The following is a 47,139-nucleotide window of genomic DNA, read 5'->3' as shown; positions in this document are numbered from 1 at the left end:
GAGGAAGTCAGCACCTTACCCGTGCCGCTTCCCTCACCGGGGATGGAGGAAGTCAGCACCTTGCCCGTGCCGCTTCCCTCGCCGGGGATGGAGGAAGTCAGCACCTTACCCGTGCCGCTTCCCTCACCGGGGATGGAAGAAGTCAGCACCTTGCCCGTGCCGCTTCCCTCGCCGGGAGTGGAAAAAGCCGGCAGCCTGCCGCTCCCGATCCCCTCGCCGAGATCGACGGCGGCCGAAGAAGGCAGCAGCCTGCCGGTCCCGATTCCAGCGCCGACTTCGTTGGAACCTCCGGCCGTCCGCGGGGATCTGGACCAGGCGGAATCGATAACCGGAAGCCCTGAGGGGGACAAGGCTACGCCGATCAACCTGCCGGATGTGCAGGCGGTCCGCGGTGCGGGGCCGGAAACCGTCGTGAAATTCGGTGATCGGACGGCGGTGGAGTCGGCCGGCGAAAAAATGGAGGCGACTCCCATAACCCTCCCCGGTCAGGAGAATCCTGCTCCCTTGCCGGAAGCAGGAGAGGGGACCGCCGGCGAGGAGGACGCCGGAGCGGAAACGACGCCCGCCGGCGAGGCGGGCGCGGGGGAAGGCGGGGAGTGGACTCCTCCGCCGGATTGGTATCTCGCCATCGGGCCGGACGGAAAGATGATTGTCGTCGACGCCGACGGCAACCCGGTGGAATCCCCGCCTCAGGTGCAAACGGTCAATCCGGCCGACGGCTCCCCCTGCGATCCGACGGTTTTTTATCCGGGCAGCGCCGACGGAGTGGAATTGCCGTACTACAGCGATTCTCTGGATAACTGTTCGATATTCATCGATTCGGACGGCAAACCGATCGTCGTCGACATGAATGGAAATCCGTTGCCTCTCCAGCCGGTCGTCCAGATGACCAATCCGGAGGACGGCTCGCCCTGCGCGCCGAAGGTGTACTATCCCGGCTCCGACCAAAAGCCGGTCGAACTGCAGGAGTTCACCTTTTTGGACGCCGGCCTTTACCTTCAGGGCTGTTCCATCCTCGTCGGGGCGGATGGAAAAGCGGTCCTCGTCGATGCGGACGGCAATCCGAAAGCCCTTCAGCCGCACATTCAACTTAAGGATGAAAGCGGAACCCTTCTGAATCCGACAATCTCCCTCGACAGCTCTGGAAAAAATGGATATGCGCTGAAGTACTATTCCGGAAACATCCTGGACGGGTGTTCGGTGCATGTCGGCGCGGACGGGAAGCCGGTGGTGGTGGACGCGTCCGGTAAGCCGCTCGCGGTCCAGCCGGTCATCCAGACGACGAACCCGGACGGATCTTCCTGCGAGCCGAAGGTGTTTTACCAGGGCTTCGAAGCCGAACCGGTCGGGATGTCGTACTATTCCGAAAATCTGGAGAATTGTCACCTGCACACCGGCGCGGACGGCAAACCGGTGGTGGTGGACGCCAACGGCGTGCCGCTCGCTTCCCAGCCGATCATCCGGACGGTGGATGAGAATGGCCAGCCCTGCGAGCCGAAGATCTATTACCAGGGCGGGGAAGAGAATCCGGTTTCCGTATCCGCCTATTCGGCGCCGCTGGACGGCTGTTCGATCTACGTCGGCGCGGACGGGAAGCCGGTGGTGGTGGACGCGGACGGCAAACCGCTTCCCTCCCAGCCGGTTATCCAGACGGTGAATACGGCGGACGGTTCGCCCTGTCCGCCTCAGGCGTATTACAAAGGCGCAGAAGGAAATCCGGTGGAATTGCCGTACTACACCGGGCCGAAGCCGAAAACCGGTAATCCTTGATGGGAATCGGAGGCGAGTCGTAATCAGAAGACGGACGGGGAATGCGCAGAATGCGGTTCCCCGCCCATTATTTATGCGCTTTTAAAACCACCGCCTATGAAAGTGAGCACCTTGAAAAGGTTCTGCCGTCGGAGTGGGCAATTCTGTGATGGAGGAAAAATCGAATCCTATCCTAGCGGATGCATTGAGCGCGATGGATTCGGGAAGATGTTTACGATCCTCCGCATCCGGGTCGATTTCACTCCCCCCCTGAGTTTCTCCGCCGCCGGGTACGGTCCTGATCCCCCCATTCCGAAGGAATAGGGGGAAGTGAACTTGGGGGGAGGGAGACCGGGGAGAACGTCTCTCTATTGGGGGAGTGGTTCGAGCAAATAGAACCGGCGGGAACGCAACTTCCAGGCGCCGCATGCCAAAGCCTGCCCCGTCGGGATCCAAGACGGGGCCGCCGCCTCCGGCGGTACTTGACTTCCTTAACCCATTACAATTCTTCGCCGAACGCCTCTTTCCAGATCGGTTTTCCTAGGAAGTGATCCTCTCCACCGCCTTTGCCACCCCGTCTTCGCCGTCGATCTTTTTCCCGATTTCGCGGCAGCGCTCGCACATCGCCCCGTCGGTGAGCGCGCGGTCGATCGCCGCGGCGAGCCGCGCGGCAGTCAGCTTCCGCAGCGGGATCGGCTCCGGCCCGGCGCCCAGCGCGCGCACGCGCCCGGCCCAAAACGGCTGGTCCGCGGTGAAGGGGATCACGATGTTGGGAACGCCCGCGCGCAACCCGGCGCCGGTCGTGCCCGCGCCGCCGTGATGCACGACCGGGCCCATCCGCGGGAAGAGCCAACTATAGGAGATCGATCCGACGGTGAGAATGTCTCCAGGCTGTTCTTCGGCCGGGGGAGAGGGCTCCCCGGTGGACAAGATTCCGCGTTGGCCGGTAAGCCTGAGCGCTTCGCGCGCAATTTTCGTGAGGCGGTCTGCATCCTGCGAGGAATAACTGCCGAAGCCAATGAAAACCGGAGGCGTACCGGTTTCGATGAAGCGCCGCAATCCGCCGGCGATCTCCGCATCCCGCGGCGGATCCAACTGCCAGTATCCGGTAATCCGCGCCCAAGCCGGCCAATCCGCCGGACGCGGGACGACGTGTCCGCTGAAACCGAACAACAGCGGGGTAATCCGATCCGCCGTGCTCTCGAAAGGCCAGCCGGTGAGCGGCGGAAGCTCCGGCCGGTTGCGGCGGACAAGGTTGTACAGCATTCCGCCGCCGCGGCGGAAAATATTATTGAAGAGTGTGTGCGTCAGCTTGCGGATCGGGCCGGGCAGCGGCCGGTCCGGAAAGCCCGGCGCGGCGAAGGCTGCGGTCGGGGCGAACATCGGGAACATCTGGGCGGAGAAATCCGGCACGCCAAGCGACCGCGCGAGCTCGTAGCCGGCGTGGGTGAAAAGAAACGAGTGCACGACCGCCTCCGCGCCCGGCGCGGCTTCCCGCAGCCGGGCATAGACTTCGGCCGCCAGCGGGAAGACAAAGCGCGACATCACGCCGATCATCCGCAGCGGGTTTGCGCCCGCCTGCCGGGCCATCGCCGCCGCGAGCCGCGCCGGGTCGCCGGGCAGCGGGACGTACTCGACGCCGCTCCCCGCCGCAAGATGCGCAAACGATTCCGGGGCGGCCAGGCGCGCGGAATGTCCGGCTTTGAGGAATCCCTGCGCCAGCGCCAGGAAAGGTTCCACGTCGCCGCGCGTGCCGTAAGTCATCAGCAGGATGCGCATGGGGTGATTGTACAGGAACTCGACACCTGACAGGTCGGAAGACCTGTCAGGTGTCGAGCGGGTGTGGGCTTCCAGCCGAAGTAGGTGTCGGCGTGATTTCGCGCCCGATACAGGACTGAAACCGGAAAGGAGCGGCCTTCAAGGCCGCGCTGGTCTGATCCGGGGCGAGAGTGCCCTCAGCGCGGCATCCGGTCGTCGTACGTCTGCAAAGCCTTCATGTAATTGGCGCGCTCGAAGGCGGCCGGCTCGGCCACCGATTTCTGGCTCAGGCTGCCCTGCATCTGCCGGACCGAGGCGTATTCGCGCTCGGTCATCCACGCTTCCGCTTCCTTGAGGATCTTCCCCGCGTGGGTAAGCCCGTTCCGCACCAGCGCCGAGGCGGTCATTGCCACGCTGGCGCCGGCCATGACGGCCTTGATCAGGTCCGTCCCGGCGTGGACTCCGCTTGAGAGCGCGAAATCCGCCTTCACGCGCCCATAGAGGATAGCAATCCAACGCAGCGGCAGGCGCAGATCCTCCGACGTGCTCAGCACAAGCTGCGGCTTAACCTCAAGGTTTTCCAGGTCGAGGTCCGGCTGGTAGAACCGGTTGAAGAGCACTAGGCCGCCGGCGCCGGCTTCGGCCATCCGCCTCCCGATCTGCGGCAAGGCGGTGAAGAACGGGCTTAGCTTGACCGCCAGCGGAATCTTCACTTTGGCGGCGACGTCGCGCACCAAGCGGACGTATTCCTCCTCGAGTTCCGCCCCGCTCAGGTTCGGATCGGTGGGCAGGTAATACAGGTTCAACTCGAGGGCCGAGGCGCCGGCCTGCTCGATCCGCTGGGCGTAATCCACCCATCCGCCGCTGGTGATCCCGTTGAGCGAGGCGATGACCGGAATCTGCACCGCTTCGCGCGCCCGGCGGATCGATTCGAGATAGGCGTCCGGATTGAGGTTGTAATGTTCCAGGTCCGGAAAGTAGGTGAGCGCTTCGGCGAAGGATTCCGTGCCGTAGTTGAGGAAATGGTCCAGCGCATTGCTTTCATGGTTGATCTGTTCCTCGAACAGCGAGTGCATCACCACGGCCGAAAGCCCGGCGTCTTCCATGCGGCGGATCGTATCGGTTTTCTTGGAAAAGGGGGACGAGGCGGCGACGAGGGGGTTTTTCAACTTCAGGCCGAGGTAGGTCGTGGAAAGATCGGTCATGCGGGACTCCTTTCGAGGAGGGTCTCATGCTGAGCCCTGCCGGGGCGGGGGATCGGTCCTGTGCGGACGTCATCCCGAGCCCCGGAAGGGGCGAGGGATCGGTGACGCTTTATGGTGCGTCCTTATCCGCCGTCCACGCGCCGCCGATTTCACGGCCGCCGACGCGGCCTCGGAATGACGTACTGCGGATGTCCTCCCGAACCCCCCAGTGGGGGGGCGGGAGGACATCCGGTTGGTTTTTCAGCTCTTCGGCGGTTGCTCCCCCGGAGCCTGCGCCGCCGCCATCTGTTTGTAGAACTCCCAGCGCTGGACGGCAAACTTCTTGGCCTTGGCCATCAGCATCTCGGCCCGCGCCTCGTCGCTCTGGACCAGCATCTTATAGCGCGTTTCGTTGTAGGCGTACTGGTCGAGCGGGACGGTCGGATCCTTCGAATCCAGGATCAGCGGATTCTTGCCCTCCGCCGCCAGCGCCGGATTGTAGCGCAGCAGCGGCCAGGCGCCGGATTGCACCGCCAGCTTCTGCTGATCCAGTCCCTTGCGCATGTCGATGCCGTGGTTGATGCAGTGGCTGTAGGCGATGATCAGCGACGGACCGTCGTAGGCTTCGGCTTCGAGGATCGATTTCAGGGTGTGCTGGTCGTTGGCGCCGAAGGCCACCCGCGCCACATAGACGTTGCCGTACGACATCGCCATCAGCGCTAGGTCCTTCTTGCCCACCGGCTTGCCGCGCGAGGCGAACTTGGCCACCGCCGCGAGCGGCGTGGCTTTGGAAGCCTGGCCGCCGGTGTTGGAATACACCTCGGTGTCGAGGACCAGGATGTTTACGTCGCGGCCAGAAGCCAGGACGTGGTCCAGCCCGCCGTAGCCGATGTCGTAGGCCCAGCCGTCGCCGCCCATGATCCAGACGCTCTTCTTGACCAGGAAATCGGCCAGGCTGAGCAGATCCTTGGCCTTCGGGTCGGCCGCTTTTTCCAGCTTCTTCTTCAGCTGCGCCACCCGTTCGCGCTGGGCGCGGATCCCCGCTTCGTCCTTCTGGTCAGCTTCCAGCAATCCCTTGACCAGATCGTCGCCGAGGACCGAGGCCAACTGCGGCAGCAGCTCGCGGGCGTATTCATTCTGTTTGTCGATCGTCAGCCGCATGCCCAAGCCGAATTCGGCGTTGTCTTCGAACAGCGAGTTTGACCAAGCCGGGCCGCGGCCTTCCTTGTTGAAGGTCCACGGCGTGGTGGGCAGGTTGCCGCCGTAGATCGAAGAACAGCCGGTGGCGTTGGCGACGATCATCCTGTCGCCGAACAGTTGCGAGACCATCTTGACGTAAGGCGTCTCGCCGCAGCCGGCGCACGCGCCGGAAAACTCGAACAACGGCTGGAGCTGGGCCAGGTTCTTAACGGTCGCGGGCGAGAAGGCCGTCCGGTCGGGTTCCGGCAGGCCGAGGAAGAAGTTCCAATTGGCGTTTTCCTGCTCGCGCAGGGGCGGCTGTTCGGCCATGTTCAGCGCCTTGCGGGCGGGATTGGTCTTGTCCTTGGCCGGGCAGACTTCGACGCACAGCCCGCAGCCGGTGCAGTCCTCCGGGGAAACCTGGATCGTGAACTTGGAGCCGGGGAATTCCTTGAACTTGGCGTCGACGCTCTTGAACGACTTGGGCGCCTTGGCCAGCAGGTCCGGGGCATAGGTCTTCTGGCGGATCACCGCGTGCGGGCAGACCAGCGAGCACTTGCCGCATTGAATGCAGATCGACGGATCCCAAACCGGGATCTCGAGGGTGATGTTGCGTTTTTCCCACTGCGTGGTGCCGCTGGGGAAGGTTCCGTCGATCGGCATCGCGCTGACCGGCAGGGAATCGCCCTCGCCGGCGATCATCGGGCCGAGCACCTTCTTGACGAACTCCGGCGCGGCGTCGGGAACCGGGGCGTGGCGGTGGATGCTGGAACCGGCCTTGCGCCCCTCCAGCTTGACCTCGTGCATGTGGGCCAGCGACGCGTCGACCGCTTGGTAGTTCTTCTGCACCACGGCGTCGCCGCGTTTGCCGTAGGTCTTCTTGATCGCCTTCTTGATTTGCTCGATCGCCTGCTCGCGCGGCAGGATTCCCGAAATGGCGAAGAAGCAGGTCTGCATGATGGTGTTGATCCGGCCGCCCATGCCGGTCTCCTGCGCCACCTTATAGGCGTCGATGACGTAGAAGCGCAGCTTCTTTTCCAGAATTCCCTGCTGCGTTTCGCGCGGGAGGTGATCCCAGACTTCCTCCGCCGGATAGATGCTGTTGAGCAGGAACGTGCCGCCGGGCTTGACCGCCGCCAGCACGTTGTACCGCTCGAGGAAGCTGAATTGGTGGCAGGCCAGGAAGTTGGCCTGGTGGATGAGTGAGGGGGCGCGGATCGGCTGGGGTCCGAAGCGCAGGTAGGAGGTGGTCACCGACCCGGATTTGCGCGAGTCGTAGGCGAAGTACCCCTGCGCGTAGTTGGGAGTCTCCACCCCGATGATTTTGATCGAGTTCTTGTTGGCCCCCACCGTCCCGTCGGACCCCAATCCCCAAAAGATGCAGCGCACGGTGGATTCGGATTCGACCGAGAAGTTCGGATCGTAGTCCAGGCTGGTGTGCGAGACGTCGTCGTGGATCCCGACGGTGAAGTGGTTCTTGGGTTTGGCTTTGGCCAGCTCGTCGAACACACCCTTGACCATTCCGGGGGTGAAATCCTTCGAGCCCAGGCCGTAGCGTCCGCCGATGACGACCGGCGTCTTGTCCCACGGGGATGTCCCCGCCGCCGCGGCTTCGCTGATCGCGGTGACCACGTCCATGTAGAGCGGTTCGCCGCCCGCGCCGGGTTCCTTTGTCCGGTCGAGCACGGCGATGCTCTTGACGGTTTTCGGAAGCGCCTTCAGCAGGTGCTCGGCGGAAAACGGCCGGTAGAGGCGGACCTTCACCACCCCGACCTTCTCGCCCTGGCCCACCAGGAACTCGACCGTTTCCTGCGCGGTCTCGGTGCCGGAGCACATCAGCACGACCACCCGCTCGGCGTCGGGCGCGCCGACGTAATCGAAGAGGTGGTAGGCGCGGCCGGTGAGCGAGGCGAATTTGTCCATCGCCTGCTGGACGATTTCCGGGCAGGCGGCGTAAAACGGATTGATGGTTTCGCGGCTTTGGAAGAACACGTCCGGATTCTGCGCCGTGCCGCGGATGACCGGGCGGTCCGGCGAAAGCGCGCGGGCGCGGTGGGCGCGCACCAACTCGTCGTCGATCATCGCCCGCAGGTCGTCTTCGGTCAGGCGTTCTAGCTTGCTCACCTCGGAGGAGGTGCGGAACCCGTCGAAGAAATGCAGGAAGGGAATGCGCGCCTTGAGCGTGGCCGAGTGCGCCACCGCCGCCAGGTCCTGGGCTTCCTGGACCGAGCTGGAGGCCAGCATCGCCCAGCCGGTCTGGCGCACGGCCATCACGTCGGAATGGTCGCCGAAGATCGAGAGCGCGTGCGAGGCGAGCGCGCGGGCGGTGACGTGGAACACGGTCGGGGTCAGTTCGCCGGCGATCTTGTACATGTTGGGAATCATCAGCAAGAGGCCCTGCGAGGCGGTGAAGGTGGTGCACAGCGCGCCGGCCTGCAATGCGCCGTGCACCGCGCCGGCCGCTCCGGCTTCGCTTTCCATCTCGGTCACCGAAGGTACGGTGCCCCAAATGTTGGTCTTCTTCTCGCCGGACCATTGGTCGGCAAATTCACCCATGCTGCTGGAGGGGGTGATTGGGTAGATCGCGATCACCTCGCTCAGCTTATGGGCGACGAAGGAGGCTGCTTCGTTCCCATCGATCGTTGCTATCGGTCTTGTCATCCGTTCCTCCGTTTTTTTTCCGCAGGGCCCCGGCAAACTCCGCCTGTCGGCCGTGCGCCGGAGGCGGAGTCTGGGAGTTCCTGGGGTAGTGGTTTTATAAAGGAAGAAGAAAAAAACCTTGAAGCGCGGTTGGTTTTTTGGGTATTATACCCCCTCCGGCCGGCGCTTTCGCCGGAACCGGCCGCGCCGTCGGGAAAACCCGTCCGGCCCGGCCGGTTGGGCGTGCAAGATAAATCCGAGCCGGTTGTGGGATTTTACCCGGGCCGCGTTGGGAAAAATTCCGGCTGTTCCCGGCGGGTCGTTTGCCGGCGTCGTTTCCAAGGAGTGTGGCGGGATGCAGGGTTGCTCGGAATGGGGCGTGGACGCCGTCGTATGGCTGCAGGGAAATTTCGCCTTCCTCCAGCCGCTGATGCGCGGGTTGACCTTCCTCGGAAGCAGCGAATTTCTTCTCCTGCTCGGGTTGGCCGTCTATTGGTGCCTCGACGGAAAAGCCGGCGCGCGGCTCGGCCTTCTGCTGATGGCCGGCTCGTCGATCGGCAGCCTGCTCAAACTGGCGTTTCATCTGCCGCGCCCGTATTGGTGCGGACTGCGGGTGGAGCCGCTGGCCGGTGAAAGCGGGTACGGGATGCCGTCGCTCCACACCCTGAACGCCTGGGCGGCGGCGCCGTGGCTCGGCGCGCGCCTCCGCCGCGGCGCAGGCTTCGCGATCGGCGCTGCGCTGGCGGCGGGAATTTCCCTCTCGCGGATGATGCTGGGAGTGCATTTCCCCCAGGATGTGTTCGCGGGAATCGCGGCCGGCGCGCTGGTGTGGGTCGGCGTCGATTTAGGAATCCGGTTCCTCGGCCCGGTTCTGGTCCGCGGGGGAATCCTGATCCAATTGGCCGTCGCCGCCGCGGGGTCGGCGGCGCTCCTCATGGCGCAAACCGCAGTCCTCGCAATGATCGCGCCGGCAGCGGACCCCGCCCAATGGGCGGACAACGCCGCCCGAATCAATGCGATCCTGCCCCGCAGCCCCGATTCGATCGTCTCTCTGGCGGGATTAATCCTCGGATTGGGAACCGGGTTGGCCTGCCAACGGCGGTGGGCACCGTTTTCCGCGGGGGGAACCCCCGGGCGCCGACTGTTGCGGTTTGCCTTGGGGGTTTCGATCGCGGTCCTCCTGCGCAGCGGCTTGGCGGTTCTTTTCCAGGGCTTTGATGTGGCCTGGGCTCCGCTCCTGCGGTACCTGCGCTACGCGTCGGTGGGTTTTTGGGCGGTGTTCCTCGCGCCTTGGCTGTTCCTGCGCCTGAAGCTGGCTGAACCGGAACCGGAGCGCAAGGAGCCGGTCCGGACGAACCAACTCATCGGATCGTGAAAAAAGAACCGGTTGTCCGTGTCTTCCTAAGCGGAGATCGGATCTCGGACGGCCCAATGCGAGGCTTCGGTGAAGATCGGCCTGGCGCTTGGCAGGGGCAAATGAAAATTCAGCTGACCCCCTCAAACACGGACCGCGGCGCCACGACCGCCCCGATCAGCGACGGGCCGGTGTGCGCGCCGAGGACGAGCGACAGGCGGCCGGCCGCCAGCCAATAGCAGGATATTTTTTCGGCGATGGTCTGCTGAAGCCCGGCGGCATCCTCCGGATTCAACGCGTACACCACCTGGGCGCGGTACGGCCCGTCGGGCGACAGGCGTTCCTTCAGGGTGTCGGCCAGCCCCTTGATCGCGCCGGTGATGGTGCGCGCCTGTCCGAGCTGTATGTATTTCCCGTCCCCGCGGTTGTCCACGCCGAGAATCGGTTTGATGTCGAGCACCGAAGCGATCAGCCCCTTCAGGTGGCTGATCCGCCCGCCGTGAATCAGGAACCGCAATTCTTTGAGGGTGAAGATCGTCTGGGTCGAGGCGCGGATTCTCTCCAAGAGTCCCAGAATCCGTTCCTTCTCCCAGCCGGCGCGCCGGGCGCGCGCGGCGGCTTCCACCATCCAGCCTGCGCCGGCGGAAAGGGTCTTCGTGTCGAAGAAGGTCACCTCGGCTTCGGGGACCTGGGCCGCGGCCGTGCGGGCCGAATCCAGCGTCCCGCTCAGGCCGGAGGAAATGTGGATCGAGAAGATGGACCGCGAGGTTTTAGCCAGTTTGCGGTACAGCTCCACGAATACTCCGGAGGGCGGCTGGGAGGTGGTCGGCAGGTCCTTACTCGTTTCCAGGCGCGAATAAAACTCCGCCGGATTCAGATCCGGCCCTTCCTCGTAGGTGGATCCGCCGAGGGTGACGCTGAGGGGCACCACGCGGATGCCTAAATCCTCGCGTTGTTCCGCGGTGAGGTTCAGGTCGCAGCCGCTGTCGGTGACGATGTGCATGAAGCACCTCCTGGTCCGGACCGGTCCGATCCGATATTCGGAATTATAGGATCAAGCCGTCCCGGCGAAGATTAAGGGAGCGGGAATTCCGCCGGCTGTCGGCTAAAAAACAAAAAAAAGGGCCAAACCGCTTCCATCACGCAGGATCGGCATTGGAAAGCCTGCCCCGTCCTTCTCTTGGACGGGACCGCCGATCCCAGAGTCGGCGGTCGGACTCTTTGCCGTCCCGCCGTTATTTCTCGATCCTGCCGCCCGCTTCCCCGCCGGCTTCCTCGCTGAACAAAAACCATGCTCCCGCCTGGTCGCCAGCGTTTTTTGGGGCGCGGTCGTAATAGAGGGTGAAGGTCCGGCCGCCCTCCGCCCGGATCGTGAAGAAATCCCGGCCCACGCCGCGGGATCCGCGGATTGCGGCGGTCCGGGCGTGGGCCGGCGTCATGTTGTCCGCCATCCGCCCGCGGCGGGAGTAATCGTGCCATTCGGCCAGCATTTCGGCGACGGCGAAGCGTTGGCCGCGCCACACAAAAGCGGCCGGGCAGCCGGCCTGCTTCTTCAGCAGCGGCTGCCCGGTGAATTCGACTTGGATCGGTTCGCCGATGAAGCGCCGGACGGGCGGCATGGTTACTTTCCCGCGATGAAGTCCTCGGTCAGCTGGCGCGCCTTGTCGTCGGTATACTGCGTGGGGGGGGTCTTCATGAAGTAGGAGGAGGGGGCGGCGATCGAACCCTTCAGCCCGCGGTCGAGGGCGAGTTTGGCGCAGCGCACGGCGTCGATCACCACGCCGGCCGAGTTGGGGGAATCCCACACCTCCAGTTTGAGTTCGAGGTTGAGCGGGACGTTGCCGAAGGTGGTCCCTTCCATGCGGATGTAGCACCATTTGCGGTCGGTCAGCCACGGGACGTAATCGCTCGGGCCGACGTGGACGTTGTCTTCGGCGATCTTGTAGGGCAGCTGCGAGGTGACGGCGTTGGTCTTGGAGATTTTCTTGGATTCCAGCCGGTCGCGCTCGAGCATGTTGAGGAAATCGGTGTTGCCGCCGAAGTTGAGTTGGAAGGTCTTGTCCATGATCACGCCGCGGTCCACGAACAGCGAGGTGAGCACGCGGTGGGTGATGGTCGCCCCGACCTGGCTCTTGATGTCGTCGCCGATGATCGGAAGGTTGCGCTCCTCGAAGCGCTTCTGCCAATACGGGGCGCTGGCGATGAAGACCGGGATGCAGTTGACGAAGGCGCAGCCGGCCTCGAGGACCTGCTCGACGTACCATTTGGTGGCCATTTCCGAGCCGACCGGCAGGTAGCTCACCACCACGTCGGTCTTGGTGTCCTTAAGGATCCCGACGATGTCGGCGGTGGGGCCGGGCGCTTTCTTGACGACCTTCGACAGGTAAAGCCCGAGGCCGTCGTGGGTCATGCCGCGCGCGACGGTGACTCCGGTGTGCGGGACGTCGGAAAACTTGATTGTGTTGTTCGGATGCGCGAAAACGGCTTCCGACAGGTCTTTTCCGACTTTTCCCTCCACCACGTCGAAGGCGGCGGTGAATTGGATGTCGCGGATGTGGTATCCGCCGAGGTTGACGTGCATCAGCCCCGGGATGCGCTCCTCGTCGGCGGCGTTTTTGTAGAATTCCACGCCCTGGACCAGCGAGGAAGCGCAATTGCCCACCCCGATGATCGCCACGCGGACTTTCTTCTCGGATTCCGACATGGTACTAACCTCCTTGCGTCTTCGTTTTTTATGATGATTTAATTCTTTTTCGGTCATTTCGCTGTGCTATAATCCGGTCGCTGAAAAAGATGACCGCCCCTCTCTATTCCCCCACGGATCGGATCCACCGGTTGGAGCGTCTGCTCGAAACCAACCGGGTGCTTTCTTCCACGTTGGATCTGGAGCCTTTGCTGCAGACGGTCGTCGACGTCGCTTCCGAACTCACCGACAGCGAGGTCGCCTCGCTGTTGCTCTACGATCCGGAAATCCAGCAGCTCCGTTTCGCCGCCTCGCCCTGGTTTCAGAAGGCCTCCTTGCAATCGATGACCGTGCCCATCGACCGAAGCGTCGCCGGACAGGTGTTCCGTGAAAAGCGTCCGGTGGTCGTGCAGGAAGGCAGCAAGGATCCGCGGCTGTATCGTTCGGTGGGCGAACAGGTGGGCCTGGCCACCCGTTCGATGCTTGCCGTGCCGCTGGTGTTCCGGGAGCGGCCGATCGGGGTGCTGGAGGCGCTCAACAAACGCTGCGGGGTGAATTATACCGGAGAAGACGTATCCATCCTAGAGACCCTTTCCGCGCAGGCGGCGGTGGCCATCGAGAATTCCCGGCTGATTTCCCAGGTCCAGAGCCAATACGAGCGGCTGGCCAGCCTGGACCAGATGAAGGGGGATTTCATCGCCATCGCCTCCCATGAATTCCGCACCCCGCTCGGGCTGATCCTCGGACACGCGGCCTTCCTCCAGGACGGCGCAACCCCCGACGTTGCCGAGCACCTCTCGGTCATCATCCGCGCCGCCGAACGCCTGAAGGACATCCTCGAGGAGCTTTCGCGCCTGACCCATTCCGACCAGGGCATGACCCGGTTGAACCTCCAGGTGTTCCCGGTCAAGGAGCTGCTCGACGAGGTGGCCGCCAAATTCGCCCCGGCGGCAAAGGAAAAATACCTGTCGCTGGAAACAGAATGCAAACCGATCGGGCTGGTGGTCGAAGCCGACCGGCAGAAGATCCAGGTGGCGCTCGGCAACCTGATCGACAACGCGATTTCCTTCACCGACACCGGCGGCCACGTGCTGATCGCGGCCGGCGGCAGGGAGCCGGATTCCAAGGAGCGTTCCGGCTGGGTCGATCTCGAGGTGGTCGACGACGGGATCGGCATTCCCGGTTCCAAACTGAACAAGATCTTCGAGCGCTTTTACCAGGTGGAGAATCATATGATCCGCCGCAAGGGGGGGCTGGGCCTCGGCCTGCCGGTGGCGAAATCGATGGCGGAACTCCACCACGGCAAGATCGAAGTCGAAAGCGTGGAGGGAAAAGGCAGCCGCTTCTGCATCCGCCTCCCGGCCCGCCAGCCGAAGAACAACCCCAACGGCCAAAAGCCGCATTAGTCTCCAACTTCCTCACCGGATTTGCCTGAAAATCACAACTATTCAAAGGGGAAAGACCATTCGTGTCTTGCGCTGGACGGGTTGGGGACCGCCGATTTCCAACCCGCCCTACTTTTTTTGTGACCGGCGGGATATAATACTGGCCTTCGGGGCGTGGCTCAGCTCGGCTAGAGCGCACGGTTCGGGACCGTGAGGTCGGCAGTTCAAATCTGCCCGCCCCGACCAGGAAACCTACATCCGTAGGTTTTCTTTTTTGTAACGCTCAGGCAGCTTTTTTCGACTGAATAATCTCAGCTTAACATCACCAGTGTTATAGATTTTATCCGTCACCCCGGCGTGGCTTCCCCGCGCCTGCCCTCGCGTCTGCCTCCGCTCCCGCCCTCGCGCTTGCCCTCGCGGAGCGGGGGAAGCGGGGGAAGCGCGCGAAGCGGGGTTCAAAGCCGGGGGCTAGTATTTATTGAAGATCTACTGGATGCCGGCTAAAAACACCCCCGGCAAAGAACGCGCCGAGGGCGGTCGCCGGCATAACGATCGTCAGCTGAGTATTACCGATTTCTTTTCAATATTGAATAGGCTGATAAACTTTTTTGGTGGGCGGCAGCCCGCCCCAACCGGCCGAAAAAGAATAGGATCACGGCTTTCCAAGTTTGAAACAACGCCATCCCAATTCGCCGCAGCGCAATCAGCCGACAGCCGGCGCAGAGCGCGGGGATGGATATAGTAAAATCCTTTCAACCTTCCATTCGGCAGGCGACGGATTGACCCAGTGAATGCGGAATCCTCCAAACCGGCGAGCCGCAGGCATTTGATCGGTGCGATGTTGGTATGCGTTCTGGCGGCCCTGCCCCCGCTTTGGGTCGTGAAAACCCGTTGGTTCGATCCCATCCCCGGAAACCGGCTGATCCGCAGTATGTACGGGTGGTGTTCTTGGCAGCTCCTCTGCCAATCCCACATTCCGGTAATCGTCCTGTTCGGTTTTTTGGTTTGCGCGGCCTCCATCATCGTCGTATTGGCCATCCAACGGAAGAGCCGGACCGTCGCCCTGGCGGCCGCCGAATCCCCGCCGGCCGCGGCGGAGGAAACGCCGCCGCGCCGGCGGAAGATCCTTGCCCGGATCCTGTTTGGTGTCTCGGGCGTCGGCTTTCTGCTGACGGCGGCGGACAGCCTGATCTCGGGACGGATCCCGGGCTGGAACTTGATCGCCGTGTATGCCTGCGGCCTCGCGGGATTCCTGCTCGGCGAGCGCGTGCGGATAGCGGACGGGTGGAAGCGCAACGCCGGCTTTTGGCTTGCCATCCTGTTGAACCATATGCTGTTCCTCGCCTCGCTTCGCGCCGTTGCCGGCCGAAGCGCTTGGGGAATTCCCGCCGCGGCGGCTTTTCTGATCTCCCTGGCCGCCCTTTGGCCCCATCGGCGCCGCCTGTCCCCGGCCTACTTTCTTTTCCTGACGGCGATCCTCCTCTTCACGCTGGGCAACGATACGTGGTGGAGTTCCCTCGTCGGGGACGAGTATTCGCAGTTTATCTTGAATTCCTCCGTCGCCCGGGAGCGGGATTGGGTCTGGTTTGGCGGCAACCTGTTCAACACCGAGGGGAATTTCGGCACCACACCGCTCGTCGCCACCTACATCCAGGTCTTCTTTATGAAGATTTTCGGCCTCGACGGATTCGGCTGGCGGTTCAGCAACGCCTACCTGTGCGCGGCCGGGATCGCCCTCCTGTACGGCTTTTTGAGAAAATTCCTCGCCGAGCGGATCGCGCTGACGGCCGCCGCGTTGCTGGCCGGGTCCGCATACCTGATCGGTTTCGCCAAGATCGGATATACCAACCTGCAAGCCTTCTTCGCCCTCGCGCTGGTCCTGTTCCTCTCCGCGGAAGCCGCGCGGTCGAAGTCCCGGACGGCGTTTTTCCTTTTGGGATCGGCGCTGGCTTTCTGCGGCTACACCTTTCCGGCGGCGTTGTACGTCCTCCCGCTTCCATTTCTGTTTCTCGGCTTCCATCATCCTCCGAAAACGCGCGGGGCGGCGGCGGATTGGGGGATTCTGCTGGCGGCGTTCGCCACTCTGGCGTTTCCGCTCTTTCTGCAACCGGATTATTGGGCCGAAAAAATCCCTGGGACCGTCTTGGCCAATCCCAACGCCCTGCAAACGCTTTGGAGGACGGTCGACCATTTTCTGGCAAACGGTTTGTATGCGTTTTTTTCGTTCCTCTACGTCCAGCAGGAAACGCATTTCATCGCGGTTTCCTACGCGGATCCGATCACCGGGGCGTTGATCCTCATCGGCTTCGGCGTATGGGCCGCCAACTTCCGGAGGAGCCGTTTCTGTTCTTTTTGGATGGCGAGTTTCTTCTGCCTGCTGTTTTTGGTGGGGATGTCGCACGGGTACGATGTCCCGCCCACCACGCGCATGTTCCTGATGCTTCCGTGCTGGATGGTGTTTGCCGCGTCCGGTCTGGAATACCTACTGGAAGGGTTGACCGCCCTTTTCCGATTGCCGCCGAAGGTTCTGCTCGGGGTCCGGGGGGCAATCCTGCTGTTCATTGTCGGCGTGAATCTCTACCAGGCGCAGGTCCTGGCCTATGATCTCTACGCCAGCCGGCCCCCGCTGGAATCGATTTTCCTGCGTTCGGCGGAGGAGGCCACCCGAATCCGGCCGGGATCTTTCCGCCGCTACCTTTTCCTGACCGATTCTTCCTGGACGGCGGCCGGATTGCGGATCCTGCAATCGGTGTACCCGCAAGTCCTTGGGGGCGCCGAGATTTCAGATTACCGGGTCGACGGCGGGCCCATGCCCAAGCCGGTTTTGGAATCCCTGGCCGATCCCGCAACGATGGTGTTCCTCCTCCCCTTCTCTCACGCCGGATGGCAGGAGGATGTCGAGAAAATCCTGCGGGAGGCGGGCAAGGATCCATGCCGGATCCGGACGGCGGAAGGAAAGGAAGTGGTGGCGATCTTCGCGCCCCCGGAATTCTCCCCGATCTGCCATCCGCGATGGGGATTCCCGCCCGGGTTAAGTTGTTCATTCTTTAAAGTGGCCGATTGCCTCCCGATGCGGAGACCGATCGGCGCCCTGTTTCTTAGCGGGTGGAAATCGGCCGGTACATCCCCGGGCGGCCGGGAGGGTATGCATCGACTGCGTCTCTACCCGGCGATCCCGGATTTGGAAAAGCACTTCCCCTTCGACAGGATTCCGCTCCGCATTCATTTCGCCATCTGGAAAAAGACGGCGGCATGAATGCGGTCCACGTTCGAATTATTCTCATCCGGCGAAACGGGAAAAATCGGAATTCCAACTCAAATTTCCCCGCGGAAGGCCGAGACGCCGCGCCTCCTTCCCGCATCCGACCGGCTATAATTGGAAGAAACCGGTTTCCAGTTGCCAAAAAGGAAGGTGCCCGCATGAAAGCCTATTTCGGTCCGATCGAAGAACAGACGGAAGAGAATCAGAATTTCCGCAAGGTGCTGTACACCGGGAAATACTGCCAGTTGGTGGTGATGTGCCTTCCGCCGGGCGAAGAGATCGGCAACGAGGTCCACAACGATGTGGACCAGTTTTTCCGGATCGAAGAAGGAAAAGCCAAGTTCGTCCTGAACGGAACCGAAGAGCATTTTGTGGAAGAGGACGAAGCGGCGATCATCCCGGCCGGGACCTACCACAACATCATCAACGCATCGGAGAAAAAGAAGCTGCAGCTGTACACCATCTACGCCCCGCCGAACCATCCGGACGGCACGGTCCACAGGGACAAAGCCGAGGCGGACGAAGCCGAGCAGCACGAACACCACGGATAGGAAGTGCGCGCAGGCGGACGATGCGCCTTCCAGGGCGTCCGCTGGCGGAGTGGATCGGAGATCGATCCGGAGAGCGTTCTCCGCTCTCCAGATCTCTTGTTTCGCCGGGGCGCGGATGGCCGGGCAGGGCTGCGCAGGCCGGCCCCCAACCGGGTCCGGGGGAACCTTTCGGAACCCTAAGGGTTGGCAAGGGTTCCCCCAACCCCAATGCGATAGCCGACTCTGAAATCCGATACCGACGGAATCGGTGAAAAATCCGCACTCCCAGAGAATCCTGCTTGCCTGCAGGAGGCTGGCGGTTCCATTCTCCGTCCGGCAGCGCCCGGAGGGCTTGCGTCCGGCGAAATCCCTGGTATAGTAATACATAAGAACGATTATTAGTTAGGATTAATTTTCTTGAAGGATTGCCCGCGGCATGGACGTCAGGATCCGTTCTGAACAGCTCGTTCAAAAACTTCGCGATCAGGGATACCGGCTGACCCCCCAGCGGCTGGCTTTGGTGGACCTGATCGCCCGCAGCGAAGGGCACCCGAACGCCGCCCAGCTGTACGACCGTCTCCGGCGGCGGTTTCCCACCACCAGCCCGGCCACGGTGTATAAATTGCTGGCGCTGCTCAAGGAGTTGGGGGAGGTGTGCGAAATCGATTTTCACGACGACAGCCATTACGACGGCAACCGGCCGGAGCCTCATCCGCATCTGATCTGCATTAAATGCCGGAAGATCGTGGACGGCACGATGGACCTGGATCCGGAGTGGGTGCGGCGGATGGAAAATAAATCCGGATACCGCATTGAGCGGCACCAGTTGACCATCTTCGGGGTTTGTCCTGAATGCCGGAAATAACGGCGTTTCTTTTTTTCCTTGTTATGGAGAATTATTATCAATAGAAAATAATATTCCATATATAGATTGGCCCGGAAAGTGCCCAACGGGCGGTGAAGGAGGTGATGGATCGTCAACCTGCAGCGGATCGACCCGGAACCGATGGAAAACATCAAAAAAGAACAATCCTAGGAGGCCGAAATGGCGAAAGTCGCACAAGAAATGGTCGAGAAATCCGGCGTGGACCTCAAGCAGCTGGTCGAGCTCCTGATTAAGAACGCGTCCGCCGAACTCACCACCTATTACTACTACACCATCCTGCGCGCCAACCTGATCGACTTGGAGGGCGAAGGGGTCAAGGAGATCGCCGAAACCGCGCGGATCGAGGACCGCAATCACTTCGAAGCGCTGATGCCGCGGATCTACGAGCTGGGCGGTAACCTTCCGGACAGCATGGTGGATTTCCACAATCTCTCCGCCTGCCCGCCGGCGAACCTGCCCAAGAATCCCGCCGACGTGAAAGGCATCCTCAAGGCGCTGGTGGAGGCGGAACGCTGCGCGGTGCGCGGATACACCCACATCTGCAACCTCACCGCCGGCAAGGATCACCGCACCTACGACCTGTGCCTGGCGATCCTCAACGAGGAGATCGAGCACGAATCCTGGTTCTCGGAATTTCTCGGCGAGGGGCCGTCGGGCCACTTCCTGCGCCGCGGGGAGACTTCGCCGTTCGTGGGGAAATTCCTGAAGTGACTCGGGGTTGGGGGGAACGGAAGGGAAACCCTCCTGCCGTTCCGCTTTCCGTTTTCCACAAGGGTGCTGAAAAAGGCTATAAACAACGTCATGGCAGGCGAACGTAGGAAGCGAAGCAATCTCTTCTTCTGTACAATAAATGGGATTGCCCCGCCCGCCACAACGGCGCCTGGGCGGGGCTGGCAATGGCATCTCGTGCCTTTTTCAGCACCCTGCTAAGATTGGAAGACACCAAGGCGGACAAGCCATGGTGTCTTTTTTTATGACTGCTCAGCCAAGCGATCGTCATGCCGGCGCCCGCCCTCGGCGCGTTCTTCGCCGGGTGTGAACTAAGCCGACATCCATAGCTCCGGGCGGAGTAACTGGACCCCGGCTACGAACACGCCGGGGTGACAATCAAAATCAACAACCCAAACGCGCCGAAGAATGGTTTATTTAGAATTTGGGGCAACATCGAGGCTGAGTAATTACTTTTTTTTATATTTCCCGCCCGGGCGTTGCGGAGCGCCTTCGGTCGGCGATTCGGACGACGGCCGCGAATGCCCCCGCCGCCACCATGATTCCGTCCTCGAACAAGCCGAACTTCGGAATCTGGATCAACAGCGGAAAGGGGATCGCCCAAAAAAGCAACAAGCCGAAGGTCATCCAATGGATCCCCCGGAGACGAATCGGCGCGGTGAACGCCATCAAGATCAGCGCCAAGGCGGTCGTCGGGCAGGGGAAAACCCCGGGCAGGAGCCATTTGGACGCCGGAGGCCCGTGCAGCAAGCCCGCCAGCGGATAGGCAACCATCACCAACCCCACGCCGATCCACAGGTTATCCTGCGCCAGCCTGCAGCCGGCAGGGCATAGCGGGTCGCTCCGGCGGCCAGGTCCACGCCGAAGAGTGCGGCAAGCGATAGGAACAACACGGATTGCGCGACGTGGGCCGGAAGCTGCTGGCCGAAAACCGTGAAGAAGACAATTCCTATCCACCCGAAGCAGAGGACGAAATACGCCTTGACCAGACGCTCGGTGGAAGCCGACGGTTTTCGGAGGAAGGCGGCCAGTCCGATCCAGCCGAGCAGGTACAAATGGATCTGCCATCCTTGACAAATATAACGAAAACGATAAAATAGGTTAGACTAAATAAAAAATTAGGTTAAAATAACTCTCGTTTTATAGATAACCAAGAGGAATGCCGCAGAAGGACGCTCGGCTGGAGGGCGCCTGATCCGCTTTTTGGAAAGGCGGCGGTTGCTCCCTATGGGAGGAACGAAAGAAGCCGCGGAGAGGTGGCGTCGGCAGGGCGATCGGATGACCGCAGGATACGGAAATCATCGGATCCGGGGCAAGCGCGGGTGTTTCCTGTATTCTTCAGGCGGTTGGGAGTGAATGCATCGGATCGGATAACGCGGAGGGAATGATGGAATCTGGTATCCGTTTGGTCATCTGGGTATCCGGGATCGTCATCGCTGCGGCAGGGGCATGGTACATCGTCACGCGCATGCGCCGAAGTTGGGTTGTCCAAACCCGGGAGAATCGGCGCAGGCGGGTGGAAGATGCCCTGAAGCTGGTTTTTAATTTGCAGCATGAGGGGCTGCCCGTCGATCAATACCGCTTGGCCGTTGAGCTGGATCTCACGATCGAGGCGATTCGGGAGTTGATCAGACGTCTGGAAACCCTGAAGCTGATTCGGACGGATGATACTCGCGTCGTTCTCACGAAGGAAGGGCAGCGGTGGGCCTTGCAGGTGATCCGGGCCCACCGGTTATGGGAGAAGTATCTGGCGGATGAAGCGCGCATGCCCCTGCAGCGGATCCATACCGCCGCCCATCGTCGGGAACACCGATTAAGCGTGGAAGAGGTGGATCAATTGGACGCCGCCTTGGGGCACCCGGCGTTGGATCCGCACGGAGATCCGATCCCCAGTGCGACCGGAAAACTGCGCAATACCAAAACCCGATATCCGCTGGTCCGCTTGAAGGCCGGGCAACGCGGAAAAATCGTCCATCTGGAGGACGAGCCTCCGCTGGTGTATGCCCAGTTGTTGGCCGAGGGATTGTTCGTCGGCCAAAAAATCCGCTTGGTGGAAAAAAGCCCGCACCGCATTGTGTTTACCAGCGGCGCTACACGGCACAGTCTCGCCCGGCCCATCGCGGAAAATATCTGCGTGCAGATCGAAGGGCCCGCGGCGCAGCCTGCTCTTTCCGGAGTCTCGCTTTCCCATCTTGGCCATGAAGTCAAGGCGGAGATCGTCGCCATTGATGACCGCTGTCAGGGCTTGACGCGCCGCCGGTTTTTGGACCTGGGCTTGACTCCGGGAACGGTGATTTATCCCGAATTGGAAAACGCTTTCCGGGATCCCCGCGCCTACCGCGTGCGGGGAACCTTGATCGCGTTGCGCAGCGATCAGGCGGCGATGATCCGGGTTCGTCCGGTCCCGGTCGTACCCTAGGAAGGAACGGTGAAGAATGCCCAAGAAGAAACTTGCCGCCAGGAGCGGCGCGCCTCCGGAGGGTGCCCGGATGAAACAGATGGGTTTGACCTTGGAAAAATTCGACAAGGTGGTGGCGTTGGCCGGCAACCCCAACACCGGCAAATCCACGGTCTTTAACCGGTTGACCGGCCTGAACCAGCATACGGGAAACTGGCCGGGGAAAACCGTCTCCCGGGCCGAAGGCGGCTTCCTGTACGAAGGCGTCCGCTACAAATTGGTCGATTTACCCGGCACGTACTCCCTGCTGTCCGCGTCGCAAGACGAAGAAATCGCGCGCAATTTCATCCTTTTCGGACAACCGGATTGCGTGGTGGTGGTTTCGGATGCCACCGCGTTGGAACGGAACCTGAACCTTGCGCTGCAAGTTATGGAGATCACGGACCGTGTCGTGATCGCGGTCAATCTCATGGATGAGGCGGAACGGAAGGGAATTCGTGTGGATACCCGGAGCCTTTCGCGCGATCTGGGCGTTCCGGCGGTTCCTCTCGTGGCGCGCACCGGCCAGGGGATACCCGAACTGCTGACGGCGACCCATGCGGTGGCCTCCGGACGCTTGCGGACCAAACCGTTACGGGTGGAAGGGACACCGGGAGTGCGGCGCGCGGTTTCCCTTCTGAGCCGGCAAATTCAATCGCTGTATCCGGATCTCCCCAATGCGCGATGGCTTGCGATCCGCCTGTTGGACGGCGATGCCCTGATACAGCAGGCGATTCGAGACGGGGAGTTGGACGAATTCGTTCACGCGGCGGGCCGGGTTGACGAGGGCGCCGGCGTGGTTTCCGCCGAAGGGAACGCCTAGGAGCATACGATGGCCGATACCATCACTCCGCAAGACATTCTGGAACGCGCGGAAGGCCTGCGGGCGACACTGGCCAGCGGGTTCCGTGATGAAATGGTGAAATCTTTGTACGCCGAAGTGGAACGCATCACGAAGCGGGCGGTGCGGATCGATGCGCAGGGCCGTTCCGATCTGGACCAGCGCATCGATCGGATTGTCACGTCGCCGGTCTGGGGGCTGCCGATCATGCTGTTGCTGTTGGCGGCTGTGTTCTGGGTGACCATCGTCGGGGCGAATGTCCCTTCGGCCATGCTGGCGGATGCGTTCTTCTACCTTGAAGAGAAAGCGGCGGCGCTGTTCACCGGGTGGGGATTCCCCTGGTGGCTGGTCGGGTTTCTCTGGCATGGCGTGTACCGCGGCTTGGCGTGGGTGGTGTCGGTGATGTTGCCCCCGATGGCGATTTTCTTCCCCCTGTTCACCATTTTGGAAGACCTGGGGTATCTGCCGAGGGTGGCGTTTAATTTGGACTGGCTGTTTAAGCGGGTGGGGGCGCACGGCAAACAATCCCTGACTATGGCCATGGGCTTCGGCTGCAACGCGGCGGGTGTGATCGCCGCCCGGGTGATCGAATCTCCGCGGGAGCGCCTGATCGCCATTTTGACCAACAATTTTGTGCCCTGCAACGGACGCTTCCCGACCCTGATCCTACTTGCCACGTTGTTTGTGGCCCCTGCTTTTCCGGCCGGCCTGGCTTCGTTTGCCGCGACCGGCACGGTGCTCGGGGTGGTGCTGATCGGGGTTTTGGTGACGCTCTTGGTCTCCTGGGCCCTCTCGCGCACCGTGTTGCAAGGCGAGGCTTCGGCGTTCACCCTGGAATTGCCCTCCTACCGGCGTCCCAATATCGGCCGGATCCTCTACACGTCCTTGATCGACCGCACGGTGTTTGTGTTGTGGCGGGCGATTCTCACGGCGGCTCCGGCCGGCGCGGTGATTTGGATCCTGGGCAATATTCCGGTTGGCGGCCAAACCTTGGCGCAGGAGATAGCCGCTTTTTTGAATCCCTTCGGCCTTCTCCTGGGCCTCGACGGCGTGATCCTTCTGGCCTATATCATCGCCATTCCGGCCAATGAGATCGTCGTGCCGACGATCATGATGGTGTATATGGGCGTGGGCATGATGACGGATCCGCCGGACCTGGAATCGCTGCACACGCTCCTGGTGGACGGCCACGGGTGGACCATGCTGACGGCCGTCAACCTGATGCTGTTCTCGCTGTTGCACAACCCATGCGCCACCACCATCCTGACGATTTATAAGGAAACCAAAAGCTATCGATGGACTTTCCTGAGCGTCGTGATTACTCTCGGGTTGGCTTTCTTGGCCACCTTTACGACTGCATCGGTGGTGCGCTTGCTTGGAGGGGGATGATCTTGGACGCTGCCGACAGGGGCGGGTTCAGCCCCACCATCCAGAATTATCTGAAAACCATTTATTGGCAGACACGGGAGGGACGGCCCACCAGCACCCTGTCGCTGGCGGAAGCCCTGGGGATCCGGCCGGCCTCGGTGACCAACATGCTGCAAAGCCTAGCGGACAAAAAGCCGGGTTTGATCCGGTATCGAAAGCATCGTGGTGTGACACTCACTCCGAAGGGCGAAAAGGCCGCCTTGCAGGTTATCCGGCGTCACCGTCTGATCGAGCAATTCCTTTTCCAAATCCTTCGCTACCCCTTGGAGAAAGTGCACCCGGAGGCCGAGGAGTTGGAACATGCCGTCTCGCCGTTTTTTATCGAGCAGATCGTTCGGTTGATGCAGGACCCGAATTTCGATCCGCACGGCCATCCGATACCGGATTGGAATTTGACGCTGCATGACCCGCGGAATCTGATCCCGCTTTCCGGCCTCCGTCCCGGACAAAGCGGCGTGGTCCGTCAGATTGTCCATGGCGATCAGAAGGCTTTGGCTGCCCTGAACGCCATCGGACTTCAACCGGGGTCGACCATCCTTGTGACGGATCGGAATCCGGCGGACGGAGCTTTGCAAATCCAACTGCTGGAAAGCGGTCAGGGGATGGCGCTCAGCGCGGCGACGGGGGAAAGCATACAGGTTGATGCGGTGGAGGGGTAGCGCCGGGCGTGTTCGCCGGGATGGCGCGCCGGAACGGATGCCCGACGGTCTTCCGGATACGGGACCTACCCGGCGGAGGGGTTCCCCAGTCCGACGCCCGCGATGCCGGTCCCGCAAGCGGGGCACCGATCGTCCCCTGTAACGCCGCAATCCAGGATCCGGTTCCCGATGCGCCGGATCACCGCACGGCCGCAGTGTGGGCAGAGGGTGTCTTCGCCGTCGGCCGCATTGCCCAGGTAGACGTAATGCAAACCGGCCGCTCGCCCGATCTCCCGAGCCTCTTCCAGTTTTTCGAGGGGTGTCGGCGGCCGATCGTTCATCCGGTAGGCGGGAAAGAAGCGGCTGATGTGCCAGGGCGTATCCGGGCCCAATTCCTGCGCGATGAAACCCGCCGCGTCCTTCAATTCCGCCGGATCGTCGTTGATCCCGGGGATCACCAGGGTGGTTACTTCCAGCCAGATGCCCAGACGCCGGATGGTTTTTAAGCTTTCCAAAACGGGAGCGAGCTTCGCGCCGACATACTGTTGATAGGTTTTCTCCCGGAAGGCCTTCAGGTCCACATTGGCGGCATCCAAAAACGGAGCGGATTGTTCGAGCATTTCCTCCGTCATGTACCCGTTGGTGATGAACAGATTGGCCAGCCCGCTGCTGTGCGCAATGCGCGCGGTGTCGAGGGCGTACTCGGAAAAGACCGTCGGCTCGGTGTACGTATAGGCGATGCTCCGTGATCCGGCTCTGCGGGCGGCGGCGACGATCTCGTCCGGCGCGGCAAGCTCACCCAGGAGAAGATGCCGTTCCCGCGGCATCTGGGAGATCTCCCAGTTCTGGCACCAGCTACAGCGGAAGTTGCAGCCCGGCGCGGCCACGGAGTAGGCGGTCGTGCCGGGATGGAAGTGAAAGAGCGGCTTCTTCTCGATGGGATCGACATGCTGCGCGATGGTCTTCCCGTAAGCGAGCGTATACAGCACCCCTCCGCGGTTTTCCCGGACTTGGCAGATGCCTTTCCCGCCGTCGGGGATGATGCAGCGATGCGCGCACAAGCGGCAGCGCACTTTTCCCCCGGGCAGCTTGTCGTATAGCATCGCTTCCTTGGGCGGATCGTCCAGTAGCGGCTTTTTCATGGCAAGCGTTGGAACCTCCGAACATAATAGGTCTCCCCGCTGTACTCCGTTTCCAAGATCCGGTTTTGCGCCACCAAGGCGTGGACGCTCTCCCAGGACGATCCGGCCTTTCGGAGGAGCGCGTCGACGGCCTCCCGGCGCATCGAATGGATGGCGGTGATGCTGAGTAGATCTTCCTGGATGCTCCCCGTGGAGGAAAAGGCGTTGCCTTCGCACCCGGTCAGGTATTCCAGGGAAGCGGCTTTTGTGCTGAGAATTTGGTAGGCGCGGTTGACGACCCGCTCTTCGGGCGGGTCCACTGATTTCACCGTGGGGGGCCGCGTGGGAATGGCCAGGTACGCCGCGGAAGGATTCAGACGCGCCAGGAAGTCCGCTACGTGGCGCAAGCTTTCCTCTCCGTCATTGACATCGGCCGCCAACATGGTCTCGGTGACCAACCGGCCCGGAAATGCATGGGCAAAGGTCAGCGCGCCCTCCAAGATCGCATCCAGCTTCAGGCTTCTATGCAGCCGGTCGACCCGGCGCCAAACCGGTTCATCCACGGCATCCACCTTCAGCGAAACCCTGTCCGCCTCCAGGAGCGCTTCCCGCACTTGCTCCTGCCAGATGAGCGAGGCGTTGCTGATGACGGCGATCGGGATGCGCAACGGCTTCAACAGGCGGATTGTGCGTTGCAGGTTGATGCCCAGGTTGGATTCCCCGTCGGGGACGAAGGTCGGATGCTCAAGCGGTTCCCCGGCGGCTTGTACTCCCTCCATCCTCTTTTACACCATATGCAGAATGTCTTCGGGGCCATAGAACGTTTCGCGGCCGATTCGCATGGTGAGGGTTTGCCCCGCCTGGCAGTATCCGCAGGAATAGATGCATACTTTCGGCGGAATGTTGTTGATCCTGAGGCTGTGTCCGAGCCTTCTGGAGTGTACGGGGCCGGAAACGAAGTCGGTCATGGTGTTATTCCTCCCGTGCCGCTGAGGAATCGCTCCGGAACAAGGTTGGACCGGATGCTTGGAGGACGCCGGGCCGGGATTCCTCCCGCCCGGCGTCCTCCGTTCCTCAGAAGAGCAATCCGATGCGGTACACCAAGGCGCCGGCCACCAGCGATACGATCGTCATCAACGCGACGCTGAAGAAGGTCCACTTCCAGGAGCGGGTTTCCTGCTTGATCGCGGCCAGCGTGGCGATGCAGGGGATGAACGTCATTTGGACGACCAGGAAGGCCAACCCGGCAGCGGGAGTGATGGCTCCGGAGAGGGCCGCCGACAATCCGCCCGTCGTGTCATGAATTTGATACAGCACGCTCAGCGCGGCAAGGGTGTTTTCCTTGGCAACCACGCTGGTGAGCAAGGCCACCACCATCCGCCATTCCAATCCCATTAGGCGGCCGACCGGCGTCAGCCATTCCCCGAAGGTGGACAGGTACCCGCTTTGAAAATCCCCGCCGGGAAGGTAGGAGATCCCCCAGATGATCATCGAGACGGCGACAATCACGGTTCCGGCTTTGGCCAAGAACTCCCGCAGATGCTGCCAAATGTAGAGTCCGATCGTCCGGCTGTTGGGCCAGTGGTACAGGGGCAGTTCCATAATGAAGGCCGTATGCTCCCCGCCCAGCACCAACTTGTGCAACGCGTAGCCGGTCCCGATCAGCACGGCGAGATTGATGCCCAGAACCGCCAGGGCGGCCCACACCGCCGACTCTCCGAAAAAGAGCGGCGCCAGGACCGCCAGGACGGCCAACCGCGCCGTGCAGGGGACGAAGGGTACGAGCAGGATGGTCAGGATCCGCGCCCGGTGGGAATCGATGATCCGCGCACACAGCACGCCCGGCACGTTGCATCCCAGGCTGAGGCACAACGGCAGGAAGGATTTCCCGTGCAGGCCCATCGCGTGCATGAACCGGTCGGTCACATAGGCGGCGCGCGCCATGTAGCCGGTGTCTTCCAAGAATCCGAGGATGGCAAAGAAGACCGCCAGCACCGGGGCAAACGTCAGCACCATCCCCGCGCCGGCCCAGGCGCCGTCCACCAGCAAGCCCCGCAACCACCACGGCGCCCCCGCCAGGGCGGTGTGCGCCCAATCGGAGACGGCTTGCACGATGTGCAAGTCGAGTGCCTCCTGCAGCGGGACGCCGATGCTGAAGGTGAGGCCGAACGCGGCGCCCAGAATTCCCAGCAGGATGAGAAACCCTCCAACCGGGTGAATGGCCAGGCGGTCCATCTTTTCCGTCAAGGTGATCTGACCGGCGCGGGGTTTTTTAACCGCCGCGCGGAGAATCTTTCCGATCCAGGCATAGCGACCGCCGGCGATCGCCACGACCGCATCCTCGTGGGCCATCAAGACGGCCTGCACCGCCTCCCAATCCGCCGGCGCCAGGCGGGAGTGCAGTACCTCCGTGATTTCCGAATCGCCTTCCAACAGTTTCAAGGCCGCCCAGTCCGGCGGGTACGGTTCCGGAACCGAGCCGGCTGTCAGGCGGTGGACTTCCTCCAACACCGATTGATGATCGGCGCGGATGGCGGGCCGGACCGGCTGGAAGGTATCCGGCTTATCCAGCAGTTGTTCGATGGCCGTAACCAGTTCCCGGATGCCCTGATTCCGGCTCGCCACCATGGGAATGACGGGCAACCCCAGGGCTTGCTCCAGGGCGCGGACGTCGATCTGCAAACCCTGCGCCTCGGCCACATCCATCATGTTCAGCCCCAACACCACGGGCACGGGAAGTACGAGCAGCTCGCTCAGCAGGTAGAGGTGGCGCTCCAGGGTGGCGGCGTTGACCACCGCGACCACTAGATCCGGCTGCTCGCGGACGATGAAATCGCGGGCGACGCATTCCTCCGGCGAATGGGCGGAAAGGCTGTAGGTACCCGGAAGGTCGACCAACTCGAGGGTCCGCGATTCGGTGCGGTGGGTGCCGCGCTTCTGTTCGATCGTTTTTCCCGGCCAGTTGCCGACGTGCTGCGAGAGGCCGGTGAGCAGGTTGAACACCGTGGATTTGCCGGAGTTGGGCTGGCCGGCAATTGCGACCACCACCTGGTCGGACGGACGGACGTGTTTCGGAGGAATTGCTTCGGGATGCGGTTCCGGAGACGGGCTGCGCGGAAGGTACTTTACCGTGATCCGGAAGGCCGCGCCTCTTCCCAGCGCGATTCGTGTGCCGCGGATCACCGACAGCAGCGGTCCGCGTCCGTCATTCTGGGCAACCTCCACCTCCGCGCCGGGCGTAAAGCCCAGCGCCGTCATCCGGGCGATGAACTCCATCCCCCCATGCAAATCTACGACCGAACCGTGATCTCCCGCATGCAGGTCGGCGAGCCGGACCTGCTGGCTTCCGGAATCGGCGTCTGTTTTTCCGCAGGGGGCGGTTCTTCTCCTGTGGAAAAAGCGCGAAAAATTTAAAAATTGGCCGTGATGTTGACGATTGCGCATTCTATCTCCTTCAGGGATCAAAAATTGTATCCCGCTTGCGTGAAATGATGAATATCCCGCGGCTTTTCCTCCGGGAAGCCCTTCCCGACATGGCATGGCTGGGGATGACCGTATTCCCGCGCCGATCGCGGAATTGCCCGATCATGGAAAGAAGGACCGCCTCGCGGCGGACTGGTTTCCGGACCTGCTTTACCGCGCCGTTTGGACACCCGGCGGATCGGAATCTCCGTCCTCGGCGAGGAATTGCTTGAGCACGGGGTGTTTCCTTGCCTCTTCGAAAATCGAGCCCCGGCGGAGAAATCACAGCGCCAGACCGCTTCCGCGGCCGACCAGCAGCCGCTCGCCGGGCCCTGGGCGCCCACCTTGGGCGGAAGCTCGATGCGCCCCTGCGGCCCGATGCTTCCCCGGCACACGGCGCGGGCCTCGAGGGGGATTTTCGCCGTTGCAAGTTTTTCCGGCCGGCCGATTCTGAACCCGCCCGAAGTCCGACTGCCCGCGAGGAACACGATCTCCTCCCCGTCCCGATACCCGTACTCGGCGTACGCTTCCGGCGGGATGCGGATTTCCCGCCGCGCGGAGACCACCGACCACCCGAACACCCACTTTCCGCCTTTGGCAAGTTGCGGCATACAACCTCCTGGTTCGTCGGGTTGTTATCCGGGGATTTGCTCGGCCGGATCCGGGCGGCCCGTCGACCGCGGCGCCCTTGGCCAGTAACGCCCCGTTTTCCGCCGATACTGCTCGTAGGATTCTCCGTACATCTTCACCAGTTTCTCCTCTTCCTCCAGGGTCTGTCCGTGAATTGCAATACAGGTATAGAGCAGCAACCCCAAGACGATCACGTTGGGGAGGATCAGAAAGCATCCGAGCCCGACGAGAAAAAACGCCGCATACCCGGGATGGCGGACCAGCCGGTACACTCCGGTGGTGATCAATTGCGCCTTCCCGCCCGTGGCGAGCGCGTCGCGTATGGATTTCCCGATCGACAGCGTAAAGAGGATGTTCAGCAGAAAGGCGATGCACATTAGGAAGACGCCGGCCCATTTTACCGGCTCCCGATCGAGCGCGGAAAATCTCCATAGCCAAGTTGCGCTGGCAGGGTGGAAGAAATATACGAGCATAACCAGAGTCCATCCCAGGAAGGCCAAGCCGAAAAACGGCGCCCATTTGGAGCGCACCCCGTATTGCGCCCGGGTGGATCGTTCGTGTTTTTCTTCGTACTTCCCGTAGGTCAGAAGGTAGAAGATCCAGAAGGCGATTATCCAGACCAGCAGAAAGACTTGCGTAAATTCAAACCGCATTTTTCGGTCCTTTTCCGTAAGAGGTGAGGGCCTGCCGCCTGGAGTCAGGCAATCCGCAGCGGAGAAGCGATTCCCGCCCGCACCAGGCAATGCGTACCGTTTATCCGGGCGACGATCCGTCCGGAGGGATCCTTGAAAAACAATTCCTCCAATTCCCGCGTATCCCGGTGGTCGAGTATTTCACATCCGTACTTCGCCAGGAAAGAACCGATCGCCCCCTTTTCGATCCCGAAATGCCACGCTTCCCCGACGCTCGAGAGGGTCTGCAGTGCGCCCTTCTCGCCGTAAAGCTGGCCTTCGCCGCGAATGACCGAGGCATAGGCATAGTTGAAGACGATTTCGCTTCCCGCTCCGGCGACATCCCGGATCGTCCGGAATGTCCGGTCCACCGATTCGGGCTGAAGATATTCCAGCACGCCTTCAATAAGGAAGAGGGTCTTTACCCCGCGGCGGAACCTGGCCTGCGCGAGTTTTTCGGGAATGGATTCCTTGTCGAAATTGATCGGCACGAACACCAGATTGGGCGGCGTTGCGATCCGGCGTTGGCGATATTGGTCGATCTTGGATTGGAGCGTGATCGGCGCATCCAGTTCGAAAAACTTAGTCCGGCCGGATTCTTCCCGGAAGCGGACCGCCCGCGTGTCGTACCCCGCGCCGATGATCAGAATCTGATCCACCCCGCCCGCGAGGGCTACCCGGAAGGCGGCGTCGATGTACTTGGTCCGGGCGATGATGTATTCATAGATCCCGCGGGCCGTGATCGCGCGGACCAGCAGCCTTCCGGCGCCGGGAATGCGGACCAAAGCCCGCATGAAGTCCGGCAGGATCGACACCGCGATCCGGTCGCCGCTCCGGAAGAGGGGGTCTTTCTCCAGCGCGGATACCGCCCGGCACAGGCAGCAAAGTTCCGCCGTCCGCGAGATTTTCGTTTCAATCCGTTTCTGATGCATTTTAGGTTGTCCTTCTTCTCATCAAGATTCATTCCGAGGCCGCAATCCGCCGTATCATTACGCTGCTTACGCCCAGCCGAGATGGACCATGTATTGGATCTTCAGCAGGTCCGAGAAGAAGCCCTGGATTCGCACCCGCAGAGGCAATCGCTTCTCGCCGAAGTAGAAGGTCGACTTGAGGAAGGTGAAACGGTCGTCCCAGGAGAGGATCCGCTCCGGTTTCTCCAATCCCCAGGTGAGGAAGGAGCGCTCGTCCATCCCCGCCCGACGGACGACCATCCGGTTGGCGGTTTTCACCCCCAGCGGGGAGACCGCGTCGAAGAGGATCTCTCCGCCGGGGAATTCGTCCGCCAGATCCCGGAGGAAGCCCTTGATCTCCTCTTCGCGGAAAAAATAGAAGAGGCCCGCGGCGAGGAACAGCACTTTGCTCGACGGCCGGATCTCCTTCCGCCAGCCCTTCTCCAGGAAGGAGGCGGCGAGGGCCTTGCGTCGCGCGGTTTCGGGAATGAATTGCTTCCGCAGCGCGATGACTTCCGGCAGATCCAGATCGAACCAGCGGAGCAGCCCGTTGTCCACCCGGTCGAAGGTGGTGTCGAGTCCGCAGCCGAGGTCGACGATCGTGGCTTGCGGATGGACTGCGAGCAACTTCCGGACCGCACGGTCGATGGACAAGCTGCGCATGATCCATCCGGCTTGGCTGAGTTCGGTGATGTTCCCCGCAAGCGAGGAAAAATCGAAATCCACGCCGTCGATGATCTCCAGCGCTTTTTTGTCGACCAGCAGCGGATCGGGTTTGCGGGATTCGCGTGCCCGGCCCCACAAGGGCAGGAGCAGAGTCTTGGGAACGTCGCTCAGCGTCACGTGCATTTTCTGGGACATGGATACTCTTCTTTCTATCCGGCCGGCAGGCCGGCGGCTTACAGCAGCCACAAACCAAGAAGGACGACCGCTCCGAGGACCACAATCCCGGCGACGGTGTACAAGAATCGCCAGTCCAGCGGAATCTCGGCGCTGCCGTCCGGGAGCGGCGGGGTGTCGGGATCAAAATATTTCCTCAACCCGTCGATAACCGGAGTCGGGACGCCCGCCTTCTGGATTAATTCGTCGAACTCCCCGGCCAGGTGGCGGATCTCGTCCTGGGCTGCGTCGGCATGCTCGAGCATCGCGGTCCGCATCCGCGGATGGGGGAGCATCCGCTGCAGGTACCAAACGAGCAAGGGTTCGGGCAGCAATTCCATCTGCCGGATGCCGGCGGGAACGACGGGATACCCCAGCTTGCGCACCACGGCGAACCCCTCGCGCATGGCGCGGACCGCCAGGACGACCGCGTCGCGCGTGCGCCCCATGCGCACGTTATCGCGGCCGGCCGCGCGCATCGCCGGAGCGAGCGAAGGCATCAGCAGCGCGACGTGCGTCTTGAGCCAAGCGTCCATGTCGGTGCGGATCTCGCCGGCAAAGCCCGGCATTCCGTCGAACACCGCAGCGATGTCGCGAGTCCGCGGACGAATGCTGCCGTCCGCCTCGCCGAGCGGGATCTTCACCGGCTTGTCCGGCTTTCCGCCGAACAGGTAATGGATCTTGTACCCCCGGCGGTAGCCGGCCGCCATCGGGAAGCCCATCATTACCCGTTGCGCACCGAGCGCTTGAACCAGCGCATCCGGGCCGGCGGCGTTGTTCATCAGGAACAGGATGTTCGGCGTGCGCGTGTTCGCGGCCAGCGCGGGAAGTATCTCCAGCGCACGGTTCTTGCGCATCACCACCATCACCAGATCGTAGGCGTCCTCCGGTTCGAGCCGTTCGACGATCCGCGGCCGGCTGACCGACTCTTTTCCGGATTCCGTATCGACCAGAACCAGCCCGTGCTGCCGCAAATCCGTCAGCCGTTGGCCGCGCGCCAGCAGGGCGACCTCGTGCCCGGCTTCCAGCAATCGCGCGGAAAAGAAGCTTCCCAAGGGGCCTGCACCAAAAACTAGGATTTTCATGTTCGGTTTCCTCCGTGTCGGATTAAGGTTTTTTCCGCGAGCCGGAAAGATCCGCACCGTGCGGCAACCGCCTGTATGCCTTATGCTCCGCTGTTCTTCAAACGCCTTTGCGGGCTAAGGCGCAAAACCAGCCTTTGTCGTACTCTTCGAACATCCGGATCTCCGCAAACCCGGCCCTGGTTAGGATTTCCTCTATCTCCCGGATGCCGTAGAACCGCATGCCCGCCCATCGCGCCAGCTTGCGATTCCGATCGTCGAATTTCCCGCCCGCGTATCCTTCGCCGATGATCATCAATGTTCCGCCGCCTCGCATCACCCGGAGGATTTCCCGCGCGTCGGATTCCAAATCGGGCCAGAAGTAATGGGTCTCGATGGCCAAGACCAGGTGGAACATGGCGCCGGGGAAGGGCAGGGACGAAACCGATCCCGGCCGGATGTCGACGCGGCCCGCGCGGACTTGGGGCGCGTTTCTTTCCACGGCCACCGCGACGCTTTCCGGCGAATGATCGATTCCGTACAGGCGGCTGTGCGGATCGGCTTCCGCCAGTTTGCGGATGGTCTCCCCTCCGCCGCAGCCGATATCCAGCGCGGAACCATACTTCGCGATGTCAATGTGCCCCAATCCCCATTCGGTCAATTCCCAATGCCCTGCGTTCATCCCCCGGGCCACCACCCGGCCGAGCCAGCCGGAGGGTTTTCTGTATTGGTCCATAAATTTGCCGATCAGATTCATGCTGCTCCTTGTCGTTGCGGAAGCGGCGCTGGGTTTTGTGGAAGGTATTCCGAACTGCCTTCGTTTCCCCTTCCCTTCCGCCTCCTCAGCGCACTTCGGCGACGGCGATGCAGTGCGTGCCGTTGATGCGTCCGAGCGGGGTTCCGTTTTTGGCAGTGAGGTGCTTCCGTTGCAGCTCCGCGGGGGTGTGGTGCGCGATGAGCCGGAAGCCGCGCTGCTCCAGAAACGATTCCGCCTCGCCGTCCTCCAGGCCGAAGGTCCAGCCCTCGCCCGCCCGGGAGACGGTTTCGAAAATCTCCCGCTCACCGTAACGCCGGTTCTCGCGCCGCAGGACGGATGCATAGATGTAATCGAACACCACCCGGCTGCCCGGCGCGGCGTGTTGCCGGATGAAGGCGAAGTTGCGGTCCACCGCCGATGCAGTGAGGTACATGGTGATGCCTTCCATGAGGAAAAGATCCTTACGCCCGCGCCGAAAACCCGCCTGCGCCAGCGCTGCGGCAAGCTCCTGCTTGTCGAAATTAATCCGCACGAAGGTCAATTCGTCCGGAAGGGGGATGCGCTTCCGGCGCAGGATCTCCACTTTCGGATCCAACGTGGGCGCCACATCCAGCTCGAAGATCCGCGTCCCGCGGTTGCGTCCAGCAAAACGCAGCGCGCGGGTGTCGAATCCGGCGCCCAAGAGGACGATCTGGTCGAAGCGCGCCTCGAGCGCTGCGAGAAACGCCGCATCTAGCTCCTTCGTCCGCGCCAGAACGTATTCATAGATCCCCGCCGGGAACATCTTGGCCATCACCAGCCGGCGGACGGGGGGGATGGCGGCCATCAACCGGGCGCCGAAGGGCAAGATCCGCTCCGCCAAGTAATCCGGGCCGCGGAGGCGCGGATCTCTCTCGCGCGCGGCGCAGGCGCGCGAGAAACAGGTATACCCGGCTGTTTGGGATGCTTTGGTTTCGATTCGTTTTCCCGCCATTCCCGTTTCCTTCTTTCTTTATCCAGCGAACACAACGGTCAGGATTGCGCCTGCAGGAACCCGTCGATGGCCGCCTGGTATTCCGCCTGATCGGTGACCGAGGTCGTATGCCCGCTCCCTTTGAAAATTTTCCACTCCGCGTTCGGATAGAGGCGGCGGAAGGCGGCGCGCACCCGCTCCGGCGACGCCGGGTCCTCCTCGCCGAGTACCAGGAGGATCCTCCCGGACCAGCCGGCCAAATCCTCCGCGGACCACGCCCGTCGGTAGAAATCCAGCGTCCGCTCAAGGATGCCGAGGAAGTCGGGCTTTTGCAGATGGTGATCCATGATTTCGCGGAACTGGGCGAGCATCAGAAGCATTTCCGGGGAAGAAGAATCCGCCGGCATGAGCTTGCCGAGCGAGCGGCCCAGCAACCCGCGCAGGGCAAACGCCGGCAGCAGCGACAACCCGCGCACCATCCGCTCCACGTTCCCAAGCCCGGTGGGATCGGGCGCGGCCGTGTGCGAAAGGACCAGCGAGCGGGAGACGGCCGGGAATCGGCGCGCGAAAACCTGGCCGACAAATCCGCCGTACGAGCCGCCCATCACGTGCGCGCGGGTGACCCCTTCGTGCTGCAACACCGCCGCCATGCCGTCGCACAACTCGTCCATCGTGCGCACCGCCGGGTAAGCGGGGACGACGATCCGGTATTTTCCCCCGAAGTAGGCGATCGAATTCCAGCTGATGTCCGGATGGGTCAGCGCGCCGGAAAGCATCAGCAAAGGCTCGCCGCCGCCGGAGGAAATCAGGTACGGCCATTCGATCCCGCGGTAACGGATACTGCGGTAGGGATACGCCTCGCAAAAGGCGTGGAACTTGCGCAGTTCATCCTCGGGGACGCCGGCGTAGAGCTTGGCGATTTTCGGATCGTCGAGACCTGCAAGGTGTTTCATAAGGATCTCCCTTCTTTCGCGATTGAAGATTCCTCTTCTTTGTGCCTTGGTGTCTTCGTGGTAAAAAGGGTTTACGCCACGAAAACCCAAAGACACGAAGAAATGCTTTCCTTTTTTCCTTAGTGCCTTGGTGCCTTCGTGGTAAAAAAGGGTTTACACCACGAAAACACAAAGACACGAAGAAAAGCTTTCCCTTTTTCCTTCGTGCCTTGGTGACTTCGTGGGGAAAAGGATTTACACCACGAAGACGCGAAGACACGAAGAAAGGCTTTCGTTTTTCCCTTAGTGCTTTAGTACCTTAGTGCCTCCGTGGTAAAAAGGGTTTACACGACGAAGACAAAAAGACACGAAGAAAAACTTTCCCTTTTTTCCTTAGTGCCTTGGTGCCTTCGTGGTAAAAAGGGTTTACACCACGAAGACAAAAAGACACGAGGGCTCAGGCGTATCGGTACGAATTCACCAGACGAGCGGCAGCAACCGCGACCGGACGCGCTGGGCGTATTCGCGGTAGCCGTCCAGCCCGGCCTGCAGGGCTTTGTCTTCCCGGGCCGTGCGGATCACGATGGCGAGCACGGTGACCGCCGCCGGGATGAGCGCCCAAACGGATTGGAGGACGAGCGCCGCCGCCAAATCGAATCCGATCGCGCCCAAGTAGCCCGGATGGCGGACGAACCGGTATGGGCCGGAATCGCATACCGCATGTCCCCGCTCTTTGGCGATCCGCATGACGCCGTAGAAGAAACGGTTGGCCGCCATCGCCCAGGCCGTCAGTGCCGCCCCCGCCGCGGCGATCGCGACCCCCGCCAGTTGCCACGCCAGGGGAATCTCCGGCGGCCACCCATGGCGCTGGTCTAATCCGCCGACGATACAGATCGCGGCCGGACCCCAGAGCGCCAACACGCCGGCCAGGATCCGGTCCAAATCCCATTTCCCTTCGAGCGAGGCGCGCTCGCCCATCAATCCGGGATACCGTATTCGGAGGATCACGGCGGTGACGATCTGCCCGGCTGCGCTGAGGGCGAGGAATACCCACCCCGCGCCCCAATCCAGACGCCCGGCGGAGACGAACAGGCATGCTGCCCAAACGCCGAGGAAAAACACCAGCTGCGCAAAATACCCTGCGGTGCCGCGGTTTTTTTCAGACATCGGCTGGCCTCCCGGCCGTATCATCGCCAGGCCGCCGAGGATCAGGCCGGCGGCGAGGATCGCGATCCACTGTGTCCATCCCAGGAAGCTCACCTGAAGGTGAAACCAATAATCCTGGTATCCCGCCAAGCCCTCCGTGCCCGGGATGACGATGAACGCCGGCTGGATTGTGACGAAGATCAGCCAGTCGAGGATGAGGAGATCCCAGCTCGCGAAGAACAACGCGAGCAGCGCATTGTGAACGAAGGCCGAGGGAAACGACAGCTCGCCGCGGTTTTCCCGCCGGAGTCTGGCGCTCGACCAAAGCGGCACACCGGCGAGGATGAGGAGGAACAGCACGCCCATCGCGAGCTGTTGGCCGATGGGTGCCGAGACCGGACCCACCGCCGCTTGGATATCGGGCGGATAATCGCTGACCCAGATCAACGGGTTAAGGTAGATAAAACCATACACGACGATGCTGATCAGCACATTCATGAGGGTGCCGTCGATAAGGATGCGTTTCAAGGAGAATTGTCGGATCATTTTTCGCCGCTCCTGGTTCGGATAAAGCAGGAGATCCTTCCCCGGCACTCCGAAGGCCGGAAAAGCCCTCCGGGCGGAAGCCGCCGGCCTTTCACGGCCAGAATCCCGGCCGGTTTAAGCAGGCGGTGGATTTCATTCCAGATCCTCCCCATATCCCCGACAGGGTGGGGGAAACCGAACAGGAATGCCAGATCGAAGCTTCGGCCGGGAAGGTTCGTTTGCGCGGCGTCGGCCAGCATGACGCGGGCATTGGCCACGCGTTCCTGCTCGATTTTTCGTTGCACGTGTTCCACGGCGAACGGATTGATATCCAGCGCCAGGACGCTTCCCGTTGCGCCGACGATCCTGGAGGCCGGAACGGTGAAGAATCCGGGTCCGCAGCCGACTTCCAGGACGGCTTGTCCGGCTTGAAGGCCGGCGTCGGCCAGCGCCCGGTACGGGTCCTGAAACAGGCCGTACAGCGTTTCGTGGATTAACGACATCATCTGGAAACTCCACTTACTCGGTTTGCGCATGGTTCCCCGCTTTCTTCCCATATCTGGGATGGATTGTGTTTTTTTCGTTCGGTCCGGTAGCCTCGAAATTCACCGTGTAGATCCAGAAGCCGCCGGCGAGCCGGGTCAGGCGGAACCCCGCCGATTCGACCAGCCGAATGGTTTCGCCGGCGAACAGGTAATCCGGATCGAGGAACTCCTCGGTGATGGAGAGCGTTCCCCCGGGCTTGAGCACCCGGCGCAGTTCCGCGAGCGCCCGCGCGCGGTCCGGTATTTCCGGAAGAACCGTCACCAGGAAGGCGCGGTCGACGCTCGAATCCGGCAGCGGCAGATCATACGCGCTTGCGACGTGCGTTTCGATGTTATCCACTCCGGCATCCCGCGCGCGCCGCTCCAGCCGCGCGATCATCTCCGGCTGGAGGTCAACCGCGACCAAGCGGCCGCTGTTCCCCACCATCCGGGCGGCGTCGAGCGAGAAGGCGCCCGGCCCGGGCCCGAGTTCCAGGACGAACTCGCCGGGTCGGATCCCCACCCGTTCGAGGACCGGCTGCATGTAGTGCCGGCGGATGGGGTTGTTCACAATCCAGCCGATGGCGGCCGGGCAGGGGGAGGAATGTCCCAGGCGCGTCGCGGCTCTGGATGCGAACTTCAGGACCACCAGCCAGAAGAAGGACAGGCTGAACAGAACAACCAGAACGATGAGAACGGCGTTGCCTACGATCCCGAGCAAAGTGTTCCTCTCTTAATGAAATAGGAAGTACCGCGGTACGCGCCGCAGGTACTCCCGGTAAGGTTCGCCGTACTGCGCGAGACAGGCTTCCTCCTCCGCCAGAATTCCCCAGTGGCCGAAGAGGTGTCCGAGCGTCCACAAGATCACCGCCGCCCAGGAGCCGATCGCGATCGAGGCGCCTAAGAGCACCAATCCCGCGCCGACTACCTGCGGATGGCGCGAGATCTTGTACAACCCGCGCGTCACCGGCTGATCCAGGGGGGTCGCCGCGAAATTTAGGACCGAAACAATCACCGTCGCCAGTCCGAGCAGGAAAATCGCGGCGCCAACGGCGAACACCGGCGCGCCGAGTTTCAGCGGGGTAAGCAGGAGGAGAATCAACACGCCGAGCGAAATCAGCTTGCCGATGACGGTGAAGATCCGCTGTCTGCGGCTCCACTGTGAGCGGTCCCACAGCCGGGCGACGACCGGCTTGGGGAACGAACGAAACAGGATCGCGTCGGTCAGGGCCAGCAGCACCGGGGCGATCCAACCGTTGAGCCAGCCAAGGGACAGTGCGGGAAAGAGTTCCATCGCCAACTCCTTTTTTAAAAAGTGGAAGGCGGCCGCTGGGATTTCTCAGAAGAACAAGAAATACCGCGGAACTTTATGCAGGTATTGCCGGTATGACTCCCCATATTGTTCCAGGCAGGTTTGCTCTTCCGCCAGTTTCTCCCAGTGGCACAGAGCATTGCCGACCGTCCATAGGGTTACCGCCGCCCACGATCCGACGGCGATGCAAATGCCAAGCGCCGCCACCCTCGAAGTCACGTTTTGCGGATGACGCGATATCCGGTAAATGCCGCGGGTTACCGGTTGATCCGGCGGCGTATCCCGGAAATCCAGAAAGGATTTGACCTGTCCGGCCAGGCCGGCCAGGGAAACGATGCAACCGACGGCGAAAACCGGATCGCCGATTTTTAAAGGGGTGAACACAACCAGAACCAGGCTGGCCGTGAAGACCAGGTTGCCGATGGCGGCGATGACCCTCTGCCAGCCTTCCACCTTCACGCGGCCGTACAGCCGTGCGACCACTTCCTTGGGAAGGATCCGGAACAATCCAAGATCCACCAGCGCCATCAAAACCAAAGGCACCCAACCGTTGAGCCAACCGAGGGATAAAGCGGGAAAGGGTTCCATGCTCATTCCTCCTTTGAATGAATCTTCACCAAACGAAGGGAATCAGCCTTTTGGTTTTCCGGGCGTACGCTTCCCATTCCGCGCCGAATTCCTTCTGCATCAGGATCTCCTCATCGCGGATGCGGATCAGGACGACGACCATCGCCAAAACGGTCAGGGCCAACCCCAGCCAGGAGCGGAACAGCAGGGATTGCCCGATTCCCATCACGGCGATGCCGAGGTAGCGCGGATGGCGGACGAGCCGGTATGGCCCGCGGGTGATCAGGCGGTGGCCTTCCTGGAGCGTCACCTCCTGGCTGTAGAAGCGGCCGAGCGCCAGCCCGGACCAGAAGATCAGCCCCAGCCCGAGGATCGCCAGGATCAGACCGATCCAACGCAGAGGGGAAGAATCCGCCATCGTAAGCAGACTGCGTCGGTCGCTTAAGGGGATCAGCACCAAGCCGGCGAACAGCATCAGGGTGACGGCGACGCGCACGACGCGCTGACGCGGGACGAACTTCTCTGCCTGGCCCATCCCGCCGTGGAAGCTTTCCGGCAGGAGGATCATCTGGCATGCGGCGAGCGTCCCGAACAGGGCGATGGAGACGACGTAAATCAGCCGCGGCGGAAGGGCGAAATAACCGGGGAGATCATCCAATCCCCAGCCCAGCAGGGGCAATCCCGCGTAGAGGATGCAGGTCCACAGAAACGACGCAAATCCTTTGAGGTATTTCATGTGATTCTCCTGATTTCGCACCTGTCAGGTCTTAAGACCTGACAGGTGCGCCAAATTGCGGCAAAAACCGCCCGGTGCGTTCCCGGTAGGCGCGGTATTCGTCGCCGAATTGGGCGATCATCATTTCTTCTTCCTTAACCGTGGCGCGGTAGAAGAACGGGACGGTCAGGAGCGTCAGCAGCAGAAGCGGCCACATCGCGGAAAGGAGCGCCAGGCTGATGAAACAAGCCGTCAACACCGAGTACATCGGGTGCCGGATCCACCGGTACGGTCCGGTTGTGATCAACGCATGCTCTTGGCGCAACTGCAGGACGGTCGACCAGAATTCCCGCAGGGTGTGATGCACCCAGACCAGGTACAGGAGGCTCAGAATCCCGAGCCCCGCCCCCACGGCCCGCACTCCGGCCGGCAGCGGGAGGACCAGCCACGCCGGTTCACTGGGGATCAGCGCGTACAGACCGACCAGCACGAGGATCGCCAGGAACATCAACGGGCGCAGTAGAAGGCTCCATGTTCCTTCCCGCCGGGCGGCGTCCTTATCGACCGACCAGCTGCTTTCCCCTTTCTGGCGGACCTTCCAGCCGAAGAACCCCCGGATTCCCAGGAGCGCGAGGAAGAGCGCGAAAAATGCGATCTTGAAGACTTGTCCCGATTGCATGGTTTGCTTCCTTATCAAACTGAGTCGATGAAAGGATGCCCTTGGCCGATTCAACCCATCGGCTGTCACCAGATCGAGGGCAGCAACCGCGACCGGACGCGCGCGGCCTTTGAATATGGCAGCCGCCGGAGAAATCAGGCCGGCCCGGCCGCCGCTCGATCCGGCTTGACCGCCGTCCGGTAGCAAACCTTTTTGCCGAGCGCGAACGGCCCGATCTCGTAGCGCATGATGACGAAGCCGGCTTCCTCAAGGTGCGAGGGGTAGAGCGTGTAATCTCCCTTGGCCAGTCTGCGCTGCAGGGCGTTGGCCGCCCGCGGGCCGAACTCGGCCGAGATGTAGCGTCCGCCGGCTTTGAGAACCCTCGCCAATTCCCCAACCGCCCGGCGTTTTTCCGACAGGTCGAGATGATGGAACATGATGCAGGTGATCACCGCGTCGAACGACCCGTCCGGGTAGGGCAGGGCGGTGATCGAACCGACCCGGAACTCCGCCCGGAGGCCTTGGGTTTCCGCATTCCTCCGCGCGGCGGCGATCATCCTGGGCGATATGTCGATCCCGGCCACTTTGACTCCGGGGCAACGTTCGACAATTCGCGATGCCGTCAGGCCGGTGCCGCATCCCGCGTCGAGGATCCGCTCGCCGCTCCGCAAAGCGGCGAGCTCGAGGACGCGCCCGCGGAATTGCTCATGCGCTTTGCCCATCCACGCGTGGAAGAGCTTGTCGTAGACGGGGATCAGTGCATTGGTGAAATCGGTGAAGCGGTGCCGGTACATCGCGTTTCCTTCACCGCAGCCGCGGCAACAGCCTGCCCGTCCGCTGCATGTAGGCGGTGTACTCCGGCCCGAACAACTCGGTCAGGATCCGCTCTTCCTGCGGCATGCGGAGGCAGGCGTTCAGGAAAAAGCAGGTCACCGGAATAACGACGAGCACCCAGTTGCCTGCGGCCAACCCTCCCCCGAGGTACATCAGCAAATAGGCCGTGTAAATCGGGTGGCGAATGATCCGGTAGGGGCCGGATTGCACCAGCGCGTGCAGCTCTTTCGATCCGACGAAGGAAGAGAAGGAAAGGCCGAGATGATGGTGGGCCAGCCACAGGACCGCGATCCCCAGAACCAGCATTGCGGCGCCGGTCCAGCGCACGGCGGCGGGAAAGCGGAGCGCGTAGGCGAAGGCGAACGTTCCGGGAAAGAAAACGTACTCCGCGCCGAACACGATATTGACCAGCGCGGCGGTACCCGCGAGCGCCAGGGTCACGGGGCCTTCGCGGAAGTGAAATTTCCCGGTATCGCGGCTGATTTTGGATTGGTAGTAAATCCGGACGGCGCCGATGACGACGACCGATAAGAGCAGAATTCCGCGGAATACCGTTTCTTGGTCCATGGCTGTTTCTCTCCTGAGAATCAGAGCCGCCGGCGGATGCGGGGCGTGTACGCCCGCCGGGATTCCCCGCCCCGGGCTTTCAACATGCCTGCTTCCACGGCGATGACCCGCCGGTCGATGAAAAAGACGAACGCAGACGCGGCGACCCGCGGTGGGAACGAGCCGGGCAGCTCAGCGGCTCCGGAAACGATCGACGCCCATCCCAAGTGAATCGGGTTGCGGCTGACCCGGCACAGGGCTCCGCCGACCGGCACCGCGGTCTCCTCGCAAGGCTTCACCGTCGTTCCCGCCTTGCGGAAAAAGTTGTCGGCCGCCAAATTGACGCGATCCCGCATGCCGATGCAAGGAATCCGAGCCGGGTCCACGGAATCGGCACAAACGCGGCACGCGGGAGGAGGAGCAGGGTCAGCGTCGCCGCCAGGGTGATCCATACGGTGCCCATCGGCAAAGCCTTTTTTTTTCACGACGTCTCCTCGGAGTCGGAGATGGCCGGCGGAGAAAGACCTCCCGCAGGGTGAGCGGGATCCGCGGCTTTCTAGTGCGGTTTGCTATCCACCAGCGCCCGGCTGGTGATGCGGCGCATCCTTCCGATCTGCCAGTGGAGACGGTACGTTCCCGAATGGGTCAGCCACAGCTTGCCGTCGATTTCCTTGATCCAGCCTTTTTCGAACAACTCGCCGATGGAATGGACGATGCTTTCCTCCGTCTGACTGCGCTGCGGCAAGCCGATCTCCCGCAGGATCGGAAAGGAATCGAAGGTCATATCCTGGGAGGCTTTGTTTCGCAGCGCTTCGAGGGTGACCGCCTGGCGGGTTTCCACCAGGTGCAGCAGCCAATCCTGCAATTGCGTCCGGCGAAACCCCCGGTACTGTTCGGCGAAAAACATCGGATAGCGGGAAAGATCCGCGCCGCCGTCTCGGCCGGCCTGCAGCAACTCGGCCGCGAGTTCGATCCCGCTGCGCAGGATCAGCGCCGCCACGGCGATCCCGACCGCCGTGTCCAGCAGGGGAAAGTCCAGCAGGGCGGCGATCAACCCGGCGGTCACGCCCGCGGCGACCAGGACGTGGTTTCGGGAATCCACGGATTGCATGATCAGCGTCATCGATCCGTTGCGCACGCCGGCGTAGCGCTGGTACAGGCCGAGCCCCAGGCAGACCAACCCCGACAGCATGGCGGAAAGGAAAGCGAACAGATCCACTTCGGGCGGGGCCGGAACGAATACGCGGCGCAGGGAGGCATAGAGGGCCAGGCCGCCGGTCAGGAGCATCATCGCCACCAGCAGGAAATTCACCGCCCGCTCCCTCTGGTACTTGACCCCGAAAAACACCAGCAGGCTCGACAGGCCGTCCAACAGCGTGTCCACGGAATCGTTGAGCAGCCCCATGCTTCCCGAAAGGACCGCCGCGGGCAGTTTGACCGCCGCCAAGATCAGGTGGACGGCCACGGCGACCCGCGAGACGGCTTCCGGTTGCATCCAGCCGGCGGCCAGGGCGACGGCGCGGCGCACCCCGGCCAGGCGCCGATCGGCTTCCTGGCGGCCGACCGCAGTCAGGGCGTAACGGTTTTCCTCCCGGAACAGCCACCCCTGGGCCGCCATGCGCTCCAAGTCATGCGCCAACTCCTGTTCGAAGGAAGCGTCCTCGGCCGCGGACAAGCGGTACAACGGGGAAAACACGCCGAACCGCCGGGGCAGGGCGTAAAAATGCTCTTTGATGTCCGCCGTCGTCTGGGGCGAATCGGCCAGGGCCATCAGGATCATGTCGCGGTTGTCGTGGCGGCGGTTGCGCGTTTTCCGACTCATGGCTTCTCCTTGCACCCCTTTCCGGGGGGCCGGCACTGCCGGCAATAGCCGCTCAGGCGCAGATGGACTTCCAAAACCAGCAATCCTTCCTTCTCACACAGGTTCTGCGACAGCCGCATGACCTGCGGAGATTCAAATTCGATGATCTTCCCGCACCGCAGGCAGGTGAAATGGAAGTGCGGCTTGGTCCCGTCGACGGCTTCGAAGTGTCCGTGATCCTCGCCCAGATCGTGTTCCTCCGCTAGCCCGAGCCGTTTGAGCAGCGCAAGGGTGCGGTAGACCGTGGCGATGCCGATCCGCGGATCCTTGTCCTTAGCCTTGCGGTAGATAGTCTCGGCGTCGAGATGCCCGCGGTCGTTTTCCAGCACTTCCAGGATGACCTGGCGCGGACGGGTGAGTTTTAAACCTTGCCGGCGGACGGCATCGGCGAAATCCTCTCGTTTTCCCATGGGGCGTCCTTTCGATAGGTTTCCCGGATCGGCCAATGCACCCCGCCGGCACGCCGGGACAGCTCGGCCTTGGAAATGAGAATCGCCTTCTAAATGATAATAGTAATCATTCTCAAAATAGTAAGTTCCCTTTGCCGAATTGTCAAGGGTGGATTGTCACTTTCTATTGCACAGGCACCACTTCACGGGGAATCGTAGAGAATAAACCGCTGTCGGCGGTTTTTTAGGAAAAATCAGACGTTTCTTGGAGGAGATTTGTGGTGGAGGGATGTATAAAGCAGCCCGGCCATGTCGTCCGGAGAATATTTGTTTGGGGTTTCCAGCCACCACCGCACCAGCTGAATCGCGGCGCCGCTGACCACCTGCGCCAGGACCTCCGCCGGGACCCGGAACTCCAAAAACACCTTCACCGGGAGAGCCGCCAGATCCCGAGCCAGTTCGGACGAAAGGTGTTGTTGAACCCGGGTCGTCATCACCGCCGAGCCTTTCCCGCCGAGCATCACCCGGTATAGATCCTTGTTCTTTTCCGCGTGGCGGAAAATGTTCCGATAGGCATAATACTCCGCCTGTACGGGGAGGCCGCGTGCGAATTGGCGGTGCGCATCCTCCTCGGTGGCGCGCAAACCGTCTTCGATCGCGGACCAGACCGCCTCTTCTTTATCCTTGAAGTGGATATAAAACGTGCCGCGGCCCAGATCCGCCCGGTCGGTGATCTCCTGGATCGTCACCGCCTCATACCCCTTTTCCAGCACCAACTGCACGGCGGCTTGGATCAGTTGCCGGCGGGTCTGACGGCGCCGGCGGGCATGCCGGGAAGGTTGGGGGGCGTCCATACAAAACTCCTGTGCGAGCGGTATCAGCCCGACAATTACTGAGTGAGGGATCTCCGCCGGTCTGCAAATTCATCATATCATAAAATAAACATAAAGTATATAAATGAACATGATGTATATTTTGGTAAATAAAAGGGAAAGCGCCTTAACGGGGAAGTAAGAAGATCTGTTGAGATATGTAATTACTTCGTGTCTTGGTGGTAAGCGGCTTGGGCCGGTTGAGAGGTGAACCGCAAAGACACGAAGGCATGAAGAAGATCTGATGGGACATGGAATTACTTCGTGCCTTGGCGGGAAATAGAATGCATACCACTGCAGACACATAGAGGATTATAGAATCAGGCGCTTAATGCCGCGTTTGATTATCGGAACATTGAAATTAATTAAAAATCCGAGCCGCTTCCCTGATAATTTCAGGTATGTGAGCAATTGGGCAGTAAAGACGGGATGCATAAACTCGACGGACTTTAATTCACAGATCACCTTCTCCTGCACCATCACGTCAAGTCGTAGTCCTTCGGTAAAGGTTACACCATCGTACACGATCGGAACGGCGACCTGGCGGCGGAAGGCAACTTTTCGCTTGCACAATTCGTGACAAAAACACGTCTCATAAATGCTTTCCAATAATCCGGGCCCAAGCGCCGCATGGACGGCAAAGGCAGAATCCACAATTACGCGGGCGAGCTCCTCTTCATTTTCCATAAGCGGTGGAAAAATCATTGATCCCCCTTTATTTGTTGGCGTATAAAAATGGATTGGGTGTTATGGTTCCATTATCATGCCGAGTATATCACATAACCGCTAATTCCTGAAAAAATGAATGCCTTGGTGGTCAAAAAATTAAACGCAAATTGGCAATTAGCCACAAAGGCACAAAGGCACAAAGGCACAAAGACACGAAGAAATCCAATAAAGAATTCAGGACTGCTTTATATCTTCGTGTCTTAGTGGTCAAAAATTGAATGGTAATTGGCACTTAATCACAAAGGCACAAAGACACGAAGAGAATAGACAAGGAATTCAGAACTCCTTTGTGTCTTCGTGTCTTCGTGGTCAAAAAATAATGGTAATTGGCACTTAACCACAAAGGCACAAAGACACGAGGAG

At 61.6% G+C, this 47,139-nt stretch carries 44 protein-coding genes and 1 tRNA gene; 12 read left to right on the top strand and 33 right to left on the bottom strand.

All coding sequences use genetic code 11. From position 1 onward, the window contains the following. The coding region (locus JW929_01135) for a hypothetical protein (protein MBN1437986.1) at positions 1-1,770 on the top strand (1,770 nt) is incomplete at its 5' end. 519 nt (positions 1,771-2,289) lie between these two features. Here the strand turns inward: JW929_01135 and JW929_01130 are convergent. From JW929_01130 to nifJ, 3 genes are all read right to left on the bottom strand, one after another. Beyond that, a complete protein-coding gene (locus tag JW929_01130) occupies positions 2,290-3,528 on the bottom strand; it encodes a glycosyltransferase family 1 protein (GenBank protein MBN1437985.1) in 1,239 nt (412 codons plus the stop codon). Between the two features lie 176 nt (positions 3,529-3,704). After that, positions 3,705-4,712: a dihydroorotate dehydrogenase-like protein gene (locus tag JW929_01125; GenBank protein MBN1437984.1), complete on the bottom strand. Its 1,008-nt coding sequence runs from the start codon at positions 4,710-4,712 to the stop codon at positions 3,705-3,707. A 240-nt stretch (positions 4,713-4,952) separates the two neighbouring features. Next, positions 4,953-8,531, bottom strand: a complete 3,579-nt coding sequence (gene nifJ, locus JW929_01120; protein MBN1437983.1) for a pyruvate:ferredoxin (flavodoxin) oxidoreductase — start codon at positions 8,529-8,531, stop codon at positions 4,953-4,955. Between the two features lie 334 nt (positions 8,532-8,865). Here nifJ and JW929_01115 point away from each other — a divergent pair, with 334 nt between their 5' ends. Beyond that, positions 8,866-9,885 (top strand): phosphatase PAP2 family protein, encoded by a 1,020-nt coding sequence (locus JW929_01115; protein MBN1437982.1) that lies wholly within the window; start codon positions 8,866-8,868, stop codon positions 9,883-9,885. 109 nt (positions 9,886-9,994) lie between these two features. Here JW929_01115 and JW929_01110 read toward each other — a convergent pair whose 3' ends face one another. From JW929_01110 to JW929_01100, 3 genes are all read right to left on the bottom strand, one after another. After that, a complete protein-coding gene (locus tag JW929_01110; protein MBN1437981.1) occupies positions 9,995-10,867 on the bottom strand; it encodes a DegV family protein in 873 nt (290 codons plus the stop codon). A gap of 232 nt (positions 10,868-11,099) precedes the next feature. Beyond that, positions 11,100-11,483 (bottom strand): hypothetical protein, encoded by a 384-nt coding sequence (locus JW929_01105; protein ID MBN1437980.1) that lies wholly within the window; start codon positions 11,481-11,483, stop codon positions 11,100-11,102. Between the two features lie 2 nt (positions 11,484-11,485). Continuing rightward, complete coding sequence (locus JW929_01100; protein MBN1437979.1) at positions 11,486-12,568, bottom strand: inositol-3-phosphate synthase; 1,083 nt, start codon at positions 12,566-12,568, stop codon at positions 11,486-11,488. Between the two features lie 89 nt (positions 12,569-12,657). On the opposite strand from JW929_01100, the gene JW929_01095 reads away from it, so the two are divergent. The 6 genes from JW929_01095 to JW929_01070 all read left to right on the top strand — a co-directional run bounded on the left by JW929_01095 (position 12,658) and on the right by JW929_01070 (position 19,321). Further along, positions 12,658-13,953, top strand: a complete 1,296-nt coding sequence (locus JW929_01095; GenBank protein MBN1437978.1) for a HAMP domain-containing histidine kinase — start codon at positions 12,658-12,660, stop codon at positions 13,951-13,953. A gap of 147 nt (positions 13,954-14,100) precedes the next feature. Next, a tRNA-Pro gene (locus tag JW929_01090) sits at positions 14,101-14,178 on the top strand. Between the two features lie 541 nt (positions 14,179-14,719). Then, positions 14,720-17,188 (top strand): glycosyltransferase family 39 protein, encoded by a 2,469-nt coding sequence (locus tag JW929_01085; GenBank protein MBN1437977.1) that lies wholly within the window; start codon positions 14,720-14,722, stop codon positions 17,186-17,188. A gap of 164 nt (positions 17,189-17,352) precedes the next feature. After that, the gene (locus JW929_01080) at positions 17,353-17,745 is read left to right on the top strand and encodes a cupin domain-containing protein (GenBank protein MBN1437976.1); all 393 of its coding nucleotides are present in this window, start codon (positions 17,353-17,355) and stop codon (positions 17,743-17,745) included. A 415-nt stretch (positions 17,746-18,160) separates the two neighbouring features. Then, positions 18,161-18,589, top strand: a complete 429-nt coding sequence (locus tag JW929_01075) for a transcriptional repressor (GenBank protein MBN1437975.1) — start codon at positions 18,161-18,163, stop codon at positions 18,587-18,589. 180 nt (positions 18,590-18,769) lie between these two features. Next, positions 18,770-19,321 carry a hypothetical protein gene (locus JW929_01070; protein ID MBN1437974.1) on the top strand — a complete coding sequence of 184 codons (552 nt, stop codon included), beginning with the start codon at positions 18,770-18,772 and terminating at the stop codon, positions 19,319-19,321. A 477-nt stretch (positions 19,322-19,798) separates the two neighbouring features. Here JW929_01070 and JW929_01065 read toward each other — a convergent pair whose 3' ends face one another. Then, positions 19,799-20,113, bottom strand: coding sequence for a hypothetical protein (locus JW929_01065; GenBank protein ID MBN1437973.1), 315 nt, complete (start codon positions 20,111-20,113; stop codon positions 19,799-19,801). Continuing rightward, positions 20,113-20,394 (bottom strand): hypothetical protein, encoded by a 282-nt coding sequence (locus JW929_01060; GenBank protein ID MBN1437972.1) that lies wholly within the window; start codon positions 20,392-20,394, stop codon positions 20,113-20,115. Before JW929_01060 ends, JW929_01065 begins: the two co-directional genes overlap by 1 nt. Positions 20,395-20,726: 332 nt before the next feature. On the opposite strand from JW929_01060, the gene JW929_01055 reads away from it, so the two are divergent. From JW929_01055 to JW929_01040, 4 genes are all read left to right on the top strand, one after another. Further along, positions 20,727-21,758 carry a metal-dependent transcriptional regulator gene (locus tag JW929_01055; protein MBN1437971.1) on the top strand — a complete coding sequence of 344 codons (1,032 nt, stop codon included), beginning with the start codon at positions 20,727-20,729 and terminating at the stop codon, positions 21,756-21,758. 70 nt (positions 21,759-21,828) lie between these two features. Beyond that, entirely contained in the window at positions 21,829-22,599 is a 771-nt protein-coding gene (locus tag JW929_01050) for a 50S ribosome-binding GTPase (protein MBN1437970.1), read from the top strand. Between the two features lie 9 nt (positions 22,600-22,608). Further along, positions 22,609-24,006 carry a ferrous iron transporter B gene (locus JW929_01045; protein ID MBN1437969.1) on the top strand — a complete coding sequence of 466 codons (1,398 nt, stop codon included), beginning with the start codon at positions 22,609-22,611 and terminating at the stop codon, positions 24,004-24,006. Further along, on the top strand, positions 24,003-24,704 hold the full coding sequence (locus JW929_01040) for a metal-dependent transcriptional regulator (GenBank protein MBN1437968.1): 702 nt from the start codon (positions 24,003-24,005) through the stop codon (positions 24,702-24,704). Before JW929_01045 ends, JW929_01040 begins: the two co-directional genes overlap by 4 nt. Before the next feature lie 65 nt (positions 24,705-24,769). Here JW929_01040 and amrS read toward each other — a convergent pair whose 3' ends face one another. The 25 genes from amrS to JW929_00915 all read right to left on the bottom strand — a co-directional run bounded on the left by amrS (position 24,770) and on the right by JW929_00915 (position 46,734). Then, entirely contained in the window at positions 24,770-25,825 is a 1,056-nt protein-coding gene (gene amrS / locus JW929_01035; protein ID MBN1437967.1) for an AmmeMemoRadiSam system radical SAM enzyme, read from the bottom strand. After that, the gene (locus tag JW929_01030; GenBank protein MBN1437966.1) at positions 25,822-26,583 is read right to left on the bottom strand and encodes a hypothetical protein; all 762 of its coding nucleotides are present in this window, start codon (positions 26,581-26,583) and stop codon (positions 25,822-25,824) included. Before JW929_01030 ends, amrS begins: the two co-directional genes overlap by 4 nt. 6 nt (positions 26,584-26,589) lie before the next feature. Then, complete coding sequence (locus tag JW929_01025) at positions 26,590-26,772, bottom strand: hypothetical protein (protein MBN1437965.1); 183 nt, start codon at positions 26,770-26,772, stop codon at positions 26,590-26,592. A gap of 106 nt (positions 26,773-26,878) precedes the next feature. Continuing rightward, positions 26,879-29,248 carry a ferrous iron transport protein B gene (gene feoB, locus JW929_01020; GenBank protein ID MBN1437964.1) on the bottom strand — a complete coding sequence of 790 codons (2,370 nt, stop codon included), beginning with the start codon at positions 29,246-29,248 and terminating at the stop codon, positions 26,879-26,881. A gap of 653 nt (positions 29,249-29,901) precedes the next feature. After that, positions 29,902-30,549: an isoprenylcysteine carboxylmethyltransferase family protein gene (locus JW929_01015; protein ID MBN1437963.1), complete on the bottom strand. Its 648-nt coding sequence runs from the start codon at positions 30,547-30,549 to the stop codon at positions 29,902-29,904. A 44-nt stretch (positions 30,550-30,593) separates the two neighbouring features. Next, positions 30,594-31,499 (bottom strand): SAM-dependent methyltransferase, encoded by a 906-nt coding sequence (locus tag JW929_01010; GenBank protein ID MBN1437962.1) that lies wholly within the window; start codon positions 31,497-31,499, stop codon positions 30,594-30,596. A gap of 66 nt (positions 31,500-31,565) precedes the next feature. Beyond that, the gene (locus JW929_01005) at positions 31,566-32,378 is read right to left on the bottom strand and encodes a class I SAM-dependent methyltransferase (protein ID MBN1437961.1); all 813 of its coding nucleotides are present in this window, start codon (positions 32,376-32,378) and stop codon (positions 31,566-31,568) included. A gap of 38 nt (positions 32,379-32,416) precedes the next feature. Continuing rightward, the gene (locus tag JW929_01000) at positions 32,417-33,481 is read right to left on the bottom strand and encodes a ketopantoate reductase family protein (GenBank protein MBN1437960.1); all 1,065 of its coding nucleotides are present in this window, start codon (positions 33,479-33,481) and stop codon (positions 32,417-32,419) included. A 97-nt stretch (positions 33,482-33,578) separates the two neighbouring features. After that, complete coding sequence (locus JW929_00995) at positions 33,579-34,214, bottom strand: methyltransferase domain-containing protein (GenBank protein ID MBN1437959.1); 636 nt, start codon at positions 34,212-34,214, stop codon at positions 33,579-33,581. Positions 34,215-34,299: 85 nt separating this feature from the next. Further along, positions 34,300-35,187, bottom strand: coding sequence for an SAM-dependent methyltransferase (locus tag JW929_00990; protein MBN1437958.1), 888 nt, complete (start codon positions 35,185-35,187; stop codon positions 34,300-34,302). Positions 35,188-35,225: 38 nt separating this feature from the next. Next, the gene (locus JW929_00985; GenBank protein MBN1437957.1) at positions 35,226-36,119 is read right to left on the bottom strand and encodes an alpha/beta hydrolase; all 894 of its coding nucleotides are present in this window, start codon (positions 36,117-36,119) and stop codon (positions 35,226-35,228) included. A gap of 456 nt (positions 36,120-36,575) precedes the next feature. After that, positions 36,576-37,790, bottom strand: coding sequence for an isoprenylcysteine carboxylmethyltransferase family protein (locus tag JW929_00980; protein ID MBN1437956.1), 1,215 nt, complete (start codon positions 37,788-37,790; stop codon positions 36,576-36,578). Beyond that, entirely contained in the window at positions 37,787-38,275 is a 489-nt protein-coding gene (locus JW929_00975; GenBank protein ID MBN1437955.1) for a class I SAM-dependent methyltransferase, read from the bottom strand. Before JW929_00975 ends, JW929_00980 begins: the two co-directional genes overlap by 4 nt. 13 nt (positions 38,276-38,288) lie before the next feature. After that, positions 38,289-39,014, bottom strand: a complete 726-nt coding sequence (locus JW929_00970; protein MBN1437954.1) for a methyltransferase domain-containing protein — start codon at positions 39,012-39,014, stop codon at positions 38,289-38,291. 12 nt (positions 39,015-39,026) lie between these two features. After that, the gene (locus JW929_00965) at positions 39,027-39,587 is read right to left on the bottom strand and encodes a hypothetical protein (GenBank protein MBN1437953.1); all 561 of its coding nucleotides are present in this window, start codon (positions 39,585-39,587) and stop codon (positions 39,027-39,029) included. 45 nt (positions 39,588-39,632) lie between these two features. Next, positions 39,633-40,193, bottom strand: a complete 561-nt coding sequence (locus JW929_00960) for a hypothetical protein (GenBank protein MBN1437952.1) — start codon at positions 40,191-40,193, stop codon at positions 39,633-39,635. Between the two features lie 25 nt (positions 40,194-40,218). Further along, positions 40,219-40,908, bottom strand: a complete 690-nt coding sequence (locus tag JW929_00955) for an isoprenylcysteine carboxylmethyltransferase family protein (GenBank protein MBN1437951.1) — start codon at positions 40,906-40,908, stop codon at positions 40,219-40,221. A 31-nt stretch (positions 40,909-40,939) separates the two neighbouring features. Then, positions 40,940-41,566, bottom strand: coding sequence for an isoprenylcysteine carboxylmethyltransferase family protein (locus tag JW929_00950; protein MBN1437950.1), 627 nt, complete (start codon positions 41,564-41,566; stop codon positions 40,940-40,942). A gap of 134 nt (positions 41,567-41,700) precedes the next feature. Then, entirely contained in the window at positions 41,701-42,339 is a 639-nt protein-coding gene (locus tag JW929_00945) for a methyltransferase domain-containing protein (protein ID MBN1437949.1), read from the bottom strand. A gap of 10 nt (positions 42,340-42,349) precedes the next feature. Further along, positions 42,350-42,946 carry an isoprenylcysteine carboxylmethyltransferase family protein gene (locus JW929_00940; GenBank protein ID MBN1437948.1) on the bottom strand — a complete coding sequence of 199 codons (597 nt, stop codon included), beginning with the start codon at positions 42,944-42,946 and terminating at the stop codon, positions 42,350-42,352. A gap of 20 nt (positions 42,947-42,966) precedes the next feature. Further along, entirely contained in the window at positions 42,967-43,281 is a 315-nt protein-coding gene (locus JW929_00935) for a hypothetical protein (GenBank protein MBN1437947.1), read from the bottom strand. A 200-nt stretch (positions 43,282-43,481) separates the two neighbouring features. Next, positions 43,482-44,747: a cation transporter gene (locus JW929_00930; protein MBN1437946.1), complete on the bottom strand. Its 1,266-nt coding sequence runs from the start codon at positions 44,745-44,747 to the stop codon at positions 43,482-43,484. Further along, a complete protein-coding gene (locus JW929_00925) occupies positions 44,744-45,196 on the bottom strand; it encodes a transcriptional repressor (protein MBN1437945.1) in 453 nt (150 codons plus the stop codon). The genes JW929_00930 and JW929_00925 overlap by 4 nt, the downstream gene beginning before the upstream one ends. A 233-nt stretch (positions 45,197-45,429) precedes the next feature. Beyond that, on the bottom strand, positions 45,430-46,029 hold the full coding sequence (locus JW929_00920) for a TetR/AcrR family transcriptional regulator (GenBank protein MBN1437944.1): 600 nt from the start codon (positions 46,027-46,029) through the stop codon (positions 45,430-45,432). Between the two features lie 330 nt (positions 46,030-46,359). After that, positions 46,360-46,734 carry a GxxExxY protein gene (locus tag JW929_00915; protein ID MBN1437943.1) on the bottom strand — a complete coding sequence of 125 codons (375 nt, stop codon included), beginning with the start codon at positions 46,732-46,734 and terminating at the stop codon, positions 46,360-46,362. Positions 46,735-47,139 lie beyond the last annotated feature (405 nt).

It is taken from the genome of Anaerolineales bacterium (assembly GCA_016928575.1).
Taxonomy (GTDB): domain Bacteria; phylum Chloroflexota; class Anaerolineae; order Anaerolineales; family RBG-16-64-43; genus JAFGKK01.
This window is presented reverse-complemented; position numbering and strand designations above follow the sequence as displayed.

Excerpts from the sequence above, each read along its gene's own strand:
- JW929_00995 (MBN1437959.1), bottom strand. The coding sequence starts at position 34,214 with ATGAATCTGATCGGCAAATTTATGGACCAATACAGAAAACCCTCCGGC.
- JW929_00940 (MBN1437948.1), bottom strand. The coding sequence starts at position 42,946 with ATGGACCAAGAAACGGTATTCCGCGGAATTCTGCTCTTATCGGTCGTC.
- JW929_01040 (MBN1437968.1), top strand. The coding sequence starts at position 24,003 with ATGATCTTGGACGCTGCCGACAGGGGCGGGTTCAGCCCCACCATCCAG.
- JW929_01095 (MBN1437978.1), top strand. The coding sequence starts at position 12,658 with ATGACCGCCCCTCTCTATTCCCCCACGGATCGGATCCACCGGTTGGAG.
- JW929_01005 (MBN1437961.1), bottom strand. The coding sequence starts at position 32,378 with ATGTCCCAGAAAATGCACGTGACGCTGAGCGACGTTCCCAAGACTCTG.
- JW929_01045 (MBN1437969.1), top strand. The coding sequence starts at position 22,609 with ATGGCCGATACCATCACTCCGCAAGACATTCTGGAACGCGCGGAAGGC.
- JW929_01105 (MBN1437980.1), bottom strand. The coding sequence starts at position 11,483 with ATGCCGCCCGTCCGGCGCTTCATCGGCGAACCGATCCAAGTCGAATTC.
- JW929_00980 (MBN1437956.1), bottom strand. The coding sequence starts at position 37,790 with ATGATCCGACAATTCTCCTTGAAACGCATCCTTATCGACGGCACCCTC.
- JW929_00950 (MBN1437950.1), bottom strand. The coding sequence starts at position 41,566 with ATGCAATCGGGACAAGTCTTCAAGATCGCATTTTTCGCGCTCTTCCTC.
- JW929_01055 (MBN1437971.1), top strand. The coding sequence starts at position 20,727 with ATGGAATCTGGTATCCGTTTGGTCATCTGGGTATCCGGGATCGTCATC.
- JW929_01100 (MBN1437979.1), bottom strand. The coding sequence starts at position 12,568 with ATGTCGGAATCCGAGAAGAAAGTCCGCGTGGCGATCATCGGGGTGGGC.
- JW929_00930 (MBN1437946.1), bottom strand. The coding sequence starts at position 44,747 with ATGAGTCGGAAAACGCGCAACCGCCGCCACGACAACCGCGACATGATC.
- JW929_01010 (MBN1437962.1), bottom strand. The coding sequence starts at position 31,499 with ATGCATCAGAAACGGATTGAAACGAAAATCTCGCGGACGGCGGAACTT.
- JW929_01015 (MBN1437963.1), bottom strand. The coding sequence starts at position 30,549 with ATGCGGTTTGAATTTACGCAAGTCTTTCTGCTGGTCTGGATAATCGCC.
- JW929_00935 (MBN1437947.1), bottom strand. The coding sequence starts at position 43,281 with ATGCGGGATCGCGTCAATTTGGCGGCCGACAACTTTTTCCGCAAGGCG.
- JW929_01115 (MBN1437982.1), top strand. The coding sequence starts at position 8,866 with ATGCAGGGTTGCTCGGAATGGGGCGTGGACGCCGTCGTATGGCTGCAG.
- JW929_00990 (MBN1437958.1), bottom strand. The coding sequence starts at position 35,187 with ATGGCGGGAAAACGAATCGAAACCAAAGCATCCCAAACAGCCGGGTAT.
- JW929_01050 (MBN1437970.1), top strand. The coding sequence starts at position 21,829 with ATGAAACAGATGGGTTTGACCTTGGAAAAATTCGACAAGGTGGTGGCG.
- JW929_01070 (MBN1437974.1), top strand. The coding sequence starts at position 18,770 with ATGGCGAAAGTCGCACAAGAAATGGTCGAGAAATCCGGCGTGGACCTC.
- JW929_01030 (MBN1437966.1), bottom strand. The coding sequence starts at position 26,583 with ATGGAGGGAGTACAAGCCGCCGGGGAACCGCTTGAGCATCCGACCTTC.
- JW929_00965 (MBN1437953.1), bottom strand. The coding sequence starts at position 39,587 with ATGGAACTCTTTCCCGCACTGTCCCTTGGCTGGCTCAACGGTTGGATC.
- JW929_00985 (MBN1437957.1), bottom strand. The coding sequence starts at position 36,119 with ATGAAACACCTTGCAGGTCTCGACGATCCGAAAATCGCCAAGCTCTAC.
- JW929_00920 (MBN1437944.1), bottom strand. The coding sequence starts at position 46,029 with ATGGACGCCCCCCAACCTTCCCGGCATGCCCGCCGGCGCCGTCAGACC.
- JW929_00975 (MBN1437955.1), bottom strand. The coding sequence starts at position 38,275 with ATGATGTCGTTAATCCACGAAACGCTGTACGGCCTGTTTCAGGACCCG.
- JW929_01080 (MBN1437976.1), top strand. The coding sequence starts at position 17,353 with ATGAAAGCCTATTTCGGTCCGATCGAAGAACAGACGGAAGAGAATCAG.
- JW929_00945 (MBN1437949.1), bottom strand. The coding sequence starts at position 42,339 with ATGTACCGGCACCGCTTCACCGATTTCACCAATGCACTGATCCCCGTC.
- JW929_01110 (MBN1437981.1), bottom strand. The coding sequence starts at position 10,867 with ATGCACATCGTCACCGACAGCGGCTGCGACCTGAACCTCACCGCGGAA.
- feoB (MBN1437964.1), bottom strand. The coding sequence starts at position 29,248 with ATGCGCAATCGTCAACATCACGGCCAATTTTTAAATTTTTCGCGCTTT.
- amrS (MBN1437967.1), bottom strand. The coding sequence starts at position 25,825 with ATGAAAAAGCCGCTACTGGACGATCCGCCCAAGGAAGCGATGCTATAC.
- JW929_01025 (MBN1437965.1), bottom strand. The coding sequence starts at position 26,772 with ATGACCGACTTCGTTTCCGGCCCCGTACACTCCAGAAGGCTCGGACAC.
- JW929_01125 (MBN1437984.1), bottom strand. The coding sequence starts at position 4,712 with ATGACCGATCTTTCCACGACCTACCTCGGCCTGAAGTTGAAAAACCCC.
- JW929_00925 (MBN1437945.1), bottom strand. The coding sequence starts at position 45,196 with ATGGGAAAACGAGAGGATTTCGCCGATGCCGTCCGCCGGCAAGGTTTA.
- JW929_00960 (MBN1437952.1), bottom strand. The coding sequence starts at position 40,193 with ATGGAACCCTTTCCCGCTTTATCCCTCGGTTGGCTCAACGGTTGGGTG.
- JW929_01130 (MBN1437985.1), bottom strand. The coding sequence starts at position 3,528 with ATGCGCATCCTGCTGATGACTTACGGCACGCGCGGCGACGTGGAACCT.
- JW929_01075 (MBN1437975.1), top strand. The coding sequence starts at position 18,161 with ATGGACGTCAGGATCCGTTCTGAACAGCTCGTTCAAAAACTTCGCGAT.
- JW929_00955 (MBN1437951.1), bottom strand. The coding sequence starts at position 40,908 with ATGAAATACCTCAAAGGATTTGCGTCGTTTCTGTGGACCTGCATCCTC.
- JW929_00915 (MBN1437943.1), bottom strand. The coding sequence starts at position 46,734 with ATGGAAAATGAAGAGGAGCTCGCCCGCGTAATTGTGGATTCTGCCTTT.
- nifJ (MBN1437983.1), bottom strand. The coding sequence starts at position 8,531 with ATGACAAGACCGATAGCAACGATCGATGGGAACGAAGCAGCCTCCTTC.
- JW929_01065 (MBN1437973.1), bottom strand. The coding sequence starts at position 20,113 with ATGGTTGCCTATCCGCTGGCGGGCTTGCTGCACGGGCCTCCGGCGTCC.
- JW929_01000 (MBN1437960.1), bottom strand. The coding sequence starts at position 33,481 with ATGAAAATCCTAGTTTTTGGTGCAGGCCCCTTGGGAAGCTTCTTTTCC.